This is a genomic window from Curtobacterium sp. MCPF17_046 (assembly GCF_003224295.1).
Taxonomy (GTDB): domain Bacteria; phylum Actinomycetota; class Actinomycetes; order Actinomycetales; family Microbacteriaceae; genus Curtobacterium.
Map to the genome: position 1 here is coordinate 166,015 of NZ_QKLB01000003.1, position 55,838 is coordinate 221,852.

Here is a 55,838-nt window from a genome sequence, read left to right on the forward strand (position 1 = left end):
CGCCTCGAGATCAAGAACCTCGAGAACCAGCGCGACTCAATCATCGCCGACCGTCTCAAGAAGCTCGAGGACGACCTCGCAGCCCTTGAGGAGGAGGGTGCCAAGGCCGACGTGAAGCGCCGGACCAAGGACACCGCCGAGAAGGAGATGTCCCAGGTCCGCAAGTCCTTCGACGAGGACATCACCCGCCTCGAGCGCGTGTGGGAGGACTTCCGCAACCTCAAGGTGGGCGACCTCAAGCCCGAGGACGCCGTCTTCCACGAGCTCCAGGACCGCTTCGGGATCTACTTCGACGCCTACATGGGCGCCGAGGCGATCAAGCTGCGGCTCGAGGCCTTCGACCTGGCCGCCGAGGCCGAGGCGCTGCGTCTGCAGATCGCCGAGGGCAAGGGCCAGAAGAAGATCCGCGCGATCAAGCGCCTGCGCGTCGTCAGCTCGTTCCTCGCCACCGGTAACTCGCCGGCCGCGATGGTGCTCGACGTCGTGCCGGTCATCCCGCCGGAGCTCCGCCCGATGGTGCAGCTCGACGGTGGCCGCTTCGCCACGTCGGACCTCAACGACCTCTACCGTCGTGTGATCAACCGCAACAACCGTCTCCGCCGCCTGCTCGACCTCGGTGCCCCCGAGATCATCGTGAACAACGAGAAGCGCATGCTGCAGGAAGCGGTCGACGCGCTGTTCGACAACGGTCGTCGTGGACGTCCGGTCACGGGTACCGGCAACCGCGCCCTGAAGTCCCTGAGCGACATGCTCAAGGGCAAGCAGGGTCGTTTCCGCCAGAACCTGCTCGGCAAGCGCGTCGACTACTCGGGCCGTTCGGTCATCATCGTCGGCCCGCAGCTCAAGCTCCACCAGTGCGGTCTGCCCAAGCAGATGGCGCTCGAGCTGTTCAAGCCGTTCGTCATCAAGCGCCTGATCGACCTGTCGCACGCGCAGAACATCAAGTCGGCCAAGCGCATGGTCGAGCGTTCGCGCGCCCAGGTGTGGGACGTGCTCGAGGAGATCATCCGCGAGCGCCCCGTGCTGCTGAACCGTGCGCCCACGCTGCACCGTCTCGGCATCCAGGCGTTCGAGCCGCAGCTCGTCGAGGGCAAGGCCATCCAGCTCCACCCGCTGGTCTGTGCTGCGTTCAACGCGGACTTCGACGGTGACCAGATGGCCGTGCACCTGCCGCTGTCGGTCGAGGCCCAGGCCGAGGCCCGCATCCTGATGCTCGCCTCGAACAACATCCTCAAGCCGTCCGACGGCCGTCCGGTGACCCTGCCCGCGCAGGACATGATCATCGGTCTGCACCACCTGACGACCGTCCGCGAGGGCGCCGTGGGTGAGGGCCGGGCGTTCTCCTCCGTCGCCGAGGCGATCCTCGCGAAGGACCAGAACACGCTGCACCTCAACGCGATGGTGAAGATCCGCATGACGGGTGTCCACTTCGCCGAGGGTGAGGCGCCGGAGGGCTACGAGGTCGGTCAGCCGATCCTCCTCGAGACCACCCTGGGCCGTGCGCTCTTCAACGAGACCCTGCCGGCGGACTACCCGTTCGTCCAGCGGGTCACCGACAAGGGCACGCTCTCCGCGATCGTCAACGACCTCGCCGAGCGCTACTCCAAGACCGAGACGGCCGCTGCGCTCGACCGGATCAAGGACGCCGGCTTCTACTGGGGCACCCGCTCCGGTGTGACCGTCGCCCTGTCGGACGTCGTGACGCCTCCTCGCAAGAAGGAGATCATCGCGGGCTACGAGGTCCAGGCCGCCAAGGTGCAGGGCGAGTTCGACAAGGGTCTGATCACCGACTCCGAGCGTCGCGCCGACCTGATCAAGATCTGGACCGAGGCCACGAACGAGATCGCGCAGGAGATGCGCGACAACTTCCCGGTCGACAACACCATCAACCGCATGGTGTCGTCCGGTGCTCGTGGTAACTGGCTGCAGGTGCGCAACATCGCCGGTATGCGTGGTCTGGTGAACAACCCGAAGGGCGAGATCATCGCCCGCCCGATCATCAACTCGTACCGCGAGGGCCTGACCGTGGCGGAGTACTTCATCGCCACGCACGGTGCTCGCAAGGGTCTGGCGGACACGGCACTCCGTACCGCTGACTCGGGCTACCTGACCCGTCGTCTCGTGGACGTGTCGCAGGACGTCATCATCCGTGAGGACGACTGCGGGACGACCCGTGGCCTCGAGCTGCCGATCGCGACGGTCGGTGCGGACGGCGGGCTCGTCCGCGACCCGCGCGTCGAGAACACCGTCTACTCGCGCACCCTCGCGACCGAGGCCGTCGACGCCTCGGGCACCGTGGTGGCCGAGGCCGGCGAGGACGTCGGTGACGTCCTCCTCGACAAGCTGCTCGCTGCCGGTGTCGAGAGCATCAAGGTGCGCTCGGTCCTGACCTGCGAGTCGGCCGTCGGTGTCTGCGCGCAGTGCTACGGCCGCTCGCTCGCCACGGGCAACCTGGTCGACATCGGTGAGGCGGTCGGCATCATCGCCGCCCAGTCCATCGGTGAGCCCGGTACCCAGCTGACGATGCGTACCTTCCACACGGGTGGTTCGGCCTCGGCCGACGACATCACGCAGGGTCTGCCCCGCGTGACCGAGCTCTTCGAGGCCCGCACCCCGAAGGGCGCGTCCCCGATCGCCGAGGCCCCCGGCCGCGCCACGATCGAGGACACGGACAAGGGCCGTCGGATCATCCTCACGCCGGACAACGGCGACGAGCCGTTCATCTACCCGGTGCTCAAGCGTGCGACCCTCCTCATCGAGGACGGGCAGCACGTCGAGCTCGGCGAGCAGTTCATCGCCGGCACCGTCGACCCGAAGGAAGTCCTCCGGGTCAAGGGTGTCCGTGAGGTCCAGAAGCACCTGGTCAACGGCGTGCAGGACGTGTACGGCTCGCAGGGTGTGCCGATCCACGACAAGCACATCGAGGTCATCGTCCGCCAGATGCTCCGCAAGGTCACCGTCGTCGACCACGCCGACACCGACCTGCTGCCGGGTGAGCTCGTCGACCGGTCGCGCTACAACGCGATCAACCGGGCGGCGCTGCAGGAGGGTCGCAAGACCGCCTCGGCTCGCCAGGAGGTCATGGGCATCACGAAGGCGTCCCTCGCGACCGAGTCGTGGCTGTCCGCCGCGTCCTTCCAGGAGACCACCCGCGTCCTGACGCAGGCGGCCATGGAGGGCAAGCAGGACCAGCTCGTCGGCCTCAAGGAGAACGTCATCATCGGGAAGCTCATCCCCGCCGGGACGGGCCTCAGCCGGTACCGCGACGTGGACGTGAACGCGACGGAGGAAGCGAAGGCGGAGCGGTACCCGAACCGCATCTTCGCGGACGACTCGTCGTTCTCGGACGCCGACCTGAGCTTCGTCGACTTCGACAGCTTCTCGTCGGACGACTTCACGCCGGGTACGTACAACTGAACCGAGTGACCCCCAGGAAGGGCCCCGCATCCGTCAGGATGCGGGGCCCTTCCCCGTAGTGGGCCGGGTCCGTAGCGGGCGAAGCCCGTGGTAGGCGGAGCCCGACGGGAGGCCCGGAGCGGCCCCGTCACGGGCCTCCCGGCCTGCCGTCTGGATTCCTAGACGGGGCGGTCGGCGCCGCTGTCGCGGCCACCCGGTCCGCGCCCGCGCTCGTCGGCGAGCGAGTACAGGCTGAGGACGTTGCCGTCCGGGTCGCGGACGTCGAACCAGTCGACCGCACCGTCGACGCACTCGACCGGACCCACGTCGATGCCGAGCGCGGCGATCCGGGCGTGCTGGGCGGCCACGTCGTCGACGCCGAAGCGGACGGTCGCCGGGTTCTCGTCGGCATCCGGGTCCTCGAGGAGTTGGATCCAGATCCCGCCGACCTCGTACTCGGCGACGCCCTCGGTCGGTTCGAGGTCCGGCTCGAGTCGTTCGAACACCGCGCCGTACCAGAGGCAGGACGCCTCGAGGTCGGTGACGGGCAGCCCCACGGTCACGCTCGTGATGTCCATGCCTCATCATGGTCCCTGCTCACCGGGTGCGTCGAGGGGTCGCGACCTCCCCGCCACAGCCGGTTCCGCGCGCCGACCGTCCACAGGAGGATCCGGTCGGGAACGCGAGGCGATCGGTTGGGCTGATGATGTCGGTCATGCGCGTTCGCCGTCACCTCGATACCCGTCGGTACCCCTGTTCTGGGTCCAGCAACAACTCCTCCGCCCCCTCCTTCTGGGACTGCTCCGGGAGCGTGCCCGGACGTACCGTGGACGAGCGTCGTACCCCTGGCGGCGCGCATCGAACCACGCCGCTTCGGCGCGCCCGGCAACAAGGAGGTACAGGGCTCATGGCAACCCTGTCCGAGATCCTCATCCTCAACGGTGCGCTCCCCATCGAGTACCTCGACGCCATGACCGGCCACGAGGACGTCGACGAGCAGGCGATCCGCTCCCTGGTCGAACAGGGCGTCGTGAGCGAGGCGCAGTACATCACCGCGCGCGCCGCCTCGCACAACTCGAAGACCGTCCCGCTGACCGACTACCCGGTCGACGGCACCGCGGTCTCGGTGCTGCCCGCACCGCTCTGCCGCCGGCACTCGGTCCTCGGGATCGGGTTCGAGGGGGAGACCCTCGTGCTCGCCATGGTGAACCCGGCGAACGTCCTGGCGATCGACGACGCCCGCGCGGCCTCCGGTCGCCCGATCAAGCCCCTGCAGGTCGACGAGCGCGACCTGCTCGCCGCGTTCGACCGGTACCTCCGTGCCGACGACGAGCTCAACGACCTCACCTCCTCGCTCGAGGAAGAAGCCTCGCGCTCGAACGAGCAGCAGGCGGACATCGGCGACGGCTCCCTGGACGACGTGCCGATCGTGCGCTTCGTGAACCTGCTCGTGTCCCAGGCGATCCAGGACCACGCGTCCGACATCCACATCGAGCCCGGCGAGCACGAGGTCCGGGTCCGCTACCGCATCGACGGCGTGCTGCACGAGATGACGCCGGCGCCGAAGAACATCCAGAACGGCGTCATCAGCCGGCTCAAGATCATGAGCGACATCGACATCGCCGAGCGGCGGAAGCCGCAGGACGGACGTATGTCCGTGCGGCACGGTGGTCGGCAGATCGACCTGCGCGTGGCGACCCTGCCGACCGTGTGGGGCGAGAAGGTCGTCATGCGGATCCTCGACAACACGAACACGTCGTTGACCCTCAAGGACCTCAACCTGCTCGACCGCAACGCGGCGGCGTACCAGAAGTCCTACTCGAAGCCGTACGGCATGATCCTGGTCACCGGCCCGACCGGATCCGGCAAGTCCACGACGCTGTACACGACGCTCAACGCGGTCGCGAAGCCGGAGATCAACGTCATCACGGTCGAGGACCCGGTCGAGTACCGGATGGCCGGCGTCAACCAGGTGCAGGTCAACCCGAAGGCCGGTCTGACGTTCGCGTCCGCACTCCGGAGCATCCTCCGGTCCGACCCGGACGTCGTGCTCCTCGGTGAGATCCGCGACCACGAGACCGCGCAGATCGCGATCGAGGCGTCCCTCACCGGCCACCTCGTGCTCTCCACCCTGCACACGAACGACGCTCCCTCGGCCGTCACCCGCCTCACCGAGATGGACATCGAACCGTTCCTCGTCGGGTCCGCCCTCGACTGCGTCGTCGCCCAACGCCTCGCACGCAAGCTCTGCGACCGCTGCAAGGTGCCCGCCGTGTACGAGGCCGAGCAGCTGCACGCCCTCGGGTTCCTCGACGCACCCGACGCCGCCGTGCCGGACTTCTTCGCCCCCCTCGGCTGCTCCGTGTGCTCGAACACCGGGTACCGCGGGCGCATCGCACTGCACGAGGTGATGACCGTGACCGAGGAGATCGAGCGGCTCGCCGTCGCCCGTGCCTCGAGCGCGGAGATCGGCCGTGTCGCCCAGCAGCAGGGCATGCTCACCCTCCGGATGGACGGGTGGGAGAAGGTCAAGCTCGGACTCACGAGCGTCGACGAGATCCTGCGCGTGGTCGCGTAGCCCTGGAGGACGAGCAGATGACCGAGTCCGTCTACGACGTGACGCCCGCCAGCGACGAGCCCGTGGCCGGCTGGCACCCCGGGACGCCCGGCATGCCCGGGGTCGAGGTCGGCGGTCGCCGAGCCGCACGCCTCGCGCAGGCCGCGGAGGCGGCACCGACCTCGTACCCGCCCGCCGCGGCACCCGTGTCGTCGGCGGCCGTCTACGACCTCGGCGACGACCTGGCCGCGTGGTCCGCGCCGGTCGGGCAGCCCGTCGCCGTCCCCGTCGCGCAGCCGCAGGCCGTGCCGGCGACCCCGCCGGCCGCGGTCCCGCCGTCGACCGCCAGCTACGGCTACGACCCGTACCAGGCGACCGAGCGGTTGCCGGTGGCGCCCGCGGCCGCGACCACGAGCCTCCCGAGCGTCGCGTCGCACGCGCCGACCCAGGTGGTCACGCCGACCGGCAGCCCCGAGATCAACTTCACCCGCCACGCGCGCGAGGTGGCCGACTCCGACCTCATCACCGCCCTCGCGCAGGTCGTCTACCAGGGCGCATCCGACCTGCACGTGACCGCGGACGCCCCGCCGACCGTGCGGGTCGACGGGTCGCTCCGACCCGCCGTGCCGGGAGGCCCGTGGGCCCGCAACAAGGTCATCGCCGCGCTCAAGACGCTCCTGTCGGGCGACCAGGCGGCGCAGTTCGACCAGGAGCAGGAACTCGACTTCGCGTACTCGCTGTCGCCGGAGTACCGCTTCCGCGTGAACTTCTACCAGCAGCGCGGCAACTGGGGAGCGGCCTTCCGCATCATCCCCACGAAGATCAAGACGCTCAAGCAGCTCGGCATCCCCGAGCACGTCGGGGAGTTCTCCAAGCTGTCCCGCGGGCTCGTCCTCGTCACCGGGCCGACCGGCTCCGGCAAGTCGACGACCCTCGCCGCGCTCATCGACCTCGTCAACGAGACCCGTGCCGACCACATCGTCACGGTCGAGGACCCGATCGAGTTCATGCACGAGCACAAGAAGGCGATCATCAACCAGCGGGAGGTCGGGGCGGACACCCACTCCTTCGCCCGTGCGCTCAAGCACGTCCTCCGCCAGGACCCGGACGTCATCCTCATCGGCGAACTTCGCGACCTCGAGACGATCTCGGTCGCGCTGACCGCCGCCGAGACCGGCCACCTCGTCTTCGCGACCCTGCACACGCAGAGCGCTCCCGGCACGATCGACCGCGTCATCGACGTCTTCCCGCCGCACCAGCAGGGGCAGATCCGCACGCAGCTCGCGGCGACGCTCGAAGGTGTCGTCTGCCAGACCCTCGTCCCGAAGGCGAACGGCGCCGGGCGCATCGTGTCCACCGAGATCATGAAGACCACCCCCGCCATCGGCAACCTCATCCGCGAGGGCAAGACGTACCAGATCACCTCGGCCATGCAGGCCGGGCGGGACGCGGGCATGCACACCATGGACCAGGACCTGGCCGAACTGGTCAACGTGGGCACCATCACCCGCAAGGCGGCGCTCGAGAAGGTCCACGACCTCGAGGGCTTCGAACGGCTGGTGCAGCGCGTCGAGTCGCCGTCCGAAGAGTCCGCTTCGGCGATCGCCGCGAGCGGGATCGACTTCGGCGACAAGTTCTCGGGAGGTTACTGATGTCCCTCGCATTCGACTACCGGGGCCGTGACGGCGCAGGCAAGGTCGTCAAGGGCAAGCTCGACGCCGCCAGTGAGGGTGCAGCGGTCGCCCGACTCCGCCTCATGGGGATCTCTCCGATCTCGCTCGCGGAGGCGAAGGCCGGCACTGGTCTGCAGACCGAGATCAAGATCCCCGGCTTCGAGAAGCACGCCGGGCTGAAGGACCTGTCGATCATGGCCAGGCAGGCGTCGACGATGCTCTCGTCCGGGCTGTCGCTCCTGCGAGCGCTGACGATCCTCGCCGACCAGACCGAGAACAAGAAGCTCAAGGACATCCTCGGCAAGGTGCGCGACGAGGTCGAGCAGGGCGTCTCCTTCTCCGACGCCGTCGGGAAGTACCCGGTGGACTTCCCACCGATCATGATCAACATGATCCGGGCGGGCGAGACCGGCGGCTTCCTCGACAAGGCGATGGACTCGATCGCGACGAACTTCGAGAAAGAGCACAAGCTCCGCTCGACCATCAAGTCGGCGATGACCTACCCGACCGTCGTGCTGATCATGTCGCTGTTGAGCGTCGTCATCATGCTGATCTTCATCGTCCCGATCTTCCAGGACATGTTCTCGTCGCTCGGGGGGAAGCTCCCGCTCCCGACGATGATGCTCGTCTACGCATCGCACGCGATGGTGTGGGTCGGGCCGATCCTCGCCGTGGCGATCATCGTCGGGTGGGTCTGGTACCGCGCCAACAAGAACACCGACCGTGTCCGCGGGTTCCTCGACCCGATCCAACTGAAGCTCCCGGTGTTCGGCGTCCTCAGCAAGAAGATCGTCATCGCCCGTTTCGCCCGCAACTTCTCGAACATGATCGGCGCCGGCGTCCCCATCCTGCAGGCGCTGAAGATCGTCGGTGAAGTCTCCAACAACATCGTGGTCGAACGGGCCCTGGGCCGTGTCGCGGAATCGGTGCGGAAGGGTGAATCCATTTCCGAACCCCTCGGCAAGGAGACGGTCTTCCCGCAGATGGTGTCACAGATGATCGCCGTCGGTGAAGACGCGGGTTCCATGGAGATCATGCTCGAGAAGATCGCGGTGTTCTACGACGCTGAAGTGGAATCGACGACCGAAGCGCTGACGTCATTGATCGAACCGTTGCTCATCGCATTCCTCGGCGTCGTCATCGGCGGAATGATCGTGGCGCTCTACCTGCCGATCTTCCAGATCACGTCCCTCATCCACTGACCACCGAACGGCTCCCTGCCCCGCACTCGAGGGGTGGCGGAGCCGTTTGCTGTGACCCACAGGTGGGGGTGAGCCGATGTGTTCCACCCCCGGTACTGGGGGCATTTCCCTGCGGTTTGGCCCCCGTTCTCGGGATTATGCGGCAATTCCGCCGTGAATACGCTCGACGGTGGCGGCAGAGCACAGCCCCGAACATTCCTCAATCAACTCCCGAAAGAGTGGAAACACCATGTACGCAGCACTCATGGGCAAGCTCAACGCTCGCCGCAAGGGGCTTCTCGAAGAGGGCGAGAAGGGCTTCACCCTGATCGAACTCCTCGTCGTCGTCATCATCATCGGCATCCTCGCCGCGATCGCCATCCCGGTGTACCTGGGCGTGCAGAAGAACGCGCAGGACTCGGCGACGCAGACCGACGTGACGAACGCGAAGATCGCGGTCGTCTCGGCGCAGACGAACCTCGGCAAGCTGCCGGGGGACGTTGCTGACTTCGACGCCACCGCGCGCGCAGCCAAGGTCGACAGCACCGGGACCCAGACCTGGACCGACGCCGGTGTGACCCGGTCCGCCAACACGTCGAAGCTCACCTACAAGGCCGGTGCGACCGCCGGCGCGTACTGCGTCGCGGGGAAGAGCTCGAACGACACCGTCTTCTTCGCGACCAACGAGGTCGGCACGACGAAGGTCGCCGGCACCACCACGTTGCCGACCACCTGCACCGCTCCGTAACGCACCACCCGCCGGTGTGGCCGTGGTGACGCATCGTCGCCACGGCCACACCGCTGTACGACCGAGACGAGAGGAGCCGCCATGTCCCGCATCCACGCCGCGCTGACCCGGCGGCTCGCCGCAGACTCCGGTTTCACCATCACCGAGGTCCTGGTCGCGATGATGGTGTTCGCCGTCATGTCGATCGGTCTCGCGTACGGCATCACGAACGCGCTACTGCTCACGCAGGAGAGCCGCTCCCGTCAGACCGCTCTCAACCTCGCGTCACAGGACCTCGACAAGCTCCGGTCACTGGCGAACCCCTTCGAGATCCGCTCGACGACCGGTGACACGGAGCAGCCCTTCACGGTGGGGCAGCAGGACTACACGTTGTCGCGGACGACGCAATGGGTCGACAGCGCCGGCCGGTCGAGCTCGTGTGGCACCGACGGCACGACGCTCGCGTACAAGAGCATCACGAGCACCGTCAGCTGGAAGAGCGGCCGGGGCAAGCCCCTGTCGGTCTCGCTCGACACGCTCATCGCGCCGAGTTCGCGCATCAACGCGGACGGCACCGGGGCCATCCTCGTCACGATCCGGAACGCGGCCGGCACCGGCGCAGCCGGAGTCCCCGTGACCATCACGGCGAACCCCGGCGGAGGTGGCGCCGCGGTCACCGCACCGGCGGTCACCGACGGTTCGGGATGCACGTACGCGCTGAAGGTCCAGCCAGGGACGTACACGGTCTCGGCTTCCACCCCTGGTGGGATCGACTCCAGCCAACAAGAAGTCGCGAAGAACCAGAACGTCTCGGTGTCCGCGGGGACCGACGCCGCGGTGACCTTCACCTACGACCAGGCGCACACGTTCCAGGTCGCGTACGGCACGAGCTACCCAGGTGGTACGGCGAAGCTGCCGACGAACCTCACGACGACGCTCTACAACGGCGTCGGCGGTAGCTCGTTCTTCGCCGGGACCCCGACGACGATCAAGGCTTTTCCCTACCAGGACGGCTACCAGGTCATGGCCGGTGCGTACGTCGATGCCGACGGTGGTGGCACCGCGACGTGCCTCAGCCCCAACCCCGGCAAGTGGACGACGGCGACGAACGGTGCGATCGGACAGGCGCCCGAGGCGGTCGACGCCGCAGCCGGCGTCGCGGATCCTCCCGGTAAGCGGGTCACGGTCCCCATGGGCATCGTCACCGTGCCGATCGACAGCGGCTACCCGTACATCACGGCGGTCAGTGACAGTGCGGCTCCCGACTTCGACCCCGGCTGCAACGCGCCGAGCCCGAAGACCCTGACGTTCTCGGGCCTCGCGGCCGGGAATGCCACCATCGCGCTGCCCTACGGCACCTGGTCGCTCTACGAGACGAAGGCACTGGGTTCGACCGCGTCCTCGAACAGCAAGAACCTCGTCCAGACGGCCTCGAGCAAGATCACCTACCCCAACGGTGGCGGTCAGACGAACAACGCCGGGTTCCTGGTCGTCAAGTGGGGCGACACCGTCACCCTGGATCCACGGAAGGTGCCGTGATGCTGCGGCAGGTACTCCGACGAGCGCGTCATGACGACCGCGGCATCAGCATGGCCGAGCTGTTGGTCGCGTCATCCGTCTCCGTGCTCATCCTCGCCACCCTCGGCGGGTTCTTCGTCGCGTCGATCCGAGGGAGCGCGTCGAACGCCAACACCGACACGAACCTTCGTCAGGCGACGAACAGCATCAACGCCATGTCCCGGTACCTACGCGCGGCGACGACCCGAGCGGTGCCCACGAGTCTGGTTCCGGACGCGGCAGTCGTGAAGGCGACGCCGACGGATCTCACGTTCTACGCGTACATCAACCTCATCGACGACGCGGACATCGCGAAGCGCACGGCGGAGAAGCCCGTGCTCGCGCGGTACTACGTCGACTCCGCATCCCGGCAACTCGTCCAGCAGTTGTCCGCCTGCAGTGCCGACGCCAACGGGTACTACTCGTGCCCGGCAGTGACCAGCACGACGCGCCTGGGCGGTCCGATCGCCTCACCGACGTCCGACGGCGTCGCACTGTTCACCTACCAGAACGCGGACAGCGGGAGTCTGGCACCGGTCGGTGGTCAGCTCAGCGCCTCAGACCGCGCCGCCGTCCGCTTCGTCACCGTCAACCTCGAACTCGGTTCGGCCACTCCAGGCGCAGGGAGCAACGCGCATCTGCAGAACACCGTCGGGCTGCTCAACCTCGGGCGGGCAGGGGCCATCTCGTGATGCGTCGGATCGTTGCCTTCTTCACGCGGGCACGGGACGCCCGCGGCGGGGACGACGCGGGCATGGCACTCGCGTCGGTCATCGGTCTCGGCGCCGTCCTGATGATCCTCGTCGCCACGATGGCCTCGGTCTCGGTGAGCGGCTCGGTGAAGTCCGCCGCAGACCGGAGCTGGAACCTCGCGATCCAAGCTGCGTACGCGGGACTCGCTGATTACCAGAGTCGCCTGACGGCCGACAACAGCTACGAGCTCGTCGGCAACGCGAGCGCGGCCTTCAGCGGTACGAGCGCGTTCTCGAAGGACTGGTCGGCGAACCCCGCATTCGCCACGTCCGGCTCGCGCTGGGCGGAGGTCGTCAACAGCGGCGGTCGCGCGCAGTTCCGCTACGAGGTCGACAACACCGACTACACGGCCGAGGGGGTCGTCCGCGTCCGCGTCACCGGCAAGGCGGGTGGTGTGACCCGCTCGATCGTGGCGGACCTCAAGGGCGACGGCTTCGTCGACTACCTGTACTTCACCGACTACGAGTCAAGCGATCCGTCGATCACCGGTGAGACGCAGGACGGCGACTCGTCGAAGCTGTGCATCCCGCAGCACTACAGCACGGACGGAAACCTGTACGACGCGAACAAGGCTTGCTCGCCGGTGCAGTTCACCAAGGACGACACGCTGACCGGGCCGGTGCGGACGAACGACACCTTCCTGCTCTGCGGCACGACGTTCACGTCCACGGTCCAGTCGACCGCGGGGGACGGTGTCTTCCGGACGCCGTTCACGAACGGCTCGACGGGCGACCGGAACTGCCGTGCGACCGCGACGTTCGGCGGCGGCGTGCCGAAGAACGTACAGTCCATCGATCCGCCGTCGACGATCGCGAACATGGGGCAGGAGGCCCGCACGGACGACCGCGTGAACGTCCCGCGTCCGGGGTGCCTGTACACGGGCCCCACTTCGTTCGTGTTCGCCGGCAACAGGGTGACCATCAAGTCGCCGCTCAGCCAGGCGACCCAGTACAAGCTCAACGGCTCCGGAAAGCCCCAGGCGGACCGCAGCGGTGACGTCCTCTGCGGGTCGCCCGCGGCACTGCGCAGCGCCAGCGGTGCCACCATCCCCGTGCTCGACGACAACCTCGCCTACGTGCAGACCGTGCCGACGGACCCACAGGACCCGAACTACACGAAGCCCGGCGACGAGCGCTCGGCCATCGGGACGATGTGCCAGGTCGGCCAGACGTACGGGAACGGACTCGGCTACCCGAAGCCGAACGAGTACGTCGGCAACGCCGGCGCGAACGGGCTCTACAACTGCCGCGCGGGCGACGCGTTCGTCGCCGGGACGGTGAACGGCAAGATGACCGTGGGCGCAGCGAACTTCCTGTACGTGACGTCGAACATCACGTACGCGACAGGGACGCAGAGTGTGCTCGGTCTCGTCGGACAGCGTGCGGTCACGGTCTACAACCCGATCTCGTGCAACAAGTACCAGACGACGCGCAGCAACAACCAGACCATCACACTGAAGACCTGTGACACCGCGACGTCGTCGACAGGACAACTGCAGTACGGGGCGGGGTCGAACATCACGATCAACGCGGCCATCGCCAGCAACACCGGGACGTTCCAGGTGCAGAACAACGCGTACGGACCGCGCATGGGCGACCTGACCGTGCTCGGGTCCATTGCGCAGAAGTTCCGCGGAACCGTCGGCGTCACCTACTCCACGACGGACTGGCGAGGTCAGAGCGTGTTCGACCACCAGACAGGCTTCACGAAAAACTACGGGTACGACAACCGCTTCCAGAGCATCGCGCCGCCGAAGTTCCTGCAGCCCGTGAGCACGAGCTACGGCATCACGACACAGGTCGAGGTGAACGCGGCATACCGTGCCGACGGCTCCTGTGCTCGGGCCAGCTCCGGAGACTGCCAATGACAGCGCTCTTCACCGGCTCCACCGCCGTGCTCGGACTGCTCATCGGGTCCTTCTTGAACGTCGTCGTGTACCGCGTACCCGCTGGCATGTCGGTCGCGCGGCCGGCGAGCGCGTGCCCCCGGTGCGGCCACGAGATCCGCGGGATCGACAACGTGCCGGTGCTCTCGTGGCTCGTCCTCCGGGGGCGCTGCCGTGACTGCAGCGCGCCCATCTCGGTCCGGTACCCAGCTGTCGAACTCACAACAGCGGTTCTCTTCGGCGTCGTCGCCCTCGCCTTCGCGCCGGCCGGCATCGGGAACGGTGCGGCGGTCGGTCGTGTCGCGGTCCTGTCCGCACTGCTCTACCTCATGGCGGCCAGCGTCGCCCTGGCCCTCATCGACCTCGACACACACCGCCTCCCGAACGCCATCGTCCTGCAGGCCTACGCGGTCCTGGCCGTCCTCCTGAGCGGAGCGTCGGTCCTCACGGGGGACTGGGGCGCCCTGGTGCGTGCTGTCGTCGGGCTCGCCGGTCTCGGCGGTGTCTACCTGGTGTTGGCACTCGCCGTCCCGGGCGGGATGGGCCTGGGCGACGTCAAGCTCGCCGGCGTCCTCGGGTTCGTCCTCGCGTACCTCGGATGGGGACCCCTCGCAGTGGGAGCTTCCGCGGCGTTCCTGCTCGGCGGTACGTTCTCGATCGTGCTCCTCCTGTCCGGCCGTGCCGGGCGACGGAGCGGGATCCCCTTCGGTCCCTGGATGCTCGCCGGCGCATGGACCGGCATCTTCCTCGGCCCCACGATCTGGGCTGCCTACCTCGGCGCCCTCGGACTCGGCTGATCGCCGCCAACCCAAAGGACGCGAAGCATGGGCAAGAGCATCGTCGGGCTGGACCTCGCCGCGAACACGATCCGCGCCGTCGAGGTCGCTGACGCCGACAAGGCGCGCCCCACGGTCGTGCGGTTCGCGGAGGTCCCCACGCCTCCGGACTCGATCCGCAAGGGTGAGGTGATCGAGCCGAACACCGTCGCGGGTGCGCTCCGACAGCTGTGGCACGTGGGGAAGTTCCGCACCAAGAACGTCGTGCTCGGCGTGGGGAACCAGCGTGTCCTCTCCCGTGATCTGACCATCCCCAAGTCGTCCCGCGAGCAGATCCGCGAGTCGCTCCCGTTCCAGGTCCAGGACATGTTGCCCGTGCCGGTCGGCGACGCGATCCTCGACTTCTACCCGGTCTCCGAAGCGGCCGGCGAGAACGGACCCGTGCTGCACGGGCTCCTCGTCGCCGCGATCAAGGACGCCGTGCTCGCGAACGTGAAGGCGGTTCAGCTCGCCGGTCTCAACCCGGCTGCCGTCGACCTCATCCCGTTCGCGTTGAGCCGGGTCGCGGTCACGCGTCAGCAGCTCGCCGGGACGGTTGCCATGGTGGAACTCGGGGCTGAGACGACGAGCGTCGTCGTGATCACCGACGGCGTGCCGCAGTTCGTCCGCATCATCCCGACAGGTGGCAACGACGTGACCAAGCTGCTCTCTGCGCGGTTCGAGATCGGGTGGGACGAAGCAGAGTCAATCAAGCGGCACTTCGGACTGGGTGGTACTGCCCGGACATCGGACGACGCCCGTGCCGTGGCGGTCATCACCGAGTCGTCGAGCGAGCTGTTCGCCAGCCTCCGCAACACCGTCAGCTACTTCGTGAACACCCGCCCGGGTCAGGCCGTCACGAAGATCCTGCTCGCCGGAGGCGGAGCGAAGATGCCCGGGTTCGCTTCCGCACTCAGCGACCACACCCGGATCCCCGTCGCGATGACCGACCCGTTCGCGGGTGTTGCTCGTGGCCGTTCCATCACGCCGGACGCGCTCGCCGCACGCGGCACCGCCGTCGCCGTCGCGTTCGGCCTCGCAGTCGGGAGCAAGGCAGCATGACCGGAACCGCGCAGTCCACCACCGCCGAGCCAGCCCGGGCCGGCATCTTCGGCATCGGGCGCCGATCCGGCTCCAGCGCCACATCGGACGTGAAGCCGCAGCAGAAGTCGCGGCCGGCCAAGAAGGTGCCGGGCGTGACGCCGGGGCGTGAACCCCGTGTCGACCTGCTGCCCGTCGAAGTGCACCTGGACCGCCGTGGGCGGGCGATCGCGCGCCGGATGTGGTTCGGAGCTGGCCTGGTCGCGGCGCTGGTCGTGCTCGGGACTGCGGCCGCAACCATCCAGAGCATGGGTGCCCGCTCCGACCTGGCCGCCGCGCAAGCGGAGACGGCATCGATCCAGCAGCAGCAGCAGCAGTACGGCGAGGTGCGGCGGGTCGAGCAGGACACGGCACTCGCCCGCGCAGGGCAGCAGGTCGGCGGTTCCACGGAGATCGATTGGCAGTCCACCCTGAGCACGGTGCAGCAGCTCCTCCCGCAGGGAGTCGTCATCACCGCGCTCAACATCGAGTCCTCGAGCCCGATGCAGAGCTTCGACCAGTCGACCGCACCCCTCCAGGGGCCGCGTGTCGCGACGCTGAACGTGACCGTCAGCAGCCCGTCGATCCCGTCCGTCCCCGATTGGACAGAACGACTGACGAACCTCACGGGCTACGTCGACTCGAACATCGACACGATCACCCGTGGCAGCGCGACCGGAGACGGCGCAGCAGCTGCAACCGGCACCTACCAGGCGTCCATCACACTGCACGTCGACAGCGAGGCGTACGACGGCAAGTACGCAGAGAAGAGCAAGTGACGTGAACCGGAACCGCCTCTCCCTCATCCTCGCGGCGCTCGCCGCCGCCGCGATCGCCGTCGGGGGTTTCTTCCTCGGCGTCCAGCCTCAGCTCGCATCCGCGGCAACGGACAACGCGCAACAGACACAGACCGAACGGACGAACGACAGCAGCCGAGCTGAACTGGACCGTCTCCGGAAGCAGTTCACGTCGCTCGAAGCGATGAAGGCCGAACTCGCGCAGCTCAGGGGCTCAGTGCCTGCCACCGCGAGCACGGATGCGTTCATCCGGTCGCTCGACGCCGTCGCCGTCACGAGCGGGGCGACCGTCGCATCGGTCTCGGTCGGTGAAGCGCAGGCCTACAACGCGCCCGCTGCCGACGCTTCCGCTGCCACCGAGCCGACGGCGGAGAGCAGTGCGTCCCCGTCGGCCGCGGCAGAACCTCCTGCCACTGCGAGTCCTGCGACACCGTCCGCACCGGCCGCGACGACGAACTCGCTGGTGACCTCGTCGAACTTCGCGGTGATCCCCGTCTCGATCAGCATCGAGGGGACGTACGACCAGGCTCTCGCCTTCACCGGAGGGGTGCAGGACGGCGAACGACTGTTCCTGATCACCACGGTGACGTCCTCGTCCTCGACGTCGCCGGAAGACGGCACCGCCGACGGTGCAGGACGGCAGTCCTGGACGCTCGGCGGCTTCGTCTACGTCCTCAGCGACACGGTCGCCGGGGCTGGGGACGCAGGGGGCACCAGTCCGTCGACCGCCCCGGCCACTCCCGTGGCCACACCGACGGCGGCTGCGGAGGGCTGACCCACCCCCACCGAACGCCCCCCGGAAGGGGTCCCGCCGCCACGCCGGACCCGCTTCCGCCGGGGCGTTCCGTGCCTATACCATGCTGCTCGGGCCTGCGCTCGCTCGCGGCTGCCCATCTCCCTCTCGGACGTCCCTCGGAACGGGCGTCCCTCGTCGTGCCCGGAGTCGCTCGTGTTGGTCGGTGTCGTGGAGTTCCTCGGCTGGTTCGGGGCCGGAACGGTCCTCGTCGGGTACGTCCTCTTCTCGCTCGGGAAGATCGCGAACGGCCCGGTGTACCAGCTGTTCAACCTGGTCGGTGGCGTCGCGATCGCGGTGAACGTGGCCGCGCACCACGCCGTCCCCTCGACGATCGTGAACAGCATCTGGGCGGCCGTGGCGGCAGTGGTCCTCGCACGTATGGTCGTCCGCCGCCGACGGGGCACGTCGGCCGGCGTGCAGCCGGCTCCGGAGCTGCACGCGGAACCCCCCACCACGACGGCAGTCCTGCCGGTGGTCGGCCCGGCCCTCCGCGACCACCAGCCGGAGGCGGACCACCGCTCCGATGCGGACCACCGCTCCGAGGTGGACCAGCGCTCCGAGGCGCACCAGCAGCCGGAGCCCGACCAGCCGGAGACCGGCCACCTGCCCGACGGGACCCTCGTCGAGGACGCGCCCACGGGCCTCCCGGCCGGCCGCACGACGGGAACGGACGCCACGAGCACGGACGCCACGGGCACGGACGCCACGAGCCTCGCCGCCACGGGCACCGACGCGCCCGCTCCGATGACGGAGACGGTGCCGGTCATCACGGCGACCATCGCCCTCGCGCTCGTCCAGGCGGCACACCAGCAGCACGCGGCCCAGCAGGAGGCCGCGCAGCAGCAGACCACGCAGCCGGAACCCGCCGACGCCCCGTAGCTGCCGGACCAGGACCGACGCGGAGCGCTACGATCGGCGCATGTCCCGGTGGTTGGTGGCGACGATGGCGTCGGTCCTCTTCATCGCGCTCGTCATCGCCGTGACGGGCTTCGAGGCCCTGCTCGCCGACGTCGAGGCGATCCGGCAGCCGGACGCCACCCCCTACCTCGGTCCGGCGATGGTCGTCGGCGCCGGTGTCGCCGTGTTCCTCGCGACCGCGATGGGCGCCCGCGAGGGGAACCCCGTCGTCACCGGACTCGTCGCCGCGGCGACGACGTACCTCGTCATGCTCGGCGTGGGCGCGGTCGGCTACGCCCTCGTCCGGTCCGACGCCGCGGAACTGCTCGTCTTCCCGGCGGGCTACGCCCTCAGTCCGTTCGTGGTCGGTGGGGTCGTCGTGGCGCTCGTCACGGTCGTCGGCGGCATCTCCGCGGTCCGGTGGCAGGGCTCCCGTCCACAGGGGCAGCAGTCGTCGCCGATCCGTCCACAGGACTGACGGGAGGCCCGGCCCGCGTCCGCCGCGTTCGGTACGATTCCGGGACGAGCTGAACGACGGCGCCTTGGGGGACTCATGACGGACGCACCTGACGACTCGCGGGGCTGGGAATCGGTGCCGGGGGCGGACACTCTCCGCGGCGACCGTGCGCTGCCCGCGGTGATGACCGCCGGCCCGACCGCGTCTGCCCCGGGGTACGCGGCCGGTCGACCTCGCCGCGGACTCCGGAAGGGTGCGGTGATCGGCATCGTCGCCGGAGCCGCAGCGCTCGTGCTCCTCGTGGTCGCGGGCGGCATCGGGTGGTCGGTCGGGTCGGACAGCCACTCCGCGGACCGCCCCGTGCAGGCGTTCCTGCAGGACGTCGAGGGCGGTCGCCTCACGGACGCGCTCGACGCCGCCGGCATCGACCGCGACGACGACGACGTCCTCCTCACCGACGCCGCCTACGCGCAGGCGAACGACAAGATCACCGCCCACCGGATCACCTCGGTCGACCAGGGCGACGACCGCGCGACCGTGCACGCGCTGCTGACCCAGGCCGGTCGGAGCGTGCCGGCCACGTTCGAACTCGAGCGCACCGGGACGGACTGGGGTGTGTTCCCCGTCTGGGAACTGCAGCCGCCGTCCCTCGGCTCGGTCGAGGTCGTCGTGCAGGGACCGACCGACAGCACCGTCCGGGTCGCCGGAGCGGAGGCGACGACCGGTGAGCTCGGCGCGGTCGCACTGCGGGCGTTCCCCGGCTCGTACGAGGTGTCGTCCGAGGGCGGCAAGTGGTTCGCCGCCGACGCCTCGACGGCCGCCGTGCGGGGGTTCGGGACGCCCGGGACCCCGGTCGTGCTCGCCACGACCCTGACGGACGCCGGCCAGCAGGCCGCGACGAAGGCCGTCGACTCCTGGGTGGACGGCTGCGTCGCGGCCCAGACGGCCACGCCCGACGGCTGCAGCTTCTACGCCTACGGGGAGAACCCGGCGAACACCTACACGAACCAGAAGTGGACACTCGACACCAGGCCGTCGGTCGGCGTCGGCGACTGGTCCTCGAGGGGATGGCTCGTCGAGACCCGCGCTCCGGGGTCGGCGACGTTCACCGCGGAGTTCACCGGGCCGAGCGGTCGTGGGACCGCGACGGCCGGGCCGATCGACGTCAACGCGTCCGGCTGGATCACCGGCTTCGGGGACGACGGCGCCACCTTCGTCCCGGCGGTCGCGAACGGCCAGACCGACTCCGGCTCCTGACCGCCCTCGTCCCGCGTCCCCGGGCGGTTCTCGCCCGGGGCGAACGGGCCGCCGTCGGGCCCACCGTGGATTGATTTCAGCGGGCGTGGCGGCTAGGCTCTCCCGGGTGTGCGCCTTCGGGCGCGCCCAGATCCTGCAGGCCTCCGGCCTCCTGATCACTCCATCCCCCATCTCCCTCCGCCGTCAGGCGGTGGTCCGCGTGGGATGAGGAAGCCGACGGACCGCGTCGGCCAGAGAGCACGAGCGAAGAACCAGGAGAACAGTTGCCTACCATCCAGCAGCTCGTTCGCAAGGGTCGTACGCCGAAGGTCGTCAAGACCAAGGCGCCCGCCCTGAAGGCGAACCCCCAGCAGCGTGGCGTGTGCACCCGCGTCTACACCACCACCCCGAAGAAGCCGAACTCGGCACTGCGCAAGGTCGCTCGTGTCAAGCTCTCGAACGGCACCGAGGTCACGGCCTACATCCCCGGTGAGGGCCACAACCTCCAGGAGCACTCGATGGTGCTCGTCCGCGGCGGTCGTGTGAAGGACCTCCCGGGTGTGCGCTACAAGATCATCCGTGGTGCCCTGGACACCCAGGCCGTCAAGAACCGTAAGCAGGCCCGCAGCCGCTACGGTGCGAAGAAGGGTTGAGTTAGATGCCTCGTAAGGGTCCCGCCCCGAAGCGCCCCGTCGTCGCCGATCCGGTCTACGGCGCCCCCGTCGTCAGCCAGCTCGTCAACAAGATCCTCCTCGACGGCAAGAAGGGCCTCGCCGAGCGCATCGTCTACGACGCACTCGAAGGGGTCTCCTCCAAGAACGGCCAGGACGCCGTCACGACGCTCAAGAAGGCGCTCGACAACGTCCGTCCGACCCTCGAGGTCCGCAGCCGCCGCGTCGGTGGCTCGACCTACCAGGTCCCGGTCGAGGTCAAGCCGCACCGTGCGAACACGCTCGCGCTGCGCTGGCTGACCTCGTACGCCAAGGCCCGTCGCGAGAAGACGATGACCGAGCGTCTCATGAACGAGATCCTCGACGCGTCGAACGGTCTCGGTGCCGCGGTCAAGCGCCGTGAGGACACCCACAAGATGGCCGAGTCGAACAAGGCCTTCGCGCACTACCGCTGGTAGTCATCCGGCACCGTCCGGGTGCCTCGGTCAACAGCCGCGGCACCCGGACGGCCGCCACCCTCTCCTACAACTCTCTCGGAGGAACCCTGTGGCACAGGACGTGCTCACCGACCTGAACAAGGTCCGCAACATCGGCATCATGGCGCACATCGACGCCGGCAAGACCACGACCACCGAGCGCATCCTGTTCTACACGGGCATCACGCACAAGATCGGTGAAGTCCACGACGGCGCAGCCACCATGGACTGGATGGCGCAGGAGCAGGAGCGCGGCATCACGATCACGTCGGCCGCGACGACGTGCTTCTGGGACAACAACCAGATCAACATCATCGACACCCCGGGTCACGTGGACTTCACGGTCGAGGTGGAGCGTTCGCTCCGCGTCCTCGACGGTGCGGTCGCCGTCTTCGACGGCAAGGAGGGCGTCGAGCCCCAGTCCGAGACCGTGTGGCGTCAGGCGGACAAGTACAACGTCCCGCGCATCTGCTTCGTCAACAAGATGGACAAGCTCGGTGCGGACTTCTACTTCACCGTCGACACGATCGTCAACCGCCTCGGTGCGGAGCCGCTCGTGCTCCAGCTCCCGATCGGTGCCGAGAACGACTTCGTCGGCGTCATCGACCTGATCGAGATGCACGCCAAGGTCTGGCCGGGCGATGCCAAGGGTGACGTCACCATGGGCGCCCAGTACGAGGTCCAGGAGATCCCCGCGGACCTCAAGGACCGTGCCGAGGAGTACCGCGCGAAGCTCGTCGAGCGTGTCGCGGAGACCGACGACGCACTGCTCGAGAAGTACTTCGGTGGCGAAGAGCTCTCCAAGGACGAGATCAAGGCCGCGATCCGCAAGCTGACGATCAACTCCGAGGTGTACCCGATCCTCTGCGGCTCGGCGTTCAAGAACCGTGGCGTGCAGCCGATGCTCGACGCGGTCATCGACTACCTGCCGTCGCCCCTCGACGTCCCGCCGATGATCGGCCACGACGTCAAGGACGAAGAGGTCGAGATCATCCGCAAGCCGGAGGCATCCGAGCCCTTCTCGGCGCTCGCGTTCAAGGTCGCGGTGCACCCGTTCTTCGGTCGCCTCACCTACGTCCGCGTGTACTCCGGTCACATCGACTCCGGTGCCCAGGTCATCAACTCGACCAAGGGCAAGAAGGAGCGCATCGGCAAGATCTTCCAGATGCACTCCAACAAGGAGAACCCGGTCGACTCGGTCACCGCCGGTCACATCTACGCGGTCATCGGCCTCAAGGACACGACCACGGGTGACACCCTGTGCGACCCGTCGAACCAGGTCGTCCTCGAGTCGATGACGTTCCCGGAGCCGGTCATCGAGGTCGCGATCGAGCCGAACACCAAGGCCGACCAGGAGAAGCTCTCCACCGCGATCCAGAAGCTCGCCGAAGAGGACCCGACGTTCCGCGTCGAGCTCAACGCCGAGACCGGTCAGACGACGATCAAGGGCATGGGCGAGCTCCACCTCGACATCCTCGTCGACCGCATGAAGCGCGAGTTCAAGGTCGAGGCGAACGTCGGCAAGCCGCAGGTGGCCTACCGCGAGACCCTGACCAAGGTCGTCGAGCGCTACGACTACACCCACAAGAAGCAGACCGGTGGTTCCGGTCAGTTCGCGAAGGTGCAGATCGCGCTCGAGCCGATGCCCGTCACCGCCGAGAAGGTGTACGAGTTCGAGAACGCCGTCACCGGTGGTCGCGTCCCGCGCGAGTACATCCCGTCGGTCGACGCCGGTATCCAGGACGCGATGCAGGTGGGCGTGCTCGCCGGCTTCCCGACCGTGGGTGTCAAGGCGATCCTCAAGGACGGCGCGGCGCACGAGGTCGACTCGTCCGAGATGGCGTTCAAGATCGCCGGTTCGATCGCGTACAAGGAAGCGGCCCGCAAGGCCGGTCCGGTGCTGCTCGAGCCGATCATGGCCGTCGAGGTCCGTACGCCCGAGGAGTACATGGGCGACGTCATCGGCGACCTGAACTCGCGTCGCGGTCAGATCTCCGAGATGACCGATGCGTCGGGCGTCAAGGTGGTCCGCGCGAGCGTCCCGCTGTCCGAGATGTTCGGGTACGTGGGCGACCTGCGCTCCAAGACCTCTGGTCGTGCTGTCTTCTCCATGGTGTTCGAGACCTACAACGAGGTCCCGCGCAACGTGGCGGACGAGATCATCCAGAAGAGCACCGGGGCCTGACGCTCCCGCGTCATCCCCAGGCGAGGGTGCCCGGCGACGGGCCCCTCGTCACCAAGTAAAGTAGAGACACACACACCGCGCGCCAACAGCGCAGGGCCGACCAAGGTCCTGCCGGGGGCGACGCATCCGAGTCCTGAGGAGGACCCACAGTGGCCAAGGCCAAGTTCGAGCGGACCAAGCCGCACGTCAACATCGGAACCATCGGTCACGTCGACCACGGCAAGACCACGCTCACGGCGGCGATCACCAAGGTTCTGCACGACCAGTACCCGGACCTCAACGAGGCCCGTGACTTCGCGCAGATCGACAACGCTCCCGAAGAGCGCCAGCGCGGCATCACGATCAACATCTCGCACGTCGAGTACCAGACCGACAAGCGCCACTACGCGCACGTCGACGCTCCTGGTCACGCCGACTACGTGAAGAACATGATCACCGGTGCGGCCCAGATGGACGGCGCGATCCTCGTGGTCGCCGCCACCGACGGTCCGATGCCCCAGACGCGTGAGCACGTCCTGCTCGCCCGTCAGGTCGGCGTCCCCTACATCGTCGTCGCCCTCAACAAGGCCGACATGGTGGACGACGAGGAGATCCTGGAGCTCGTCGAGCTCGAGGTCCGCGAGCTCCTCGGCTCGCAGGAGTTCGACGAGGACGCCCCCGTCGTGCAGGTCTCGGCGCTCAAGGCGCTCGAGGGCGACGAGAAGTGGGTCAAGTCCGTCCAGGACCTGATGTCCGCCGTCGACGAGAACGTCCCGGACCCGGTGCGCGCCACCGACCAGCCGTTCCTCATGCCGATCGAGGACGTCTTCACGATCACCGGTCGTGGAACCGTCGTCACCGGTCGTGTCGAGCGCGGTGAGCTCGACATCAACTCCGAGGTCGAGATCGTCGGCATCAAGGCGACCCAGAAGACCACGGTCACGGGCATCGAGATGTTCCGCAAGCTGCTGGACAAGGCAGTCGCCGGTGACAACACCGGTCTGCTCATCCGTGGCCTCAAGCGCGAGGACGTCGAGCGCGGCCAGGTCGTCGTGAAGCCGGGTTCGGTCACGCCGCACACCGAGTTCACCGCGAACGCGTACATCCTGAACAAGGAAGAGGGCGGTCGTCACAACCCGTTCTACGCGAACTACCGTCCGCAGTTCTACTTCCGCACCACGGACGTCACCGGCGTCATCACGCTGCCCGAGGGCACCGAGATGGTCATGCCCGGTGACACCGTCGCCATGACCGTCGAGCTGATCCAGCCGATCGCCATGGAGGAGGGCCTCCGCTTCGCCATCCGTGAGGGTGGTCGTACGGTCGGCGCCGGTACGGTCGAGAAGATCATCAAGTAACTCCGGTTGCTCCACGAGAGCGGGGTCGGGCCTTCGGGTCCGGCCCCGCTCTTCGTCGTCTGCGCACCGGGCGAGGCGGCAGAGGGCGCCCGTGGGGTACGTTCCTGCAGCGTCCGGCAGCGCCGAGGGTGTTGCATCGGGTCGTGACACGTCTGCGCCGTTCCTCGACCAAGGGTCGCGGGTACCACCGCGTCCGCAGCGGCAAGGGCTTCTCCTACCGCGACCCGTACGGCACCACGGTCTCCGACCCGGAGGTGCGTCAGCGGCTCGAGGACCTCGTCATCCCGCCCGCGTGGGACGACGTCTGGATCTCGCCGTACGAGAACGGCCACATCCTGGCCACCGGCATCGACGGTGCCGGTCGCCGGCAGTACATGTACCACCCGTCGTGGCGCGACCGGATGGACAAGATCAAGTACGACCGGGCCCTCGCGCTGGCCGAGTCGCTCCCGGCCGCCCGGCGGATGGTGACCCAGGACCTGCGCCGACCGGACCCGGACCGCCGTCGCGCACTGGCCGCAGCCTTCCGGATGCTCGACCAGGGCTCGCTCCGCGTCGGGTCGGAGCGGTACGCCACGGAGCACGGCAGCCACGGCCTGTCGACACTCCTCTGCTCGCATGCCCACATCTCCGGGGACGACATCGAGCTCGGCTTCCCCGGCAAGAGCCACCAGGCGTGGTCCTCGACGATCCACGACGCCGACCTCGCCCGTGTCCTGGTGGGGATGAAACGGCGGGGGGCGAACGCTCGGCTGCTCTCCTTCCGCGAGCGGCGGGGGGACGAGTGGCAACCGGTGACCGCGGAGGAGATCAACGCCTACGTGAAGGAGCGTGCCGGGGATGAGTTCACGGCGAAGGACTTCCGCACGTTGCACGGCACGGTCGCGGCCGCGGTCGACCTGGCCCAGACCGGTGTCCTGTCGAGTCAGGCGAAGCGCAAGAAGGCGATCTCGCACGCGGTGAAGGCCGCCAGCGAGGTCCTCGGCAACACGCCGACCGTCGCCCGCCAGAGCTACATCGACCCCCGGTTGCTCGATGCGTACGAGCACGGCGAGACCATCGACCCGGCCCGGTTGCACGCCGCCGAGTCCGAGGTCCGGGCCCTGCTCTACCGGCAGTGACGTGATCGGTCGCCCGCGGTTCCCGGATGACGTAGCGTTGGTCGTCGTGCCCGCCCACCCCACGAGGCACGGAAGGACCCATCAGTCGTGACCGACGAGTGCATCCACGGTTTCCCCATCGAGCTCTGCGACATCTGCTCCCCACGGCAGCGTGACCCGGAGACCATCACCAAGACCCCGACGCCACGACGCACGCGTGTGACGACGTCGTTGCGGTCCGCCCCGACGAACGCCAACGGGAAGGCCGTCGAGCCGACGTTGCCCGCCACCCGCGACTTCGCGGCGCTGCGTGCGCACCACGTCACGCACGTCGACAACCTCGCCTCGATCGTCGCCGAGGGCGCGATCCTCGCCGCCGACCGCGCGACGCCCTCCGTCGACGTCAGCTCCGCCGCCACCCGGGAGGCCCGTGGCGCGGCGCTCGCACCCGACGGTTCCAGCGTGGCCGGGCACGTGCCCTTCACGCTCTCGCCGGACGCGCGGCGGTGGGACGAACTCCGCTCCGGCGCGGAGGAGGACCGCTGGTCGGACGCGGCCAGGCGCACACGTGCGACGGAGTTCGTCGTCCTCGTCGTCCCGACCACCGCGTTCGGTGCGTCGGTGATCCTGGCGGACACGGACGCCGAGGACCCGGACGTCCGCTTCGCCGTCGGCCCGGAGGCGGCCACGAACCTCCTCCGGCGCACCGACATCACGGACCCGTCCATGCACGGGGTCGAGCTGCTCGCCGGCCCGCAGGTGCCGCTGTCGTCGGTCGCGCTCGTGGGCGTGCCGAACGACCGCGTCCGGCAGCAGGTGAAGGCCGTCTTCGCCGAACAGGGCGGACCGTCGCCCCGTGTCGCGGTGTTCCCGCCGTGGTTCGTGCCGCCGCTCCCCGAGGACTGACGCCGCTCGCGACGCTCATGCCACGCAGGACGCCCCGGTTCCCCGAGTGGGAGCCGGGGCGTCCTGCGTGCCGTGTGGTCAGGGACGTCGACGGGACCGGGCGTAGAGCACGATGCCGGCGACGACGGAGACGTTGAGCGACTCCACCCGGCTGTCGATCGGCACGGACACCGTCTGCGTCGCGAGGTCCTGCAGGACGTCCGACGCCCCGGTCTTCTCGGCGCCGAGCAGCAGGGCGACGTCCTCGTCGAGGTCCCCGAGCGACTCGGGGGAGAGGGAGCCGTCCATGTCGACGTCGACCACGCGGAGCCCGGACTCGCCGAGCCACCGGGCGACGCGCTCGCGGGTCTCGAGCAGGACCGGCACCGAGAACACGTGGCCGCGGCTGGCGCGCACGACACGACGGTCGGCGATCGTGGGGAGGTCGCTGTCGACGAGCACGACGCCCCGTGCACCGAGGCCGACGGCCGTGCGCACGATGGCACCGATGTTGCCGACGATCTTCACGCCGTCCAGGACGAGCACGTCCCCGGTGCCCTCGGCGAGGGCGGAGAAGCGGGCCGGTGCCGGGACGTTCGCGACGCCGAAGACCTTCGGACGCTTCTCGGAGCGGAACACCTTGGTCAGGACGGCCGGGTCGACGAGCCGTACCGGCACCCCGTGCTCGGTGCAGAGGGCGGCGAGGTCGGCGGGGAACTCCCGGCTCGAGTCGCCGTACACCTCGACGAAGCGGACGCCGGCGCGGAGGGCCTGCACGAGGGGCTCGAGGTCCTCGACGATCGCGGTGCGGACGGCGCCGCGCGCCGGCTTCGCGAGGTCGGCGAGACGCTGCACCGCGGGGTCGGACTGGTCGGTGAGCACTTCGGGTTCCGGCATGCGCGAAGGCTAGCAGCGGCGCGGGACGCCGCCCCGGGAGCGGCCGCCGACCGACCGTCCGGCGTGCGTCGATCCGACCGCTGCGGGCGGGCCTCCAGGCGGTGGGTCGGGACGCTGAGGAGCCCGGGACGACGGACCCGGGAGGCCTGGAGGGCCGTGTCCGACACGCCGCTGCGATCGCGACACGCCCGGGTTGCACCGACGCGGGGCCTATGGGAGACTTGTCCGGTTCCGAAATTCCGCGGGCGTTCGCGCCCGCAGGGTCACTGCTCTGGCAGTGCACAACCCCCTTGTGAAGCAGGGCTGGGTTGGGCCGCAGGCAGCAGAACACGATCGTCATCCTCGTGCACCACGGCGCAGCTGTGCCGGGTGTGGGTGACGACATGTCCGCGCGGGTGGCCCAGGCCCTCGCGCGGTTGACAGGAGAACAGCGGTCATCCCCTCCGGGCGGAGCCGGTGGTTCACGTAAACAGCCGGGCACGCGACAGCGGAGTCCCGGCGGCGTCAGGCGGCCTGCGGGTGCGCGGCGCAGAGAGGACAGGAAAACACATGGCGGGACAGAAGATCCGCATCCGGCTCAAGTCGTACGACCACGAGGTCATCGACACGTCGGCCCGGAAGATCGTCGACACGGTGACCCGTGCCGGTGCGACCGTGGTCGGCCCGGTGCCGCTCCCCACCGAGAAGAACGTGATCCCCGTGATCCGTTCTCCCCACAAGTACAAGGACTCGCGCGAGCACTTCGAGAAGCGCACGCACAAGCGGGTCATCGACATCGTCGACCCGACGCCGAAGGCCGTCGACTCGCTCATGCGACTCGACCTCCCGGCGGACGTCAACATCGAGATCAAGCTGTAAGGGGGCTGGAACTCATGGCGAACTCAACCAAGACCGTCAAGGGCCTCCTCGGCAAGAAGCTCGGGATGACCCAGGTGTGGGACGAGAACAACAAGTTCATCCCCGTCACCGTGATCGAGGTCGGCCCGAACGTGGTCACCCAGATCCGCAACGTCGAGCGCGACGGCTACGAGGCGATCCAGATCGCCGCGGGCCAGATCGACCCCCGCAAGGTGAACAAGCCGGCCGCTGGCCACTTCGAGGCCGCCGGGGTCACCCCGCGCCGCACGCTCACCGAGATCCGGACGAACGACTCCGCCGAGTACTCGCTCGGCCAGGAGCTCACGGTCGACCTGTTCGAAGCGGGCCAGAAGGTCGACGTCGTCGGCACCAGCAAGGGCAAGGGCTTCGCCGGTGTCATGAAGCGTCACAACTTCGCCGGTGTCTCCGCCTCGCACGGTTCGCACCGCAACCACCGCAAGCCCGGTTCGATCGGCGCCTCCTCGACCCCGTCGCGTGTCTTCAAGGGCATGCGCATGGCCGGTCGGATGGGTGGCGACCGCGTGACCGTCCTCAACCTCACGGTCCACGCCGTCGACGCCGAGAAGGGTCTGCTGCTCGTCAAGGGCGCCGTCCCCGGTGCTCGTGGCCGTTCCGTCTTCGTCCGCACCGCCGTGAAGGGTAAGTGATCATGGCCACCACGACCGCAACCACGATCGACGTCCTCGACGTCACGGGTGAGAAGTCCGGCACCGTCGAGCTCCCCGCAGCGATCTTCGACGTCGAGACCAACGTCCCGCTGATCCACCAGGTGGTCACCGCGCAGCTCGCCGCCGCGCGCCAGGGCACCCACAAGACCAAGAACCGTGGCGAAGTCCGCGGTGCCGGTCGCAAGCCGTTCAAGCAGAAGGGCACCGGCCGCTCCCGTCAGGGTTCTGTCCGCGCTCCGGAGCACACCGGTGGTGGCGTCGTCCACGGACCGACCCCCCGCGACTACTCGCAGCGCACCCCGAAGAAGATGATCGCCGCAGCCCTGCTCGGCTCGCTCTCGGACCGCGCCCGCGGTGGCCGCATCTCCGCTGTGGAGGGCTTCATCGCGGCCGAGACGCCGTCGACGAAGGTCGCCCGCACGCTGCTCGAGAAGGTCGCGCCCGTCAAGAACGTGCTCGTCGTGCTCGAGTCGGGCGACGAGCTCACGCTCAAGTCGATCCGCAACCTGCCGAACGTCCACGCGCTCTCGTACGGCCAGCTCAACGCCTACGACGTGCTCAAGGCCGACGCGCTCGTCTTCAGCAAGAGCGCACTCGACGCCTTCATCGCGTCGAAGACCGCGAAGGAGATCACCGCATGAGCGGCTTCAACAAGGACCCGCGCGACATCATCATCTCGCCGGTCGTGTCGGAGAAGAGCTACGGCCTCATCGACCAGGGCAAGTACACGTTCCTCGTGGACCCCCGTGCGAACAAGACCGAGATCAAGCTCGCGATCGAGAAGATCTTCGACGTCAAGGTCGCCGGCATCAACACGCTGAACCGTCCGGGCAAGACCCGCCGGACCAAGTTCGGGATCGGCAAGCGCAAGGACACCAAGCGCGCCATCGTGACGCTCAAGTCCGGTTCGATCGACATCTTCACGGCTGTCGGCTGAGGACCAGAGGGATAAATCATGGCTATTCGTAACTACAAGCCCACGACTCCCGGTCGTCGCGGCTCCTCGGTCGCCGACTTCGCCGAGATCACCCGTTCGACCCCGGAGAAGTCCCTGCTCCGTCCGCTGCCGAAGACCGGTGGCCGGAACAGCTCGGGTCGCATCACGACGCGTCACATCGGTGGTGGCCACAAGCGCCAGTACCGCGTGATCGACTTCCGTCGTGCCGACAAGGACGGCGTCGACGCGAAGGTCGCGCACATCGAGTACGACCCGAACCGCACGGCGCGAATCGCGCTCCTGCACTTCGTGGACGGCACCAAGCGCTACATCATCGCTCCGAACAAGCTCAAGCAGGGCGACGTCGTCGAGACGGGCCCCGGCGCTGACATCAAGCCGGGCAACAACCTGCCGCTGCGCAACATCCCCGTCGGTACCGTGATCCACGCGATCGAGCTCCGCCCCGGTGGCGGCGCGAAGATGGCCCGGTCCGCCGGTGCCTCGGTGCGTCTCGTCGCCAAGGACGGCCCCTACGCGCAGCTCCGCCTGCCGTCGGGTGAGGTCCGCAACGTCGACGCGCGCTGCCGCGCCACCATCGGCGAGGTCGGCAACGCCGAGCAGTCGAACATCAACTGGGGCAAGGCCGGCCGCATGCGCTGGAAGGGCGTCCGCCCGACCGTGCGTGGTGTCGCGATGAACCCGGTCGACCACCCGCACGGTGGTGGTGAGGGCAAGACGTCCGGTGGTCGTCACCCGGTCAGCCCCTGGGGCCAGGCCGAGGGTCGCACGCGCAAGCCCAACAAGCCGAGCGACAAGCTCATCGTCCGTCGCCGTAACGCCGGCAAGAAGCGCAAGTAGGAGTTCCGAAGATGCCACGCAGTCTGAAGAAGGGCCCCTTCGTCGACGAGCACCTGCTCCGCAAGGTCGTCACGCAGAACGAGGCCAACACCAAGAACGTGATCCGTACCTGGTCGCGTCGGTCGATGATCGTCCCGAACATGCTCGGTCACACCATCGCGGTGCACGACGGCCGCAAGCACATCCCGGTGTTCGTCACCGAGTCGATGGTCGGTCACAAGCTCGGCGAGTTCGCGCCGACCCGCACCTTCCGCGGCCACGTGAAGGACGACAAGAAGGGCCGTCGCCGCTGAGGCGGCGACGAAAGAGGAGGAACGAAATGGTGGAGTCGATCGCACGCGTGCGACACATCCGCGTCACGCCTCAGAAGGCCCGTCGCGTCATCCAGCTGATCCGCGGCAAGCAGGCCCACGAGGCGCTCGCCATCCTGAAGTTCGCCCCCCAGGGCGCTTCGGAGCCCGTGTACAAGCTGGTCGCCTCGGCGATCGCCAACGCACGTGTCAAGGCGGACTCGACGAACAGCTTCCTCGACGAGCGCGACCTCTACGTGAGCAGCGTCTACGTCGACGAGGGCACGACCCTGAAGCGGTTCCAGCCGCGCGCCCAGGGCCGCGCCTTCCGCATCAACAAGCGCACCAGCCACATCACGGTCGTCCTCGCGACGCCGGATGAGGCCGAGGCCGCCGCGACGAGCAAGAAGGCGAGCAAGTAATGGGCCAGAAGGTCAACCCGTACGGCTTCCGTCTCGGGATCACGACGGACCACATCTCCCACTGGTTCGCCGACAGCACGAAGAAGGGTCAGCGCTACGCCGACTTCGTGGCCGAGGACGTCAAGATCCGTCAGTTCCTGACGAAGACCCTCGACCGCGCGGGCGTCGCCCGCATCGAGCTGGAGCGCACCCGTGACCGCGTCCGCGTGGACATCCACACGGCGCGCCCGGGCATCGTCATCGGTCGCCGCGGCGCCGAGGCGGAGCGCATCCGGAGCGAGCTCGAGAAGCTCACCAAGAAGCAGATCCAGCTCAACATCCTCGAGGTCAAGAACCCCGAGACCGAGGCCCAGCTCGTCGCGCAGGGCATCGCCGAGCAGCTCTCCGCTCGTGTCGCGTTCCGTCGCGCCATGCGCAAGGGCCTGCAGGGTGCACAGCGCGCCGGCGCCAAGGGTGTCCGCATCCAGGTGTCGGGCCGCCTCGGCGGCGCGGAGATGTCGCGTTCGGAGTTCTACCGCGAAGGCCGTGTGCCCCTGCACACCCTCCGCGCGAACATCGACTACGGCTTCTACGAGGCCCGGACCACGTTCGGCCGCATCGGCGTGAAGGTCTGGATCTACAAGGGCGACATCACGAACAAGGAGCTCGCTCGCGAGCAGGCGAACCAGCGTTCGTCCCGCCCCGAGCGTCGTGGCGGCGACCGTCGTGGCGGCGGCCCCCGTGGCGACCGCAACGAGCGCGGTGGCGACCGTCGCGAGCAGCAGGCCCCGCAGGACGCGCCGGCCGGCGCAGGAGTTGAGGCGTAACCATGCTTATCCCCCGTCGAGTCAAGCACCGCAAGCAGCACCACCCGAAGCGTTCGGGCCAGGCGACCGGTGGCACCAAGGTCTCCTTCGGTGACTACGGTATCCAGGCGCTCACCCCGGCCTACGTGACCAACCGTCAGATCGAGTCCGCTCGTATCGCGATGACGCGTCACATCAAGCGTGGCGGCAAGGTGTGGATCAACATCTACCCGGACCGTCCGCTCACCAAGAAGCCGGCTGAGACCCGAATGGGTTCCGGTAAGGGTTCCCCCGAGTGGTGGATCGCGAACGTCAAGCCGGGTCGTGTGCTCTTCGAGCTCTCCGGCGTGAGCGACGAGATCGCCCGCGAGGCACTGACCCGTGCAATCCACAAGCTGCCCCTCAAGGCACGCATCATCAAGCGCGAGGAGGGCGACGCATAATGGCGATCGGTTCCAAGGAGCTCCGTCCCACTGAGCTCGACACCTTCGAGAACGAGCGTCTCGCTGACGAGCTGAAGAAGGCCAAGGAGGAGCTGTTCAACCTCCGCTTCCAGTCGGCCACCGGCCAGCTGGAGAGCCACGGCCGTCTCCGTGCCGTCAAGCGCGACATCGCGCGCATCTACACCGTGCTCCGCGAGCGCGAGCTCGGCATCCGTGCCACGCCCGCCCCCGTCGAGACCGCCCCGAAGGCCAAGAAGTCGTCGAAGAAGGCCGAGAAGCCGGCTGAGTCGACCGAGGCCGAGACCGCCGAGGAGAACTGATGGCGACCGAAGAGAAGGACTCCGCAGCCCTCACCCGCGGCTACCGGAAGACCCGTCGCGGCTACGTGACGAGCGACAAGATGGACAAGACGATCGTCGTCGAGGTCGAGGACCGCGTGAAGCACCCCCTCTACGGCAAGGTCATCCGTCGCACGTCGAAGGTCAAGGCCCACGACGAGCTCGGGACCGCCGGCATCGGCGACCTGGTCGTCATCAGCGAGACCCGTCCCCTCAGCGCCACCAAGCGCTGGCGCCTGGTCGAGATCCTCGAGAAGGCCAAGTAGGCCTCGGCCCGCTTCGGAATAGGAGACAGCAGTGATTCAGCAGGAATCCCGCCTGAAGGTCGCCGACAACACGGGTGCCAAGGAGATCTTGACCATCCGCGTGCTCGGTGGCTCGGGTCGTCGCTACGCCGGCCTCGGTGACGTCATCGTCGCCACGGTGAAGGACGCCATCCCCGGCGGCAACGTGAAGAAGGGTGACGTCGTCAAGGCGGTCATCGTTCGCACCAAGAAGGAGACCCGTCGTCCCGACGGCTCCTACATCAAGTTCGACGAGAACGCGGCAGTGATCCTCAAGGCTGACGGCGACCCGCGCGGTACCCGCATCTTCGGGCCGATCGGTCGCGAGCTCCGTGACAAGAAGTTCATGAAGATCATCTCGCTCGCGCCGGAGGTGCTGTAAGCCATGGCGAACATCAAGAAGGGTGACCTGGTCCAGGTCATCACGGGCGCCACGCAGGAGCGTGGCGGCGACCGCGGCAAGCAGGGCAAGGTCATCGAGGTCCGCGGCGACCGTCTGGTCGTCGAGGGCATCAACTTCGTGACCAAGCACGTCCGCGTCGGTCAGACCCAGCGCGGTTCGAAGACCGGTGGCATCGAGCAGCACGAAGCCCCGATCCACGTGTCGAACGTCGCGATCGTCGACCCGAAGACCAAGAAGCCGACCCGCGTCGGTTTCCGCAACGAACAGGTGGAGAAGGACGGCGTCACCAAGACCGTCCGCGTCCGCTACGCCAAGAAGTCTGGTGAGAAGCTCTGATGACCGACACGACTGCCGCGACTGCTGAGAAAGTTCAGCCGCGCCTCAAGCAGAAGTACCGCAACGAGATCAAGGCGGCGCTGACCGAGCAGTTCGGTTACGCGAACGTCAACCAGGTCCCCGGCCTGGTCAAGGTCGTCGTCAACACCGGCGTCGGCGAGGCCGCGCGCGACTCGAAGATCATCGAGGGGGCCATCAAGGACCTCACGGCGATCACGGGTCAGAAGCCGCAGGTCACGCTGGCCCGCAAGTCGATCGCGCAGTTCAAGCTGCGTGAGGGCCAGGCCATCGGCGCGCACGTCACCCTCCGCGGTGACCGCGCGTGGGAGTTCCTGGACCGCCTGCTGTCGCTGGCGCTCCCGCGCATCCGCGACTTCCGCGGCCTGAGCGACCGCCAGTTCGACGGCAACGGCAACTACACCTTCGGTCTCTCGGAGCAGAGCGTGTTCCACGAGATCGACCAGGACCGCATCGACCGCGTGCGTGGGTTCGACATCACCGTCGTGACCACCGCGAAGACGGACGACGAAGGCCGCGCGCTGCTCCGCCAGCTCGGCTTCCCGTTCCGTTCTGCCGAGCAGACGGTCTAAGCTACTCCGGGCGGTGCGGGCCGGAGGAGTTTCTCCTCCGGCCCGCTCGCACGAAGTCACACCGATCCTGGGGAACCGCCCTGGGATCACATCGATCGTCGAGGTCGGCACTCGTGGAACGGGTGTCGAAACCGGACGAAGGACGGAAACGCATCATGACGATGACCGATCCGGTCGCAGACATGCTGACCAGATTGCGGAACGCGAACTCGGCGCACCACGACGCCGTCTCGCTTCCAAGCTCCAAGCTCAAGCAGACCATCGCTGACATCCTCAAGCGCGAGGGTTACATCAGCGAGTGGAAGGTCGAGGACGCCCGCGTCGGGCAGACCCTGACCATCGACCTCAAGTACGGCCCCGATCGCGAGCGTTCGATCGCCGGCATCAAGCGCGTCTCGAAGCCGGGCCTCCGCGTCTACGCGAAGTCGACCGAGATCCCCCGGGTCCTCGGTGGCCTCGGCGTGGCGATCCTGTCGACCTCCTCGGGGCTCCTGACCGACCGCGAAGCCGAGCAGAAGGGCGTGGGTGGGGAAGTCCTCGCCTACGTTTGGTGATCGATCATGTCTCGTATCGGACGTCTCCCCATCGACATCCCGGCCGGCGCGACCGTCTCGGTCGACGGCCAGAACGTCGCCGTCAAGGGCCCGAAGGGCGAGCTCTCGCTCGTCATCGCTGAGCCCATCCAGGCGAAGGTCGAGGACAACCAGGTCCTCGTCAGCCGCCCGGACGACGAGCGTTCCTCCCGCGCGCTGCACGGCCTGACCCGCTCGCTCATCGCGAACCAGATCATCGGCGTCACCCAGGGCTACTCCAAGGGCCTCGAGGTCGTCGGGACCGGTTACCGCGTGGCCGCCAAGGGCAGCGACCTCGAGTTCGCGCTCGGGTACTCCCACCCCATCACGGTCAACCCGCCGGACGGCATCAGCTTCGCCGTCGAGGGCAACAACAAGGTCACCGTGAACGGCATCGACAAGCAGCTCGTCGGTGAGGTCGCGGCCAACATCCGCAAGCTGCGCAAGCCCGAGCCCTACAAGGGCAAGGGTGTCCGCTACGCCGGCGAGATCGTGCGCCGCAAGGCCGGAAAGTCAGGTAAGTGATCATGGCCATCGGAACTCGTACTCGAGGCAAGAGCAAGGCGGCTGCCAAGGCGCGTCGCCACAACCGTCTCCGGAAGAAGATCACCGGGACCGAGACCCGTCCCCGTCTCGCCGTCACCCGTTCGTCACGTCACGTGTTCGTCCAGGTCATCGACGACGCCAAGGGTCACACCCTCGCCAGCGCATCGACGATGGAGGCCGACCTCCGCTCGTTCGATGGCGACAAGACCGCCAAGGCCCGTCGCGTCGGCGAGCTCGTCGCCGAGCGCGCGAAGTCGGCTGGCGTCGAGGCCGTGGTCTTCGACCGCGGCGGTAGCAAGTACGCCGGTCGCGTCGCCGCGATCGCCGATGGTGCCCGTGAAGGAGGGCTGAACCTGTGAGCGACATCGCGAACACCAACGACGACGCCGAGGCCACGACCGAGGTCGAGACGACCGACGCCGAGACCACCGCGACCGAGGCGAAGGCCCCCGCGGCCAAGGAGCCCGACGTCCCGGTCGTCGAGCGTCCCGTCGAGACCGCTGCGGGTTCGGCATCGAACAACCGCGACTCCGTCGACAACCGTGGCCGTCGTGGTGGCGGCAGCGGTGGCGGGCGTGACCGTCAGCAGGGTGGCCGTGGCGGCAACGACCGCAACGGTCGCGGCGGCGACAGCCAGTTCCTCGAGCGCGTCGTCACCATCAACCGCGTCTCCAAGGTCGTCAAGGGTGGTCGTCGCTTCAGCTTCACCGCGCTCGTCGTCGTCGGTGACGGCAACGGTCTGGTGGGCGTCGGCTACGGCAAGGCCCGCGAGGTCCCGACCGCCATCTCGAAGGGCGTCGAGGAGGCGAAGAAGAACTTCTTCCGCGTCCCCCGCGTCGGCAACACGATCCCGCACCCGGTGCAGGGTGAGGCCGCCGCTGGCGTCGTCCTCCTGCGTCCGGCCGCTGCCGGTACCGGTGTCATCGCCGGTGGTCCGGTCCGCGCCGTGCTCGAGTGCGCCGGCATCCACGACGTCCTGAGCAAGTCGCTCGGTTCGTCGAACACCATCAACATCGTGCACGCGACCGTGACGGCGCTCAAGCAGCTCGAAGAGCCGCGTGCCGTCGCCAGCCGTCGTGGTCTGCCCGTCGACCACGTCGTCCCGGCCCGTCTGCTGCACGCCGAGGCGGCCGCTCGTACGGCTGCGAACGAGAAGGCAGGTGCGTGATGGCGATGCTGAAGATCACGCAGACGAAGTCCGTCATCAGCGAGAAGCAGTACCAGCGCGACACGCTCCGCAGCCTGGGTCTCAAGCGCATCGGCCGTACGGTCCTGCGTGAGGACAACTCCCAGAACCGCGGGTACATCGCGACGGTTGCGCACCTCGTGAAGGTCGAGGAGGTCGACGCATGAGCGACGAGAAGAACGAGCGCGTCCAGATCCTGAAGGTCCACCACCTTCGTCCGGCAGCGGGGTCCAAGAAGGACCGCACCCGCGTCGGCCGTGGTGAGGGCTCGAAGGGCAAGACCGCCGGCCGTGGCACCAAGGGCCAGAAGGCCCGGTACCAGGTCAAGGTCGGCTTCGAGGGTGGGCAGATGCCGCTGCACATGCGCACCCCGAAGCTCCGCGGGTTCAAGAACCCGTTCCGCGTCGAGTACCAGCCCGTGAACCTGGACAAGATCGCGGAGCTCTACCCGAACGGTGGCGACGTCACCGTCGCGGACCTGGTCGCCAAGGGCGCCGTCCGCAAGAACGAGAAGGTCAAGGTTCTCGGTCAGGGTGACATCAGCGTGGCGATCACCGTCACGGTCGACAAGGTCTCGGCATCCGCCGAGGAGAAGATCGTGGCGGCGGGCGGCACCGTCACCAAGTAGTCCCCGTCGGCGGCGGCCCGCGCATTGCGCGCGGGCCGCCGTTACGGTTTCCTTGATGGCAGGTCCGGAACACGGCGTCGTTCGACGTGCGTGCCGGACCACGGGGTCGGCGCTTCCGGCCACGGGCGACCTCGCCCGGCTCGACCGGTCAACCGGTCACAGAAGTTCGGAGTAACTCGTGTTCAGAGCGGTCGCGCGCATCATGCGCACCCCAGATCTTCGGAAGAAGATCGGTTTCACCCTCGCGATCATCGCGCTGTTCCGCCTCGGCTCGTACATCCCGGCACCGTTCGTGGACTACGCCAGCGTGCAGGCCTGCCTGGCGTCCGCGTCGTCGTCCGGTGGCCTGTACGACCTGATCAACCTGTTCTCCGGCGGCGCGCTCTTGAAGCTCTCGGTCTTCGCGCTCGGGATCATGCCGTACATCACGTCGTCGATCATCGTGCAGCTCCTGCGCGTGGTGATCCCGCACTTCGACTCCCTCTACAAGGAGGGTCAGTCCGGTCAGGCGAAGCTGACGCAGTACACGCGCTACCTCACCATCGCGCTGGGCGTGCTGCAGTCCACCACCCTGATCACCGTCGCTCGCTCGGGTGCCCTCTTCGGCACGAGCGCCTCGGCCTCCTGCACGTCGATCATCTCGAACGACAGCTGGTACGCGATCCTCCTGATGGTCATCACCCTGACCGCGGGCACCGGCCTGATCATGTGGATGGGCGAGCTCGTCACCGAGCGCGGCATCGGCAACGGCATGTCGCTGCTCATCTTCACCTCGATCGCCGCGCAGTTCCCGTCGGCGCTCTGGGCCATCGAGCAGTCGCAGTCCTTCGAGCTCTTCCTCTTCGTCATCCTGGTCGGCCTGGTCATCATGATGGCCGTCGTGTTCGTCGAGCAGTCGCAGCGGCGCATCCCGGTCCAGTACGCCAAGCGCATGGTCGGGCGCCGCACCTACGGCGGCAACAACACGTACATCCCGATCAAGGTGAACATGGCCGGCGTCGTGCCCGTCATCTTCGCGTCCTCGCTGCTGTACCTGCCGGCGCTGATCGCACAGTTCAACCAGCCCTCGGACGGCTCCGCGCCGGCCCCGTGGGTGACCTGGATCCAGAGCAACCTGACCTCGGGTGACAACTGGTTCTACATGGTCCTGTACTTCCTGCTCATCGTCGGCTTCACGTACTTCTACGTCGCGATCACTTTCAACCCCGAAGAGGTCGCCGACAACATGAAGAAGTACGGCGGGTTCATTCCGGGCATCCGAGCCGGACGTCCGACCGCCGAGTACCTCGACTACGTCCTCACCCGGGTGACGCTGCCCGGTGCGCTCTACCTCGGTCTCATCGCGCTCATCCCGCTCGCAGCACTGGCGCTGTTCGGGGCGAACCAGAACTTCCCGTTCGGCGGTGCCAGCATCCTGATCATCGTGGGTGTCGGCCTCGAGACCGTGAAGCAGATCGACTCGCAGCTGCAGCAACGTCACTACGAAGGGCTCCTCCGTTGAGCGCACGCCTCATCATCGTCGGACCTCCCGGAGCGGGCAAGGGCACCCAGGCCGGCCGCATCGCGTCGGCACTCGGGATCCCCGCGATCTCCACGGGCGACATCTTCCGCAAGAACGTCGCCGACGGCACGCCCCTGGGGCAGCGCGCGAAGGCGCTCATGGACGCCGGCGAGTACGTGCCGGACGACCTGACCAACGCGCTGGTCCGGGACCGTCTCGCCGAGCCGGACGCCGAACAGGGGTTCCTGCTCGACGGGTACCCGCGCACGACCGCACAGGTCGAGTACCTCGACGCGCTCCTCGCGGAGCAGGGTGCGGCGATCGACCTCGTCGTGCAGCTCGTCGCCGACCAGGAGGCCCTCGTGGCGCGCCTGCTCAAGCGTGCGGGGGAGCAGGGTCGCGCCGACGACACCGAGGAGACGATCCGTCGTCGCCAGCAGGTGTACCAGGAGCAGACCGCGCCGATCGTCGCCGTCTACCAGGAGCGCGGACTCGTCGCCGACGTCGACGGTCTCGGCACCGTGGACGAGGTCGGGGACCGCATCGCGGAGGCCCTGACGACCCGCGGTCTCACGGCCGCCGTCTGACCGGGGCCGGTCCGGTGCGTCGGCGGAAGCCCTCCATCTACAAGTCGCCCGAGGAGCTGCGCGCCATGGTGCGCCCGGGTCTCCTCACCGCGCAGGCATTGGACGCCGTCCGGGCAGCGATCCGTTCCGGGACGACCACGGCGGAGCTCGACGCGATCGCCGAGCGGACGATCCGCGACGGCGGGGGCATCCCGAACTTCCAGCTCGTGCCGGGCTACCGCCACACGCTCTGCGTCTCGGTGAACGACGAGATCGTGCACGGGATCCCCGGTGCACGGGTGCTGCAGGCCGGCGACATCGTGTCGGTCGACGCCGGGGCCGAGGTCGACGGCTGGAACGGTGACAGCGCGTTCACCGTGGTCGTGCCCGGCGGCGACCCCACCGTGGCGGCCGCCCGGCAGAAGTTGTCCGACACCACCGAGCGCGCGCTGTGGCACGGTATCGCAGCGCTCGCGCACGCACGGAACCTGCACGAGGTCGGCTCGGCCGTCGAGGACGCCATCGACGAGACCGGGGCGTGGGGCATCGTCGAGGACTTCACCGGCCACGGGATCGGCCGGTCGATGCACGAGGAGCCACCGGTCTTCAACCACCGTGTCCGCGGTGCCGGCCCTGCCGTGCAGCCGGGCCTCGCGGTCGCCATCGAACCGATGGTCACCGCCGGCACGATCGACAGTTCGACCGACGACGACGAGTGGACGGTCCGGACGCTCGACGGGTCCGACGCCGCCCACTGGGAGCACAGCGTCGCGGTGCACGCCGACGGCATCTGGGTGTTGACCGCCGCCGACGGTGGGGCCGCCGGGCTGACACCCCTCGGCGTCACGCCGGTCCCGGTCCCGTAGCGCGCCTCCCGACCGCGTCTCGAGTTCCGGGCACGGAGGTCGTCCGGCCCGGCACCCGGTGCTCCCGTCGACGCTGCAGGACCTGGAACGCGGCCGACCCTGGTGACGCGGGACGGGCCTCCAGGCAGGACGTGGCTGGTTCGGTGCGGCTGCACCGCGCATCTCCCACCCGCCGCCGTCAGGCGACGGGCTCCGTCGGCGTGGGGAACGGCCCTGCCGACGGCGCCGACGGGCCGAGGTCGGACGGCAGGCCCGGCGTCCCCGACCCCGGACCGTCCGTGGCGCGGTCCCTCAGTTCCCGACGGAGCAGGTCTCCTCGGCAGCGCTCTGTCCACTGATCGAGGAGGGCAGCGGCGTCGAGGAGGGGCTGCTCGTCGTGGTCGTCTGCCCGTCCGGCGTGGCCGACGCGCTCGGAGCAGCGGTCGCGGTGTCCGACGGCGCGGCATCGGACGGGCTCGCGGACGGAGCCGCGGTCGCTGCGTCGGACGACTCTTGCGACGCGCGACCGGTCGACGAGTCGCTGAGCGAGGTCCGCTCGTCCGTCTGCAGGGCGACGTTGAGCGTGTGGGCGGCGGCCTCGTCGACGACGACGCGCGCCGCGTCGGCGGGGTCGTCGACGACCGGGTACTGCACGAAGAGCATGCTCGAGGTGCTCATGCCGCGCAGGGTCGATGCGAGGCCGACGAGGGTCCGGGTCTGCGCGAGGCCGTCGGACAGCGTCATGTTGGACAGCGCTGCGCCGGCGAGCTTGTAGAGGGTGATGGGGTTCGACAGGGTGCCGTCCGCCGTCACCTGGCGGAGCAGTGCGGACAGGAAGACCTGCTGGGAGCTGATGCGGGCCAGGTCGCTGCCGTCGCCGACGCCGTGGCGCGAGCGGAGGAAGGCGAGCGCGTCCGAACCCTGCAGGGAGTGCGCGCCGGCGGTCAGGTGCAGCCCGGTGAAGGTGTCGTCGATGGGGGTCGCGACGCAGACGTCGACCCCGCCGAGGGCGTTCGACATCTCGATCACGCCGTCGAAGGTGATGAGCCCGGCGTAGGGCACGGTGAGGCCGGTGAGGTTCTCCACCGTGTCGACGACACAGGAGACACCGCCGTTGCCGAGCGCGGTGTTGAACTGCGCGGACTCCGCTGCGGGGTAGGTCGTCCCGGTCTCGGGGTTGGTGCAGGCCGGGATCGGCACCATCAGGTCCCGGGGGAAGCTGACCGCGGTGAGCTGCTGGTGGTCCTCGGACACGTGCACGAGCATCGTGACGTCGTTGCGGGCGCCCTCGACGTCCTCATCGGAGTCGAACTGCCCGACGCGGGTGTCGCTCCCGATGAGCAGGATGTTCGCGCCGCCCTCGATGGCGGTGACGTCGGCGGTCTCCGCGGTGCTCTGGTCGTCGGTGCTGAGTTGCACCGTCTGCGGCGCCGCGGCGAGCTGGGCGCCGGCGATCGCGGCGACGCTGGTGCCGCTGACGAGCAGGACCGCGGCCGCGGATGCGACGACGGACAGGAGGGTCGTCCAGGCGCGGCGGCGGGGGAGTCGGCCGTGGCGGGCGACGGGGCGCGCGCGGCCGGGGGCGTCGGGCACGGGGGTCCTCCTTCGGTGACTGCTCTCGTCACCGTACGGGGCCGGGCCCTGTTCCGGCATCGCTCCGGCTGTGGAGAACCTGTCGAACAGCGGATCTACGGGCCGATCCGGGCGGCCCGTCCCCTGCACTGGGGTGCCCGCGCCGCTCCGACATGCAGGCGCACTTGGCAATCGGCGGACTACCACATAAGATCGATCTTTGGTGTGCCATGCCCTCTGGCGTGGCGCCCGACCCGCAGACCGGCTCGGGGATCACACCGCTAATCCAACCAAGCGACAGTGAGGCTATGGCCAAGAAAGACGGCGTCATCGAGATCGAGGGCTCGGTGCTCGAAGCTCTGCCCAACGCGATGTTCCGCGTTGAGCTGACCAACGGACACAAGGTCCTCGCGCACATCTCCGGGAAGATGCGCCAGCACTACATCCGCATCCTCCCCGAGGACCGCGTGATCGTGGAGCTGAGCCCGTACGACCTGACCCGCGGCCGGATCGTCTACCGCTACAAGTGATCCGCGAGCTGGAAAGGAACGGCCCGGCGAACCCGCCGAGCACGAAGCCAGCGAGCACGAGGAACGAACAATGAAGGTCAACCCCAGCGTCAAGCCCATCTGCGAGCACTGCCGAGTGATCCGCCGGAAGGGCCGCGTCATGGTGATCTGCAAGAGCAACCCGCGTCACAAGCAGCGCCAGGGCTAGTCCCTGTGGGGCTCCTCCGGGAGCCTGCTGCGTGAGCGGGGTCGCCGGTCGTCAGACCGCCTGCGGCTCGAGCACGAACCACAACTGAAGATCGACAACGCAGTACCAGAACCCATCCGCCTCGGCGGGTGGGGGACACCTCGGGACGGAGGCCCGGGCACCGGTACTGCGCCACACCTCCATCGACAACAGGAGCAGCCAGCACAATGGCACGTCTAGCAGGCGTCGACATCCCGCGCGAGAAGCGCGTGGAGATCGCACTCACCTACATCTACGGGGTCGGCCGTACCCGCGCCGTCCAGACGCTCGCGGAGACCGGCATCTCCGGCGACATCCGCGTCAAGGACCTCACCGACGACCAGCTCGTCGCCCTCCGCGACTACATCGAGGGCACGTTCAAGGTGGAGGGTGACCTCCGCCGTGAGGTCGCCGCCGACATCCGCCGCAAGGTCGAGATCGGTAGCTACGAGGGTCTCCGCCACCGTCGTGGTCTCCCGGTGCGCGGTCAGCGCACCAAGACCAACGCTCGTACCCGCAAGGGCCCGAAGCGCACCGTGGCAGGCAAGAAGAAGGCTCGATAGGAGATCACGATGGCTACCCCCAAGACCGCCGCGCGCAAGCCGCGCCGCAAGGAGAAGAAGAACGTCGCCGTGGGCCAGGCCCACATCAAGAGCACGTTCAACAACACCATCGTCAGCATCACCGACCCGTCGGGTGCCGTCCTGAGCTGGGCGTCCTCGGGCGCCGTCGGCTTCAAGGGCTCGCGCAAGTCGACGCCGTTCGCGGCGCAGCTCGCCGCCGAGTCGGCCGCCCGTCAGGCCGCCGAGCACGGCGTCAAGAAGGTCGACGTCTTCGTCAAGGGCCCGGGCTCGGGTCGTGAGACGGCGATCCGTTCCCTCCAGGCCGCTGGCCTCGAGGTCGGCTCGATCAACGACGTCACGCCGCAGGCGCACAACGGGTGCCGCCCGCCGAAGCGCCGCCGCGTCTGACGCGAGGAGCAACCGGCCGTTCCCCGCTCGTTCCCTGACCGGGACGAGCGGGGTCGGCCATTCCTGGTCGTTCGATCGCGCACTCCAGTGCGCGTGATCACAACTGAAACAGACCCGTCGGGGCCCGGCCGGCCCCGTCGTACCGCCAAGTGTCATATAGCGGACACTTCGCCGAAAGGAATTCCACAGTGCTCATTGCACAGCGCCCCACCCTGAACGAGGAGTCGATCTCCGAGTTCCGCTCGCGCTTCGTCATCGAACCGCTCGAGCCGGGCTTCGGCTACACCCTCGGCAACTCGCTGCGCCGCACGCTCCTCTCGTCCATCCCCGGTGCTGCCGTCACGAGCATCCGTATCGACGGTGTCCTCCACGAGTTCAGCACCGTTCCCGGTGTCAAGGAGGACGTCACCGAGATCATCCTGAACATCAAGAGCCTGGTCGTCTCCAGCGAGCACGACGAGCCGATCACCGCGTACCTGCGCAAGCAGGGTGCGGGCCAGGTCACCGCGGCGGACATCTCCGCCCCGGCCGGTGTCGAGATCCACAACCCGGACCTCGTCATCGCGACCCTGAACGACTCCGCGCGCTTCGAGCTGGAGCTGACGATCGAGCGTGGCCGCGGCTACGTCTCGGCGACCCAGAACCGCTCGGAGTTCAGCGAGGCCGGTCAGATCCCGATCGACTCGATCTACTCGCCCGTGCTCAAGGTCACCTACCGCGTCGAGGCGACGCGTGCCGGTGAGCGCACGGACTTCGACCGCCTGGTCGTCGACGTCGAGTCGAAGCCCGCGATCACGCCGCGCGACGCCATCGCGTCGGCCGGTCGCACGCTGGTCGAGCTGTTCGGGCTCGCCCGCGAGCTGAACACGGCGGCCGAGGGCATCGAGATCGGCCCCGCGCCGGTCGACGCCGTGCTCTCGAACGAGCTGCAGACCCCGATCGAGGACCTCGACCTGTCGGTGCGCAGCTACAACTGCCTCAAGCGGGAGGGCATCAACACGGTGTCCGAGCTCGTCGCCCTGTCGGAGACGCAGCTCATGAACATCCGCAACTTCGGTCAGAAGTCGGTGGACGAGGTCAAGGACAAGCTCACCGAGCTCGGCCTGTCCCTCAAGGACACCGTCCCCGGATTCGACGGTGCCCACTTCTACAGCGGGTACGACGAGGACGAGTCCAGCAACTGACCTCGCGCTGACGCGCACGCGCTCCTGACACGGGGCGCACCACCATCACCACTGGAGAACTGACATGCCGAAGCCCACCAAGGGCCCCCGCCTCGGTGGCGGTCCCGCCCACGAGCGCCTGCTCCTGAGCAACCTCGCCAACGCCCTCTTCACGCACGGTCGCATCACGACGACCGAGACGAAGGCCAAGCGCCTCCGTCCGGTCGCCGAGCGGCTCATCACGTTCGCGAAGCGCGGCGACCTGCACGCGCGTCGTCGCGTGATCGCGGCCCTGCGCGACAAGACCGTCGTGCACACGCTGTTCACGGAGATCGCGCCGCAGGTGGCCGACCGCCAGGGCGGCTACACCCGCATCACGAAGCTCGGCTTCCGCAAGGGCGACAACGCGCCGCTCGCCTCGATCGAGCTCGTCCTCGAGCCCGTCTCGAGCTCGCCGGCTCCCGTCACGCGCAACGCTGCCCCGGCCGCCGCTGCGCCGGTCGCCGAGGACACCACGTCCGAGGAGACCACGGCGGCCCCGGTCGAGGAGACCGAGACCACCGAGGAGTCGACCCCGGTCGCCGACGAGACCGCGACCGACGCTGCTGCCGAGGTCGAGGCCGACGCCGCTGCGAAGTCGGACGACGCCGCGGACGCGTCCAAGTAGTCGCACCGCACCACAGGAAGGCCCCTGCAGCGTCTGCTGCAGGGGCCTTCCTGTTCCACCGCGCAGGCTCCTGACCACGCGGTTCGGACCACCCGGCGGGCCCGGCAGACCCGGGAGGCCCGGCAGACCCGGGAGGCCCGACCAGCGTCCGCCCCACATCGTGCCGACCGAGAGACGAGGTACCCGATGCAGTTCCAGCACGTCGCCGGCGTCGGCACCCGACTGTGGCGGTGGAGCCGGGACTCCGGCACGCAGCCCCGGCTGCTGCACGCCGCGAAGGCGGCTGCGGCGGCCACCATCGCCTGGCTGGTCGCGCAGAACGTGCCCGGTGTGGCAGCGGAGTACCCCTACTACGCCCCGCTCGGCGCGGTCGTGGCGATGCAGACGACGGTGTTCGCCGGACTCCGGAGCGGGCTGCAGACCCTGGTCGGGATCGCGCTCGGCATCGCGGTCGCCGCCTTCACGATGTGGGTCGGCGACCCCGGGGTCCTGGCCGTGGCGATCACGGTCGGCGTCGGCGTCCTCGTCGGCGGGTTCCGGGTCCTCGGCGAGGGGAGCTCCTGGGTGTCGACGGCGGCGCTCTTCGTCCTGCTCGTCGGCGGTGCACACGCCGAGGGGTACTCGCTCGGGTACCTGGTGCAGATGGCCGTCGGCGTGGTGGTCGGGCTCCTCGTGAACTTCCTGGTGTTCCCGCCCCTGCACTTCTGGGACGCCGAGCGCCGCATCGACCAGGTGAACACCGTCCTCGCCACGCACCTGGACGGCCTGGCGGACGTGCTCGAACAGGGCGAGCGTGACGAGCGCGCGTGGGACCAGGCGCAGGACCGCCTCGACCGTGCCATCGCCGACGTCCGGGCTCGGGTGTCGATCGCCCAGGAGAGCCGCCGCATCAACCCCCGCGGTGCGCTCCGCGGCTCACGTGCGCGCCTGCAGCGCGACGGCTCCCGCTTCCGCGCGCTCGAGCGGGTCGCCTGGTACACGACCGACCTCACGGAGCTGGTGGCCCGTTCCGGTCCGGTGTCGGCGAACCTCGGACGTCCGGACGAGGCGTTCACGACGCCGCTCGTGCACGCCATCCGGCAGGTCGCGTCGATGGTCCGTGGCGACCACCCGCCGGACGAGGGCGACCGGGCGATCGCGGAGCTCGAGCAGGCGCTCGACGCCTCGCACGAGTTCCCGTCGGAGGTCGCCGTGACCGCCACGGCGCTGGTGGCGCTCCGCGGCGTCGTCGAGTCGGAGCGCCGGGCGACCCGGGACGCCGACACCGAGACCGGCCCTGCCGAGCCGACGAGCATCCGCGACCGGCTCGTGCGCCGACGCGGGCACGGCGGTCAGCGGGGCTGACGCCGACGCGTCACGAGCCGAACGACGACGCCGCCCACCGCTCGACCGCGGCGGCGGTGTCCGATGCCGCCTCGGTCGTCAGGAGGTACTGCGTCCAGGTGCGGTCGTGCACCACGTCGACCGTGCAGGCGAGCTCGTCACACGTGCGCCATGCGGCGTCGCGTGCGCCGAGCCCCGGGAGGTCGATCCGTCCGTCGCGGTCGACGGTGCCCGCCGCGAGCCGCTGCTCGACGACCCACCCGCTGTCCGGGACCGAGGCGTACACCGCGCCCGTGGTGTACTCCGGGCCGACGAAGCGGCACGTGCTGCCGCCGACCCGGCTCTGGGCGAACTCGTCCATGGTCGGCGGGGTGTCGGTCAGCGTCACCGAGTCGCGGAGGGTGGTGTCGGCGACGGCCGCGACCCCGTCCGTCGTGCAGTCGGTGAACGACCAGTCGTCCGAGTCGTCGCCGTCCACCGATGCAGCCGGGGACGCGGCGACGGTCTCCCGTGCGTGCTCGAGCAGCGCTTCGTACTCGGGCTGCATCGCCTCGGGGGTGGCGTCCGACGCGGTCTGCAGACGCACGACCGCGACGTCGACCCAGGCCGTCCCGGCGAGCACACCACCGTTGCAGTACACCCGTGCAGCATCGCTCGCGGCGCAGCGCACCGTGGTCGCGCTCTCCGCGGGAGTGGTCGCGTCCGTGCCGGCGGTCCGGAACGCGGCAGCGGCGTCCGGGAGCACGGCGACCCGGACGCCCTCGTAGGCGGGCTCGTCGGCCGTGCGCGCGGCGCGGTCGTCCAGTGGGGAGCTGCCGTTGGACGCCCAGCATCCCGTCCCGCCGGCGAGCCTGGTGGCGTTCCACGTGGCGGCCGGGTGGGCCAGTTCGGTGATGGCGTCGACGGGCTCGGCATCGGGGACGAGCGCGCGGACGAGGTCGTCCGGCAGGAGGGCGTCGCACGCGGGCGCGTCGCCGGCGGAGGGCTCGGTGCCGAAGTCGGTCGTGGCGGGCGTGTGCTCCGGGGTCGCCTCGGTGGAAGGGCTCGCGGCGGTCGGGGCGGCTGTCGGGTCGGTGCTCGGCGTGGGAGCGCAGGCGGTCATGCCGGTGCTCACCGCGGCCAGGAGCGCGATGGCCACGACCCCCCTCGTGACTGTCTTCATGTGCATGTCTTCAGTATGGAGACGTGGAACCGCCCCGGACGCGAGCGCGCATCACGTTCCGGTACCGACGCGAGTAGGCGGGGCGGGCACCCCACGCGGCACTGACGTCGCGCTGACGTCGGTACCGTGGAGGTGTGAGCGAGACCGGCCGGACCGAGGGCGAGGCCGGCGTGCGGCTTCGGCTCGACATCGCCTACGACGGAGCTGCGTTCTCCGGATGGGCCCGACAGCCCGGACTCAGGACCGTGCAGGGCGCGCTCGAGTCCGCCCTCGCCACCGTCTTCACCCGCTGGGGCACATCACCGCAGCTCACGGTCGCCGGCCGCACCGACGCCGGCGTGCACGCCATCGGGCAGGTCGCGCACCTCGACCTCAGCGACGAGCAGTGGACCGCGCTCACCCGTCCCCGCCGTCCCGCCGCCGACGGCACCACGCGGGACCCCCTCGCCGGGCTGGTCCGCCGTCTGAACGGGCTCGCCGGGCCGGACGGGGACGTCGTCGTCACCCGGGCGTCGGTCGCCCCGCCGGGGTTCGACGCGCGGTTCTCACCGGTCTGGCGGCGGTACCGGTACCGGGTCGCCGACCTCGATGCCGCCCGTGACCCGCTCCGTCGCGGACACACGACCTGGTACCCGGGGCGCCTCGATCGGGCGGCGATGGAGCGCGGTGCGCTCCGCCTGCTCGGGCTGCACGACTTCGCGGCGTTCTGCAAGCCGCGTGAGGGCGCGACCACCATCCGGACCCTGCAGGAGTTCCGCTGGGACCGCGAGTCGGACGGCGTGCTGGTGGCGAGCCTCCAGGCCGACGCCTTCTGCCACTCCATGGTGCGCGCCATGGTGGGCGGCTGCCTCGCCGTCGGCGAGGGCCGCCTGACGCCGGACCGGCTCGACGAGCTGCGGGTCGCCGCCGAGCGCACGAGCGCCTTCACGGTCGCCCCGGCCCGTGGGCTCACCTTGACGGAGGTCGGGTACCCCGACGACGACGCCCTGGAGGCCCGTGCCGTGCAGACACGCGCCCGTCGCGACGCGGAGGGACACCGGCCCGGCGACTGAGCGGCAGGCACCCGCGTCGCGTCCCGGCGCAGGGCGCTACCGTCGGGGCATGGCTCCTCGTGCTCCGCGCTCCGTCGTCTCCGTCGCACCCGGCGTGGTGTTCGTCGAGGGGCCGGTGTCCAACTGGGTCGTCCTCGCCGAGGAGGACGGCGTCGCCCTCATCGACGCGGGGTACCCGGCCGACACCGACCTCGTCCTGGACAGCGTGCTGCTCGCCGGCCACGACCTCGACGAGCTCCGCCGCGTGTACGTCACCCACGGCCACGTCGACCACGTCGGCGGCCTGCCCGGGATCCTCGAGCGTCACCCGCACGTCGAGGTCCTCGCGCACGCCGACGAACTCGCCAACGTCCGTGGACCGGGGCGCCAGCAGGTCACCCCGGCCGAGATCGGCGGACGGCTCGCCGCTCCCCGGGTGCTGCGGTGGCTCGGGCGTGCGATCGCCTCGGACGCGCTCCGGCCGACCACCGTCCCGTCCGCGCGGGCGTTCACCGCGCGGGACTTCGACGGTCGCGCGATGACCCCGCTGCCCGCGCCCGGCCACACCGCCGGGTCCACCGCGTACCTGCTGCCGGCCGCCGATGCGATCGTCACGGGCGACGCCGTCGTCACCCACCACGACACCCAGCCGGCCTCGTGGGCGCCGCGGCCGCGCATGATCACGCCGTTCTTCACCGCCGACCAGGCGCTCGCCGTGGAGTCCGCGGGCGTGCTGCCGTACCCGGCGATCGTGTTGCCCGGACACGGTCCGGCGGTGCACCGGGTCGGGTCGGAGTGGGTGCCGATCGAGGCGTGACGACCGAGCGCACCGTCGCAGAACGGACGGTCGACCCTCGTCCGGGGGGAAGGTTCACCTGCTCGTAACCTGTGCGCCCGCGCAGGACCGTACCGTCGTCGGGATCCCTCTCGACCACGAACCGAAAGTCCTCATGCCCCGAACCGTCGGACGCACCCTGCTGTGCGCCACGGCTGCCGCGACCCTGCTCGCCGCACCGCTCGTCACCGTCACCGCCGCGACCGCGAACCCCGCGGGTACCGGACTCGTCATCGCCGAGGCGTACCTCAAGGGCGGCAGCGCGAACGCGTTCTTCAACCAGAAGTTCGTCGAGATCGCGAACCCGACGGCCAGCCCCGTCACCCTCGACGGGTGGTCGCTCCAGTACCGGGCGGCGGCCAGCACCGGCGCGTTCAGCACGAGCGCCCTCGAGGGCACCGTCCCCGCGAACGGCACCTTCCTCGTGTCGATGGCAGGCAACGGGGACACGCCCGCCGGGGCCGACCTGCCTTCCGCCGACGACACGGCATCGCTCAACCCGTCCGGGACGACCGGCACGCTCGTCCTCGCCGACCGCACGGCAGCACTGACGCTGCCGGCGGGCCCGGTCACGACGGGCACCGCGGGCGTGGTCGACCTGCTCGGCTACGGGACGTCGAACACGTTCGAGGGCTCGGTCCGCACCGTGACGGGGACGAACGCGGTGCCGAACGGCCTCGTCCGGGCGGGCACGGCCGACACCGACGTCAACGGCACGGACTTCACCGTCACGACGACGCTGACGCCGCGCAACGCGGCCGGACAGACCGCCGGCGGCGGGGCGACCCCCGCCCCGGGTGACGGCGGCACCACACCACCGGCCACCCCTGCGGTTGCCGCGACCATCCCCGAGATCCAGGGCACGACCGACACCTCGCCGTTCGTCGGCAGGACCGTCGTCACGAGCGGCGTGGTCACGGCCGTGTACGCGACCGGCGGGCTCAACGGCTACACGATCCAGACGCCCGGGACGGGAGGCCCGACCGACCCTGCCACGCGGACCGCGTCCGACGGGCTCTTCGTCTACTCCGCGGCCGCCGTCGGTCAGGTCGCGATCGGGGACCACGTCGAGCTCACCGGCACGGTGTCCGAGTTCTCCGGGCTGACCGAGCTCACCGTCGCGAGCGCCGCCGGACTCCGGATGCTCAGCACGCCCGCCGTCGCGCCGCAGCCGGCCGCCGTGGTCTTCCCCCGCACGGACGCCGCGCGGGAGTCCCTCGAGAGCATGCTCGTCGCCCCGCAGGGCTCCTACACGGTCGCCGACAACTACACGACGAACCAGTACGGCGAGATCGCGCTCGCCACGGGGACGGGGCGACTCCTGCAGCCGACCGAGGTCGCCCGTCCGGGCAGCGTCGAGGCCGCCGCGGTCGCCGCCGACAACGCGGCGCGCAAGGTGACGCTCGACGACGGCGCGAGCACGAACTTCCTGCCGCGGGACGGCCAGGACCAGGCCGCCCGCGAGGTCCCGGTGCCGTGGTTGACGAACGCGGGACCGGTCACGGTCGGTGCGACCACGACGTTCACCGCCCCCGTGGTCCTCGACTACCGGAACAACGCCTGGAAGTTCCAGCCGACCACGCCGATCACGGGTGCGACCCCCGCGGCTGACCTGCCCGCCACGTTTTCGGACGTCCGGACCGCGACGCCCGAGGGCGTCGGCGGCGACCTGACGCTCGCTGGGTTCAACGTCCTGAACTACTTCCCGACGACCGGCGACGAGGTGGCCGGCTGCACGTACTACCGGGACCGCGCGGGTGACCCGATCACGGTGGACTCGGGCTGCGACGCCCGTGGTGCCGCCGAGCAGGAGGACCTCGACCGCCAGCAGGTGAAGATCGTGAAGGCGATCAACGCCCTCGACGCGGACGTGGTCTCGCTCGAGGAGATCGAGAACTCGGCCCGCTTCGGCCTGGACCGCGACGCGGCCGTGGCGACCCTCGTCGCCGCCCTCAACGCGGCGACCGGCACCGACACGTGGGCCTACGCGGAGTCGCCCTCCGTCGTGCCGGCCAGCGAGGACGTGATCCGCCTGGCGCTCATCTACAAGAAGGACCGCGTCGCCCCCACCGGCGAGTCGACGATCCTGCTCGACCCCGCCTTCTCGAACGCCCGCCAGCCGGTCGCCGACGCCTTCCGACCGGTCGGCGGCACAGCGGAGGACGACTTCCTCGTGATCGCGAACCACTTCAAGTCGAAGGGCTCCGGAACCGGCGAGAACGCCGACCAGGGCGACGGGCAGGGGGCGTCCAACGCCGACCGCGTGCGACAAGCGCGGGCCTTGGCGACCTTCTCGACCGCCATGCAGGAGCAGTACGGCACCGACAAGACGTTCCTGATCGGTGACTTCAACGCCTACAGCGAGGAGGACCCGATGGTGGTGCTCCGCGACGCCGGGTACACCGACCTCGCCCCGGCGCAGGACGAGTCCGAGTACTCCTACGTGTTCAGCGGCCTGAGCGGGTCCCTCGACCACGTGCTGGCCTCGCGCGCGGCGCTCGCGAGCGTGACCGGCGTGGACATCTGGAACATCAACTCGACCGAGTCGGTGGCCCTGGAGTACAGCCGGTACAACGTGAACGTGTCGGACCTGTACCGCGACGACGTGTACCGCGCCAGCGACCACGACCCGATCCTGGTCGGCTTCGACGTGACCGAGGCCGAGGTGCCGGGTGACCCGACGCCGGAGCCCACCCCGACGCCGGACCCGGGCACGGACCCGACGCCGACGCCGACCCCGACGCCGTCGCCGGTCCCGGGCGCGGACGACCCGACCCCGACCCCGGGTGCTGGTGACCCGACCGCGGGCCCCGTCGCCGGTGACGCGGGGACGACCCCGGGCGGGGGCGGGCTGACCGGGACGCCGAGCGCGGGTGGCGGCCTGGCCTTCACCGGCGCGGAGATCGGGGGCGGCCTCGCGGCTGCGCTCGCCCTCCTGGCCGCCGGTGGCGGGCTCCTCGCCCTCCGTCGCCGCCGGACGACGGGTGGCGGCGCCGAGTGACGCCGCGCTGACCGCGACCACCGACGGGAGGCGCGATCCGGGTCCGACCCGGATCGCGCCTCCCGTCCGTCGTGTGCGGCGAGGCGGGCGCGGTTGACCGAGCGCTCCGGCGTCCGCTAGGCTCTCACCTTGGTCTGCGCGCTCTGTTGCGCCAGACAGTCAGATGGGCCCTCCACCGGGTCGTTCACCGGGCATCTGCCCGCGAGAACGCCCACCGGAGTGGGATTCACGGACTCCTCACCTCGACACGAAAGCAGCACTCCTGTGACTCGTACGTTCTCCCCGAAGCCGGCAGACGTCCAGCACGACTGGATCGTCATCGACGCGACCGACGTCGTGCTCGGCCGCCTCGCTTCGCACGTCGCCGCCCTCCTCCGCGGCAAGCACAAGGCCACCTTCGCCCAGCACATGGACATGGGTGACTACGTCATCATCGTGAACGCCGACAAGGTCGCCCTGACCGGGTCGAAGCTCGCCAAGAAGGTCTACTACCGCCACTCCGGTTACCCGGGCGGCCTCACGGCCACCACCTACCCGGAGATGCTCGAGAAGCACCCGACGCGCGCCGTCGAGAAGGCGATCCGCGGCATGCTGCCGAAGAACACCCTCGGTCGCGAGCAGCTCAAGAAGCTCAAGGTCTACGCAGGCGCTGAGCACCCCCACGCGGCGCAGCAGCCCAAGCCGTACACCTTCGACCAGGTCTCGCAGTAACAGCGGCCACGACGACTTCCAGGAACGAGAAAACACTCATGGCTCAGATCGCTGACTCCATCGACCAGACCCCGGAGACCTTCACCACCGAGAGCGCGCCCGTCGCGTCGGAGGCGGCTCCCCGTCAGATCCTCAACGTCTCGGGCGGTGCCGTCGGGCGCCGCAAGGAGGCCATCGCGCGCGTCCGCCTGGTCCCCGGCTCCGGCACCTTCTCGGTGAACGGCCGCACGCTCGAGGACTACTTCCCGAACAAGCTGCACCAGCAGCTCATCAACGACCCGTTCAAGGTGCTCGAGCTCCTCGGCGCCTACGACGTCACCGCCCGCATCACGGGTGGCGGCCCCTCGGGTCAGGCCGGCGCGCTCCGTCTCGCCATCGCCCGCACCCTGAACGAGATCGACCGCGAGAACAACCGCGCGACCCTCAAGAAGGCCGGCTTCCTCACCCGTGACGCCCGCGTCATCGAGCGCAAGAAGGCCGGTCTCAAGAAGGCCCGCAAGGCGTCGCAGTTCTCGAAGCGCTGATCGCCTGACGGCGGGAGATCGCATGCCGCGTCTGTTCGGTACCGACGGCGTTCGTGGCCTCGCCAACGGCGAGTTGACGGCCGCGCTCGCACTGGGTCTTGCCCAGGCGAGCGCGGCCGTGCTCACGCACGGACACCACGCGGACGCTCGTCGAGCGTCCGGTCGCACGCGCCCCCGGGCCGTGCTCGCGCGTGACCCGCGCGTCTCCGGCGAGTTCCTGGGTGCCGCCGTGGCAGCCGGGCTCGCCTCCGCCGGCGTCGACGTCCTCGACGCCGGGGTCATCCCCACCCCCGCAGCGGCGTACCTGGTCGCGGACGTCGACGCCGACTTCGGCGTGATGATCTCCGCCTCGCACAACCCCGCCCCGGACAACGGGATCAAGTTCTTCGCCGCTGGTGGTCGCAAGCTGCCGGACGAGGTCGAGGACCGCATCGAAGCGGCCATGCACGACCAGTCCGCGCCGACCCCCACCGGTGCCGAGGTCGGGCGCATCACGCGCTTCGCCGACGCCGAGGACCGCTACGTGGTCCACCTGCTCGGCACGCTGCCGCACCGACTCGACGGGATCCACGTCGTGCTCGACTGCGCCAACGGTGCCGCCTCCGGGGTCTCGCCCGAGGTGTTCGTCAACGCGGGCGCGAAGGTCACGCTCATCGGTGCCGACCCGAACGGCATCAACATCAACGACGGCGTCGGCTCGACCCACATCGACAACCTCGCGCGCGCGGTCCTCGAGGCCGGCGCCGACGTGGGCATCGCGCACGACGGTGACGCCGACCGCTGCCTCGCCGTGGACGCCGACGGCAACGCGGTGGACGGCGACCAGATCATGGCGATCCTCGCGCTGTCCCTCAAGGAGCGCGGAGGCCTGGTCGACGACACGCTCGTCGCCACGGTGATGTCGAACCTCGGGCTCAAGCGGGCCATGGCGGACGCGGGCATCACGGTCCTCGAGACCGGTGTCGGGGACCGGTACGTCCTCGAGAAGATGACCGAGGGCGGGTTCTCGCTCGGTGGCGAGCAGTCCGGCCACATCATCTTCAGCGACTATGCGACGACCGGTGACGGGGTCCTGACGGGCCTCCACCTCGTGGCGGAGATGGCGCGCACCGGCAAGACGCTGGGCGAGCTCGCCGCGTGCATGACGGTGTTCCCGCAGGTGCTCCTCAACGTGAAGGGCGTCGACCGCCACGGGCTCGACGACCAGGGCGTCCAGGAGGCGATCAGCGCCGCCACCGACGCACTCGGTGACTCCGGTCGGGTGCTGCTGCGTCCCTCGGGCACGGAGCCGGTCGTCCGCGTGATGGTCGAGGCGGCCTCGCAGGAGGACGCCCAGCGCGTCGCCGAGGAGCTCGCCGACGTCGTGCGTGCGCGCCTGACGCTCGACGCCGCGTAGCCGCGCGGGCTCGCGCCTGCGTCGGCCGCGCCGGCCGCGCCGGTCGCGCTCGCCGCGCTCGCGCCCCGCTGGCGTGGATCGCATCCGCACAACAGAAACCCGTCCGAACTGCGCACTCGCGTGGTTCGGACGGGCTTCGGTTGTGCGGGGACGGCAGGCACCGCGGGAGGGCAGGCACCGCGGGACGGCAGGCGCCGCGGGACGCGGTCAGATCTTGCGGAGCAGGACGCTCGTCACCTTGTGGTCGGCGGCCTTCTTGAGCACGAGGGTCGCCCGGGAGCGCGTCGGCAGGACGTTCTCGAGCAGGTTCGG

62 protein-coding genes (2 of these 62 only partly in view) are annotated in these 55,838 nt (G+C 69.2%); 57 read left to right on the plus strand and 5 right to left on the minus strand.

Annotation, left to right across the window (positions count from 1 at the left end; translation table 11 throughout):
* On the plus strand, positions 1 to 3,417 hold the 3' portion of the coding sequence (locus DEJ32_RS04040; protein ID WP_110824268.1) for a DNA-directed RNA polymerase subunit beta'. The gene continues 465 nt to the left of window position 1, outside the view; 3,417 of the gene's 3,882 nt are visible here — the last part of the coding sequence; the start codon falls outside the window, past its left edge; the stop codon is at positions 3,415 to 3,417.
* Between the two features lie 158 nt (positions 3,418 to 3,575).
* Here the strand turns inward: DEJ32_RS04040 and DEJ32_RS04045 are convergent, their stop codons facing one another.
* A complete protein-coding gene (locus DEJ32_RS04045; RefSeq protein WP_110900397.1) occupies positions 3,576 to 3,974 on the minus strand; it encodes a VOC family protein in 399 nt (132 codons plus the stop codon).
* 329 nt (positions 3,975 to 4,303) lie between these two features.
* Between DEJ32_RS04045 and DEJ32_RS04050 the strand changes: the two genes are divergently transcribed.
* The 20 genes from DEJ32_RS04050 (at position 4,304) to DEJ32_RS04145 (ending at position 26,482) form a co-directional block, all read left to right on the plus strand.
* Positions 4,304 to 5,974, plus strand: coding sequence for a GspE/PulE family protein (locus DEJ32_RS04050; protein WP_110889288.1), 1,671 nt, complete (start codon positions 4,304 to 4,306; stop codon positions 5,972 to 5,974).
* 17 nt (positions 5,975 to 5,991) lie between these two features.
* Positions 5,992 to 7,605: a type IV pilus twitching motility protein PilT gene (locus DEJ32_RS04055; RefSeq protein WP_309146419.1), complete on the plus strand. Its 1,614-nt coding sequence runs from the start codon at positions 5,992 to 5,994 to the stop codon at positions 7,603 to 7,605.
* Complete coding sequence (locus DEJ32_RS04060) at positions 7,605 to 8,828, plus strand: type II secretion system F family protein (RefSeq protein ID WP_110900398.1); 1,224 nt, start codon at positions 7,605 to 7,607, stop codon at positions 8,826 to 8,828. The genes DEJ32_RS04055 and DEJ32_RS04060 overlap by 1 nt, the downstream gene beginning before the upstream one ends.
* A 229-nt stretch (positions 8,829 to 9,057) precedes the next feature.
* On the plus strand, positions 9,058 to 9,555 hold the full coding sequence (locus DEJ32_RS16595; protein WP_309146375.1) for a prepilin-type N-terminal cleavage/methylation domain-containing protein: 498 nt from the start codon (positions 9,058 to 9,060) through the stop codon (positions 9,553 to 9,555).
* 81 nt (positions 9,556 to 9,636) lie between these two features.
* Complete coding sequence (locus tag DEJ32_RS04070; protein ID WP_110900399.1) at positions 9,637 to 11,073, plus strand: prepilin-type N-terminal cleavage/methylation domain-containing protein; 1,437 nt, start codon at positions 9,637 to 9,639, stop codon at positions 11,071 to 11,073.
* Complete coding sequence (locus tag DEJ32_RS04075) at positions 11,073 to 11,783, plus strand: hypothetical protein (protein WP_110900400.1); 711 nt, start codon at positions 11,073 to 11,075, stop codon at positions 11,781 to 11,783. Before DEJ32_RS04070 ends, DEJ32_RS04075 begins: the two co-directional genes overlap by 1 nt.
* The gene (locus tag DEJ32_RS04080; protein ID WP_110900401.1) at positions 11,783 to 13,711 is read left to right on the plus strand and encodes a hypothetical protein; all 1,929 of its coding nucleotides are present in this window, start codon (positions 11,783 to 11,785) and stop codon (positions 13,709 to 13,711) included. Before DEJ32_RS04075 ends, DEJ32_RS04080 begins: the two co-directional genes overlap by 1 nt.
* Positions 13,708 to 14,526, plus strand: a complete 819-nt coding sequence (locus tag DEJ32_RS04085; protein ID WP_110900402.1) for an A24 family peptidase — start codon at positions 13,708 to 13,710, stop codon at positions 14,524 to 14,526. The genes DEJ32_RS04080 and DEJ32_RS04085 overlap by 4 nt, the downstream gene beginning before the upstream one ends.
* A gap of 27 nt (positions 14,527 to 14,553) precedes the next feature.
* Entirely contained in the window at positions 14,554 to 15,606 is a 1,053-nt protein-coding gene (gene pilM, locus DEJ32_RS04090; RefSeq protein WP_110900403.1) for a type IV pilus assembly protein PilM, read from the plus strand.
* A complete protein-coding gene (locus DEJ32_RS04095) occupies positions 15,603 to 16,403 on the plus strand; it encodes a hypothetical protein (protein ID WP_110900404.1) in 801 nt (266 codons plus the stop codon). Before pilM ends, DEJ32_RS04095 begins: the two co-directional genes overlap by 4 nt.
* A 1-nt stretch (position 16,404) precedes the next feature.
* Positions 16,405 to 17,196 (plus strand): hypothetical protein, encoded by a 792-nt coding sequence (locus DEJ32_RS04100; RefSeq protein ID WP_110900405.1) that lies wholly within the window; start codon positions 16,405 to 16,407, stop codon positions 17,194 to 17,196.
* A gap of 174 nt (positions 17,197 to 17,370) precedes the next feature.
* Positions 17,371 to 18,096: a hypothetical protein gene (locus DEJ32_RS04105; RefSeq protein ID WP_110900406.1), complete on the plus strand. Its 726-nt coding sequence runs from the start codon at positions 17,371 to 17,373 to the stop codon at positions 18,094 to 18,096.
* Positions 18,097 to 18,136: 40 nt separating this feature from the next.
* On the plus strand, positions 18,137 to 18,592 hold the full coding sequence (locus tag DEJ32_RS04110; protein WP_110889278.1) for a DUF6121 family protein: 456 nt from the start codon (positions 18,137 to 18,139) through the stop codon (positions 18,590 to 18,592).
* Positions 18,593 to 18,667: 75 nt separating this feature from the next.
* On the plus strand, positions 18,668 to 19,828 hold the full coding sequence (locus DEJ32_RS04115; RefSeq protein WP_110900407.1) for a hypothetical protein: 1,161 nt from the start codon (positions 18,668 to 18,670) through the stop codon (positions 19,826 to 19,828).
* Between the two features lie 263 nt (positions 19,829 to 20,091).
* The gene (gene rpsL, locus DEJ32_RS04120) at positions 20,092 to 20,460 is read left to right on the plus strand and encodes a 30S ribosomal protein S12 (protein WP_058728453.1); all 369 of its coding nucleotides are present in this window, start codon (positions 20,092 to 20,094) and stop codon (positions 20,458 to 20,460) included.
* A gap of 5 nt (positions 20,461 to 20,465) precedes the next feature.
* Positions 20,466 to 20,936, plus strand: a complete 471-nt coding sequence (gene rpsG, locus DEJ32_RS04125) for a 30S ribosomal protein S7 (RefSeq protein ID WP_110824254.1) — start codon at positions 20,466 to 20,468, stop codon at positions 20,934 to 20,936.
* Between the two features lie 88 nt (positions 20,937 to 21,024).
* The gene (fusA, locus tag DEJ32_RS04130; RefSeq protein ID WP_110900408.1) at positions 21,025 to 23,139 is read left to right on the plus strand and encodes an elongation factor G; all 2,115 of its coding nucleotides are present in this window, start codon (positions 21,025 to 21,027) and stop codon (positions 23,137 to 23,139) included.
* Between the two features lie 149 nt (positions 23,140 to 23,288).
* Complete coding sequence (gene tuf, locus DEJ32_RS04135; RefSeq protein WP_110824252.1) at positions 23,289 to 24,476, plus strand: elongation factor Tu; 1,188 nt, start codon at positions 23,289 to 23,291, stop codon at positions 24,474 to 24,476.
* Positions 24,477 to 24,619: 143 nt separating this feature from the next.
* Entirely contained in the window at positions 24,620 to 25,597 is a 978-nt protein-coding gene (locus tag DEJ32_RS04140; RefSeq protein ID WP_110900409.1) for a DNA topoisomerase IB, read from the plus strand.
* A gap of 87 nt (positions 25,598 to 25,684) precedes the next feature.
* The gene (locus DEJ32_RS04145; RefSeq protein ID WP_110889276.1) at positions 25,685 to 26,482 is read left to right on the plus strand and encodes a DarT ssDNA thymidine ADP-ribosyltransferase family protein; all 798 of its coding nucleotides are present in this window, start codon (positions 25,685 to 25,687) and stop codon (positions 26,480 to 26,482) included.
* 78 nt (positions 26,483 to 26,560) lie between these two features.
* Here DEJ32_RS04145 and DEJ32_RS04150 read toward each other — a convergent pair whose 3' ends face one another.
* Positions 26,561 to 27,358, minus strand: a complete 798-nt coding sequence (locus tag DEJ32_RS04150) for a TrmH family RNA methyltransferase (protein ID WP_110889275.1) — start codon at positions 27,356 to 27,358, stop codon at positions 26,561 to 26,563.
* 549 nt (positions 27,359 to 27,907) lie between these two features.
* On the opposite strand from DEJ32_RS04150, the gene rpsJ reads away from it, so the two are divergent.
* From rpsJ to map, 23 genes are all read left to right on the plus strand, one after another.
* Positions 27,908 to 28,216 carry a 30S ribosomal protein S10 gene (rpsJ, locus tag DEJ32_RS04155; protein WP_110824248.1) on the plus strand — a complete coding sequence of 103 codons (309 nt, stop codon included), beginning with the start codon at positions 27,908 to 27,910 and terminating at the stop codon, positions 28,214 to 28,216.
* A gap of 14 nt (positions 28,217 to 28,230) precedes the next feature.
* Positions 28,231 to 28,884 carry a 50S ribosomal protein L3 gene (rplC, locus tag DEJ32_RS04160; protein ID WP_110824247.1) on the plus strand — a complete coding sequence of 218 codons (654 nt, stop codon included), beginning with the start codon at positions 28,231 to 28,233 and terminating at the stop codon, positions 28,882 to 28,884.
* Positions 28,885 to 28,886: 2 nt separating this feature from the next.
* Positions 28,887 to 29,546: a 50S ribosomal protein L4 gene (rplD, locus tag DEJ32_RS04165; RefSeq protein WP_110824246.1), complete on the plus strand. Its 660-nt coding sequence runs from the start codon at positions 28,887 to 28,889 to the stop codon at positions 29,544 to 29,546.
* Positions 29,543 to 29,842, plus strand: coding sequence for a 50S ribosomal protein L23 (gene rplW / locus DEJ32_RS04170; protein WP_110824245.1), 300 nt, complete (start codon positions 29,543 to 29,545; stop codon positions 29,840 to 29,842). The genes rplD and rplW overlap by 4 nt, the downstream gene beginning before the upstream one ends.
* 18 nt (positions 29,843 to 29,860) lie before the next feature.
* Complete coding sequence (rplB, locus tag DEJ32_RS04175; RefSeq protein ID WP_110824244.1) at positions 29,861 to 30,700, plus strand: 50S ribosomal protein L2; 840 nt, start codon at positions 29,861 to 29,863, stop codon at positions 30,698 to 30,700.
* Between the two features lie 11 nt (positions 30,701 to 30,711).
* A complete protein-coding gene (gene rpsS, locus DEJ32_RS04180; protein ID WP_017885529.1) occupies positions 30,712 to 30,993 on the plus strand; it encodes a 30S ribosomal protein S19 in 282 nt (93 codons plus the stop codon).
* Between the two features lie 26 nt (positions 30,994 to 31,019).
* Entirely contained in the window at positions 31,020 to 31,412 is a 393-nt protein-coding gene (gene rplV / locus DEJ32_RS04185) for a 50S ribosomal protein L22 (RefSeq protein WP_110824243.1), read from the plus strand.
* Positions 31,412 to 32,218: a 30S ribosomal protein S3 gene (gene rpsC / locus DEJ32_RS04190; RefSeq protein ID WP_110824242.1), complete on the plus strand. Its 807-nt coding sequence runs from the start codon at positions 31,412 to 31,414 to the stop codon at positions 32,216 to 32,218. The genes rplV and rpsC overlap by 1 nt, the downstream gene beginning before the upstream one ends.
* 2 nt (positions 32,219 to 32,220) lie before the next feature.
* Entirely contained in the window at positions 32,221 to 32,640 is a 420-nt protein-coding gene (rplP, locus tag DEJ32_RS04195; RefSeq protein ID WP_110824241.1) for a 50S ribosomal protein L16, read from the plus strand.
* Positions 32,640 to 32,960 carry a 50S ribosomal protein L29 gene (gene rpmC, locus DEJ32_RS04200; protein ID WP_110824240.1) on the plus strand — a complete coding sequence of 107 codons (321 nt, stop codon included), beginning with the start codon at positions 32,640 to 32,642 and terminating at the stop codon, positions 32,958 to 32,960. The genes rplP and rpmC overlap by 1 nt, the downstream gene beginning before the upstream one ends.
* Positions 32,960 to 33,244 carry a 30S ribosomal protein S17 gene (gene rpsQ / locus DEJ32_RS04205; protein ID WP_110824239.1) on the plus strand — a complete coding sequence of 95 codons (285 nt, stop codon included), beginning with the start codon at positions 32,960 to 32,962 and terminating at the stop codon, positions 33,242 to 33,244. Before rpmC ends, rpsQ begins: the two co-directional genes overlap by 1 nt.
* 31 nt (positions 33,245 to 33,275) lie before the next feature.
* Positions 33,276 to 33,644 carry a 50S ribosomal protein L14 gene (gene rplN / locus DEJ32_RS04210; RefSeq protein ID WP_110824238.1) on the plus strand — a complete coding sequence of 123 codons (369 nt, stop codon included), beginning with the start codon at positions 33,276 to 33,278 and terminating at the stop codon, positions 33,642 to 33,644.
* A gap of 3 nt (positions 33,645 to 33,647) precedes the next feature.
* Complete coding sequence (gene rplX / locus DEJ32_RS04215; RefSeq protein WP_110824237.1) at positions 33,648 to 34,001, plus strand: 50S ribosomal protein L24; 354 nt, start codon at positions 33,648 to 33,650, stop codon at positions 33,999 to 34,001.
* Entirely contained in the window at positions 34,001 to 34,591 is a 591-nt protein-coding gene (gene rplE, locus DEJ32_RS04220) for a 50S ribosomal protein L5 (RefSeq protein ID WP_110824236.1), read from the plus strand. Before rplX ends, rplE begins: the two co-directional genes overlap by 1 nt.
* A 155-nt stretch (positions 34,592 to 34,746) precedes the next feature.
* The gene (rpsH, locus tag DEJ32_RS04225; protein ID WP_110824235.1) at positions 34,747 to 35,145 is read left to right on the plus strand and encodes a 30S ribosomal protein S8; all 399 of its coding nucleotides are present in this window, start codon (positions 34,747 to 34,749) and stop codon (positions 35,143 to 35,145) included.
* A gap of 6 nt (positions 35,146 to 35,151) precedes the next feature.
* The gene (gene rplF / locus DEJ32_RS04230; protein ID WP_110900410.1) at positions 35,152 to 35,688 is read left to right on the plus strand and encodes a 50S ribosomal protein L6; all 537 of its coding nucleotides are present in this window, start codon (positions 35,152 to 35,154) and stop codon (positions 35,686 to 35,688) included.
* A gap of 2 nt (positions 35,689 to 35,690) precedes the next feature.
* A complete protein-coding gene (gene rplR, locus DEJ32_RS04235; RefSeq protein WP_110824233.1) occupies positions 35,691 to 36,068 on the plus strand; it encodes a 50S ribosomal protein L18 in 378 nt (125 codons plus the stop codon).
* Positions 36,065 to 36,877: a 30S ribosomal protein S5 gene (gene rpsE / locus DEJ32_RS04240; protein ID WP_181419464.1), complete on the plus strand. Its 813-nt coding sequence runs from the start codon at positions 36,065 to 36,067 to the stop codon at positions 36,875 to 36,877. Before rplR ends, rpsE begins: the two co-directional genes overlap by 4 nt.
* A complete protein-coding gene (gene rpmD / locus DEJ32_RS04245) occupies positions 36,877 to 37,062 on the plus strand; it encodes a 50S ribosomal protein L30 (RefSeq protein ID WP_082517835.1) in 186 nt (61 codons plus the stop codon). Before rpsE ends, rpmD begins: the two co-directional genes overlap by 1 nt.
* The gene (rplO, locus tag DEJ32_RS04250; protein ID WP_110824232.1) at positions 37,059 to 37,523 is read left to right on the plus strand and encodes a 50S ribosomal protein L15; all 465 of its coding nucleotides are present in this window, start codon (positions 37,059 to 37,061) and stop codon (positions 37,521 to 37,523) included. Before rpmD ends, rplO begins: the two co-directional genes overlap by 4 nt.
* A 178-nt stretch (positions 37,524 to 37,701) precedes the next feature.
* Positions 37,702 to 39,024 carry a preprotein translocase subunit SecY gene (gene secY, locus DEJ32_RS04255; RefSeq protein ID WP_110824231.1) on the plus strand — a complete coding sequence of 441 codons (1,323 nt, stop codon included), beginning with the start codon at positions 37,702 to 37,704 and terminating at the stop codon, positions 39,022 to 39,024.
* Positions 39,021 to 39,611, plus strand: a complete 591-nt coding sequence (locus DEJ32_RS04260; protein ID WP_110900411.1) for an adenylate kinase — start codon at positions 39,021 to 39,023, stop codon at positions 39,609 to 39,611. Before secY ends, DEJ32_RS04260 begins: the two co-directional genes overlap by 4 nt.
* Before the next feature lie 14 nt (positions 39,612 to 39,625).
* Entirely contained in the window at positions 39,626 to 40,456 is an 831-nt protein-coding gene (map, locus tag DEJ32_RS04265; RefSeq protein ID WP_258368896.1) for a type I methionyl aminopeptidase, read from the plus strand.
* Between the two features lie 291 nt (positions 40,457 to 40,747).
* Here the strand turns inward: map and DEJ32_RS04270 are convergent, their stop codons facing one another.
* Complete coding sequence (locus DEJ32_RS04270; protein ID WP_258368897.1) at positions 40,748 to 42,028, minus strand: LCP family protein; 1,281 nt, start codon at positions 42,026 to 42,028, stop codon at positions 40,748 to 40,750.
* A gap of 287 nt (positions 42,029 to 42,315) precedes the next feature.
* Here DEJ32_RS04270 and infA point away from each other — a divergent pair, with 287 nt between their 5' ends.
* The 7 genes from infA (at position 42,316) to DEJ32_RS04305 (ending at position 46,887) form a co-directional block, all read left to right on the plus strand.
* Complete coding sequence (gene infA, locus DEJ32_RS04275; RefSeq protein ID WP_017885509.1) at positions 42,316 to 42,537, plus strand: translation initiation factor IF-1; 222 nt, start codon at positions 42,316 to 42,318, stop codon at positions 42,535 to 42,537.
* A gap of 70 nt (positions 42,538 to 42,607) precedes the next feature.
* The gene (gene rpmJ, locus DEJ32_RS04280) at positions 42,608 to 42,724 is read left to right on the plus strand and encodes a 50S ribosomal protein L36 (RefSeq protein ID WP_022903266.1); all 117 of its coding nucleotides are present in this window, start codon (positions 42,608 to 42,610) and stop codon (positions 42,722 to 42,724) included.
* A 206-nt stretch (positions 42,725 to 42,930) separates the two neighbouring features.
* Complete coding sequence (gene rpsM / locus DEJ32_RS04285; RefSeq protein WP_110824228.1) at positions 42,931 to 43,305, plus strand: 30S ribosomal protein S13; 375 nt, start codon at positions 42,931 to 42,933, stop codon at positions 43,303 to 43,305.
* A 9-nt stretch (positions 43,306 to 43,314) separates the two neighbouring features.
* Positions 43,315 to 43,713 (plus strand): 30S ribosomal protein S11, encoded by a 399-nt coding sequence (gene rpsK / locus DEJ32_RS04290; protein WP_110824227.1) that lies wholly within the window; start codon positions 43,315 to 43,317, stop codon positions 43,711 to 43,713.
* 188 nt (positions 43,714 to 43,901) lie between these two features.
* Positions 43,902 to 44,897, plus strand: a complete 996-nt coding sequence (locus tag DEJ32_RS04295) for a DNA-directed RNA polymerase subunit alpha (RefSeq protein WP_110824226.1) — start codon at positions 43,902 to 43,904, stop codon at positions 44,895 to 44,897.
* Positions 44,898 to 44,961: 64 nt separating this feature from the next.
* The gene (rplQ, locus tag DEJ32_RS04300; protein ID WP_110900414.1) at positions 44,962 to 45,543 is read left to right on the plus strand and encodes a 50S ribosomal protein L17; all 582 of its coding nucleotides are present in this window, start codon (positions 44,962 to 44,964) and stop codon (positions 45,541 to 45,543) included.
* A gap of 186 nt (positions 45,544 to 45,729) precedes the next feature.
* A complete protein-coding gene (locus tag DEJ32_RS04305) occupies positions 45,730 to 46,887 on the plus strand; it encodes an aromatic acid exporter family protein (protein ID WP_110900415.1) in 1,158 nt (385 codons plus the stop codon).
* 10 nt (positions 46,888 to 46,897) lie between these two features.
* Here DEJ32_RS04305 and DEJ32_RS04310 read toward each other — a convergent pair whose 3' ends face one another.
* The gene (locus tag DEJ32_RS04310) at positions 46,898 to 48,034 is read right to left on the minus strand and encodes a hypothetical protein (RefSeq protein ID WP_146234072.1); all 1,137 of its coding nucleotides are present in this window, start codon (positions 48,032 to 48,034) and stop codon (positions 46,898 to 46,900) included.
* A gap of 128 nt (positions 48,035 to 48,162) precedes the next feature.
* On the opposite strand from DEJ32_RS04310, the gene truA reads away from it, so the two are divergent.
* The 6 genes from truA to glmM all read left to right on the plus strand — a co-directional run bounded on the left by truA (position 48,163) and on the right by glmM (position 55,526).
* A complete protein-coding gene (gene truA, locus DEJ32_RS04315; protein WP_258368898.1) occupies positions 48,163 to 49,080 on the plus strand; it encodes a tRNA pseudouridine(38-40) synthase TruA in 918 nt (305 codons plus the stop codon).
* Between the two features lie 49 nt (positions 49,081 to 49,129).
* Positions 49,130 to 49,876, plus strand: coding sequence for an MBL fold metallo-hydrolase (locus DEJ32_RS04320; RefSeq protein ID WP_110900417.1), 747 nt, complete (start codon positions 49,130 to 49,132; stop codon positions 49,874 to 49,876).
* Positions 49,877 to 50,009: 133 nt separating this feature from the next.
* A complete protein-coding gene (locus tag DEJ32_RS04325; protein WP_110900418.1) occupies positions 50,010 to 52,895 on the plus strand; it encodes an ExeM/NucH family extracellular endonuclease in 2,886 nt (961 codons plus the stop codon).
* 264 nt (positions 52,896 to 53,159) lie between these two features.
* The gene (rplM, locus tag DEJ32_RS04330; protein ID WP_110824221.1) at positions 53,160 to 53,606 is read left to right on the plus strand and encodes a 50S ribosomal protein L13; all 447 of its coding nucleotides are present in this window, start codon (positions 53,160 to 53,162) and stop codon (positions 53,604 to 53,606) included.
* A 38-nt stretch (positions 53,607 to 53,644) separates the two neighbouring features.
* The gene (rpsI, locus tag DEJ32_RS04335) at positions 53,645 to 54,130 is read left to right on the plus strand and encodes a 30S ribosomal protein S9 (protein WP_110824220.1); all 486 of its coding nucleotides are present in this window, start codon (positions 53,645 to 53,647) and stop codon (positions 54,128 to 54,130) included.
* A gap of 22 nt (positions 54,131 to 54,152) precedes the next feature.
* The gene (gene glmM, locus DEJ32_RS04340; protein ID WP_110900419.1) at positions 54,153 to 55,526 is read left to right on the plus strand and encodes a phosphoglucosamine mutase; all 1,374 of its coding nucleotides are present in this window, start codon (positions 54,153 to 54,155) and stop codon (positions 55,524 to 55,526) included.
* Positions 55,527 to 55,733: 207 nt separating this feature from the next.
* On the opposite strand, the gene coaA is transcribed toward glmM, so the two are convergent.
* Positions 55,734 to 55,838 carry the final stretch of a type I pantothenate kinase gene (gene coaA, locus DEJ32_RS04345; RefSeq protein ID WP_110824218.1) on the minus strand. Its footprint extends 840 nt past the window's final position, so the window shows 105 of its 945 coding nt (coding positions 841-945); its start codon lies beyond the right edge, outside the window; it ends in the stop codon at positions 55,734 to 55,736.

Coding starts and splice junctions, on each gene's coding strand:
- DEJ32_RS04110 (WP_110889278.1), top strand. CDS start 18,137: ATGTCCCGGTGGTTGGTGGCGACGATGGCGTCGGTCCTCTTCATCGCG.
- rplW (WP_110824245.1), top strand. CDS start 29,543: ATGAGCGGCTTCAACAAGGACCCGCGCGACATCATCATCTCGCCGGTC.
- DEJ32_RS04080 (WP_110900401.1), top strand. CDS start 11,783: ATGCGTCGGATCGTTGCCTTCTTCACGCGGGCACGGGACGCCCGCGGC.
- rpsH (WP_110824235.1), top strand. CDS start 34,747: ATGACGATGACCGATCCGGTCGCAGACATGCTGACCAGATTGCGGAAC.
- rpsI (WP_110824220.1), top strand. CDS start 53,645: ATGGCTCAGATCGCTGACTCCATCGACCAGACCCCGGAGACCTTCACC.
- rplB (WP_110824244.1), top strand. CDS start 29,861: ATGGCTATTCGTAACTACAAGCCCACGACTCCCGGTCGTCGCGGCTCC.
- rplX (WP_110824237.1), top strand. CDS start 33,648: ATGGCGAACATCAAGAAGGGTGACCTGGTCCAGGTCATCACGGGCGCC.
- DEJ32_RS04325 (WP_110900418.1), top strand. CDS start 50,010: ATGCCCCGAACCGTCGGACGCACCCTGCTGTGCGCCACGGCTGCCGCG.
- pilM (WP_110900403.1), top strand. CDS start 14,554: ATGGGCAAGAGCATCGTCGGGCTGGACCTCGCCGCGAACACGATCCGC.
- rpmD (WP_082517835.1), top strand. CDS start 36,877: ATGGCGATGCTGAAGATCACGCAGACGAAGTCCGTCATCAGCGAGAAG.
- DEJ32_RS04060 (WP_110900398.1), top strand. CDS start 7,605: ATGTCCCTCGCATTCGACTACCGGGGCCGTGACGGCGCAGGCAAGGTC.
- DEJ32_RS04305 (WP_110900415.1), top strand. CDS start 45,730: ATGCAGTTCCAGCACGTCGCCGGCGTCGGCACCCGACTGTGGCGGTGG.
- DEJ32_RS16595 (WP_309146375.1), top strand. CDS start 9,058: ATGTACGCAGCACTCATGGGCAAGCTCAACGCTCGCCGCAAGGGGCTT.
- rplE (WP_110824236.1), top strand. CDS start 34,001: ATGACCGACACGACTGCCGCGACTGCTGAGAAAGTTCAGCCGCGCCTC.
- DEJ32_RS04095 (WP_110900404.1), top strand. CDS start 15,603: ATGACCGGAACCGCGCAGTCCACCACCGCCGAGCCAGCCCGGGCCGGC.
- rplP (WP_110824241.1), top strand. CDS start 32,221: ATGCTTATCCCCCGTCGAGTCAAGCACCGCAAGCAGCACCACCCGAAG.
- DEJ32_RS04045 (WP_110900397.1), bottom strand. CDS start 3,974: ATGGACATCACGAGCGTGACCGTGGGGCTGCCCGTCACCGACCTCGAG.
- rplD (WP_110824246.1), top strand. CDS start 28,887: ATGGCCACCACGACCGCAACCACGATCGACGTCCTCGACGTCACGGGT.
- rpsG (WP_110824254.1), top strand. CDS start 20,466: ATGCCTCGTAAGGGTCCCGCCCCGAAGCGCCCCGTCGTCGCCGATCCG.
- infA (WP_017885509.1), top strand. CDS start 42,316: ATGGCCAAGAAAGACGGCGTCATCGAGATCGAGGGCTCGGTGCTCGAA.
- rpsK (WP_110824227.1), top strand. CDS start 43,315: ATGGCTACCCCCAAGACCGCCGCGCGCAAGCCGCGCCGCAAGGAGAAG.
- rplO (WP_110824232.1), top strand. CDS start 37,059: ATGAGCGACGAGAAGAACGAGCGCGTCCAGATCCTGAAGGTCCACCAC.
- rpmC (WP_110824240.1), top strand. CDS start 32,640: ATGGCGATCGGTTCCAAGGAGCTCCGTCCCACTGAGCTCGACACCTTC.
- rplV (WP_110824243.1), top strand. CDS start 31,020: ATGGTGGAGTCGATCGCACGCGTGCGACACATCCGCGTCACGCCTCAG.
- DEJ32_RS04075 (WP_110900400.1), top strand. CDS start 11,073: ATGCTGCGGCAGGTACTCCGACGAGCGCGTCATGACGACCGCGGCATC.
- rpsQ (WP_110824239.1), top strand. CDS start 32,960: ATGGCGACCGAAGAGAAGGACTCCGCAGCCCTCACCCGCGGCTACCGG.
- rpsJ (WP_110824248.1), top strand. CDS start 27,908: ATGGCGGGACAGAAGATCCGCATCCGGCTCAAGTCGTACGACCACGAG.
- rpsC (WP_110824242.1), top strand. CDS start 31,412: ATGGGCCAGAAGGTCAACCCGTACGGCTTCCGTCTCGGGATCACGACG.
- DEJ32_RS04320 (WP_110900417.1), top strand. CDS start 49,130: ATGGCTCCTCGTGCTCCGCGCTCCGTCGTCTCCGTCGCACCCGGCGTG.
- DEJ32_RS04115 (WP_110900407.1), top strand. CDS start 18,668: ATGACGGACGCACCTGACGACTCGCGGGGCTGGGAATCGGTGCCGGGG.
- glmM (WP_110900419.1), top strand. CDS start 54,153: ATGCCGCGTCTGTTCGGTACCGACGGCGTTCGTGGCCTCGCCAACGGC.
- DEJ32_RS04070 (WP_110900399.1), top strand. CDS start 9,637: ATGTCCCGCATCCACGCCGCGCTGACCCGGCGGCTCGCCGCAGACTCC.
- rplR (WP_110824233.1), top strand. CDS start 35,691: ATGGCCATCGGAACTCGTACTCGAGGCAAGAGCAAGGCGGCTGCCAAG.
- DEJ32_RS04310 (WP_146234072.1), bottom strand. CDS start 48,034: ATGCACATGAAGACAGTCACGAGGGGGGTCGTGGCCATCGCGCTCCTG.
- DEJ32_RS04050 (WP_110889288.1), top strand. CDS start 4,304: ATGGCAACCCTGTCCGAGATCCTCATCCTCAACGGTGCGCTCCCCATC.
- rpmJ (WP_022903266.1), top strand. CDS start 42,608: ATGAAGGTCAACCCCAGCGTCAAGCCCATCTGCGAGCACTGCCGAGTG.
- rplC (WP_110824247.1), top strand. CDS start 28,231: ATGGCGAACTCAACCAAGACCGTCAAGGGCCTCCTCGGCAAGAAGCTC.
- rplQ (WP_110900414.1), top strand. CDS start 44,962: ATGCCGAAGCCCACCAAGGGCCCCCGCCTCGGTGGCGGTCCCGCCCAC.
- DEJ32_RS04085 (WP_110900402.1), top strand. CDS start 13,708: ATGACAGCGCTCTTCACCGGCTCCACCGCCGTGCTCGGACTGCTCATC.
- rplF (WP_110900410.1), top strand. CDS start 35,152: ATGTCTCGTATCGGACGTCTCCCCATCGACATCCCGGCCGGCGCGACC.
- DEJ32_RS04055 (WP_309146419.1), top strand. CDS start 5,992: ATGACCGAGTCCGTCTACGACGTGACGCCCGCCAGCGACGAGCCCGTG.
- DEJ32_RS04150 (WP_110889275.1), bottom strand. CDS start 27,358: ATGCCGGAACCCGAAGTGCTCACCGACCAGTCCGACCCCGCGGTGCAG.
- rpsM (WP_110824228.1), top strand. CDS start 42,931: ATGGCACGTCTAGCAGGCGTCGACATCCCGCGCGAGAAGCGCGTGGAG.
- rpsS (WP_017885529.1), top strand. CDS start 30,712: ATGCCACGCAGTCTGAAGAAGGGCCCCTTCGTCGACGAGCACCTGCTC.